Below are 56231 nucleotides of genomic sequence, written 5' to 3'. Positions count from 1 at the left end.
CGCCGCGCTCGTCACTCGAATGGCCGAAGCCTTGTCCGATCCGATCGAGTGCGAGCGACGTGGCGCGCGCCTGCGTGAGCACGCGGCGGCTCGCCATGATGTTCGCTCGGTGGTCGAACAGGTGGACGCGCTCTACCGGGATCTGCTGGGCGCCGGTCCGGCGGCCGGACGTCGCCGCGCCCGTGTCCCGCAGCGGATCTGATCGTTTCACATGCCGTGAATGCCCGCCGTTCCGGCGCTGTCGTATTCGCACCCTCAACCGGTTGTGGGCGAGGCATGAAATCAGAAATACCTATTAATGGGCGGCTGGAATGAAATGGCAAGTCGACTTCCGGCATTCAAGGCGGCGTTCGGTATTGTCTGATTTTGCCTGCTCCATTTCGATTTCACGCCGGGGATTCGCGAGAAAACCGAAAGCCGCCAGCGGCAGCAGGTGCAGTCAGGACCGCGCCCACCGGGCCGGGACGGCCGCCCCGGGCCAACCGGTGCCGGACCGCCGTCACCCCGGGCACACAGCAGGGGAGTTCGTGCGCTGATGACCATTGACCACGACAGCGTGCCACGGCCCGGCCGGCCCCTGTCCGGCTCGCGCCGGCCCGCCACCGGGCTGCTCGACCGCCCGGCAGGGTCCGCCCAGACCCGCAGCGCCCCGACGGCCCGGCGCCACCGCCGCCCGGTCCGCTCCCGGATCGCCCTGCCCGTCGCCCTGGTCGTCGTCGACGCCTTCGCCCTGTGCACCGCCACCGGGATCGCCAACCGCGCCCTCGACCCGGCCGTCCGGGTCGCCCCGCTGCTCGGCGTGGCAGCCCTGCTGCCGCTGCTGATCCTCGTCAACCTGGCCGGCGGGCTCTACCGCACCCGGCTCACCCTGTCCGTCCTCGACGAACTGCCCGCACTCACCGTCCGGGCCGGCGTCGCCACCGCCTTCGCCGTCACCCTGGCCGGCTGCCTCGAAGGGCGCTGGCCGGACTCCGGCCCCGCCACCCCGGCCCGGCTGACCGTCCTGCTCGGCACCCAGCTGGTGATCGCCGTCCTCGCCCGCGCGGCGCTCTACCACCTGGTCCGCCGGATCCGCCGCAGCCGCCCCAGCCCCGTCCTGGTGCTCGGCGCCGGCCGGCTCGGCCGCCGGGTCGCCGCCGCCCTCAGCGAGCGCGGCGAGTACGGGATGCGCCCGGTCGGCTTCCTCGACCCCGACCCGCCGCTGCTCGCCGGCGACACCGACCTGCCCGTGTTCGGCGGCCGCGAGGCACTGGAGCGCGAGGTCCGCCGCCACCGCATCCACCACGTGGTCGCCACCGCCGGCGCCGCCGACGAGGCCGAGACCGCCGCCGCCCTGCGCGACGCCGCCCGGCTCGGCTGCCAGGTCTGGCTGGTCCCCGCGCTGCGCGAGTACGGATCCCTCGGCGCCGGCCGGCTGGTCGGCGCCGACCACCTCTGGGGGTTCCCCTGTCTGCGCGTCGGCCGCGCGGCGATGCGCAGACCCGGCTGGGTCGCCAAGCGCACCCTGGACGTCACCGCCGCCGGCCTCGGCCTGCTGCTGCTCGCCCCCGTCCTCGCCCTCTGCGCGCTCGCCGTCCGCTTCGACACCGGCCCCGGCGTGCTCTTCCGCCAGCAGCGCACCGGGCTCGACGGCCGGGTCTTCACCGTCCTCAAGTTCCGCACCCTGCGGCCCAGCAACGAGCACGAGTCCGCCACCCGCTGGAACATCTCCCAGGACCACCGGATGGGCGCCGTCGGCCGGCTGCTGCGCCGCAGCTCCCTGGACGAGCTCCCGCAGCTGTGGAACGTCCTGCGCGGCGACATGAGCCTGGTCGGCCCGCGCCCCGAGCGCCCCTACTTCGTCATGCGGTTCAGCCAGGCCTACCCCGAGTACGCGGACCGCCACCGCGTCCCGGTCGGCCTCACCGGCCTCGCCCAGGTCAACGGCCTGCGCGGGGACACCTCGATCGAGGACCGGGCCCGCTTCGACAACCGCTACATCGAGAGCTGGAGCCTCTGGCAGGACGTCAAGATCCTGTGCCGCACCGCGGTGCTGATGCTCCACCCGGACGGGAGCTGACCCAGCGTGGCCCTGACCCTTGCCGCAGCCCCCCGCCCCGCGCACCTCTTACGGCGCGCGGGGGCGCTCCTCAGGGACCGCCCCGCCCTGCTCGCCGCCGCCACCGTCCTGCTGGTCTGCGTCCCCACCGGGGAGAAGGACGTCGCGGCCGCCGTCCACGTCACCGCCGCCGACCTCGCCTCGCTCGCCCTGGTCGCCCTCACCGCCGTCAACCTGCTGCGCGGCCGCACCCCCGCGATCGCCCGCGCCGACGCCGTCCGGTTCGGCGCGGTGGTGGCCGCCGCCGCCGTCGCCACCATCGGCTCGATCGACCCGGCCACCAGCCTCACCGGCTTCGTCCGGCTCACCCAGGTCTTCGTGCTCGTCCCCGCCGCCGTGCTCTGCGCCCTGCGCGACCGCACCGACCAGCGGCTCGTGCTCGGCTCCTTCGTGGCCGCCGCGCTGATCCAGGGCGTCGTCGGCGTCCACCAGTTCCTCACCGGCACGGGCGCCTCCTACACCGGCCGGCCGATCCGCGCCGTCGGCACCTTCGGCGCCCTGGACGTCATGGCGATGTCCACCGTGGTCGGCTTCGGCCTGCTCGCCGCCCTCGCCCTCGCGCTGGGCGAACGCGGCCCGGCCGGCGACCCCCGGCTCCGGCGGGCGCTGTTCGCGGCCGCCGCCTTCCTCGTCTTCCCGCTCGCCGTCTCCTTCAGCCGCGGCAGCTGGATCGCCACCGCCGCGGGCGCCACCGTCCTGCTGCTGCGCGCCGACGCCCGGCTCGCCGTGCGCAGCGCCGTCCTCGGCCTGGCCGCCGCCGTCCTGCTGGTCGGCGGCCTCGGCCTCGGCGGCTCCGGTGTGACCGCCCGGCTCAGCTCGATCGGCTCCGTCTCCGAGGCCCCCGACCAGTCCGTCTCCGACCGCTACGACCTGTGGGCCACCGCCGGCCGGATCTGGCAGGACCACCCCGTCTCCGGCGCCGGCCCCAAGGCCTTCCAGCAACTGCGCGACAGCCACGCCCCGTTGCGGCTCTCCTCCGGCAGCGACGCCGCCGACGCCACCATCGGCTTCCAGCGCGAACCGCTGCTCTCCCCGCACAACATGTACTTCCTGGTGCTCAGCGAACAGGGGCTGACCGGCATCGTCGCCTACGGCGTGCTCTTCCTCGGCCTGCTCCTCGGCTGCCTCCGGTACGCCCGCGGCGCGGGCCTGGCGGCGCTGGCCCTGCTCACCTGGGTCCTGGTCGACTTCCTCTACGCCGACATCGGCGGCACCACCACCGTGCTGACCTCCGTGGTCCTCGGCCTCGCCGCCGCAGCCGCCCGCCCCAGGGGCCCGGAGGCGGCCACCCGATGAGCACCGACCAGCCCACCGCGCTCACCCCGGCCCTGCCGGCCCCGCGGTCCGCGCCCGCCGACCCCGCCGCCGGCGACCCGGCCGCCCCGCCCCGGCGCGGCTTCCTCGCCAAGGCCTTCGGCGTCACCGCCGTCCTCAGCGCCGCCGGCTCCGCCCTCGGCCTGCTCCGCGACCTCCTGCTGGCCCGCTACTTCGGCGCCAACCAGGGCACCGACGCCTTCCTGGTCGCCTGGACCGTCCCCGAGACCGCGGCGCCGCTGCTGATCGAGGACGCCATGTCCTTCCTCATGGTGCCCGCCTTCGCCCTCGCCCTGGTGCTCCGCGAGGAGCGCCCCGACGGCCCCGACCCGGTCCGCCAACTGGTCCGCGCCACCCTGCCCTGGCTGCTGCTCGCGCTCTCCACGCTCTCCCTCGGCGCCGCGCTCGGCGCCCCCTGGCTGGTCGACCTGCTGGCCCCCGGCCTGGCCAACCCCGGACTCGCCGTCACCTGCACCCGGATCACCGCGATCACCGTGCTGCCGTTCGGGGTGGCCGGCTACCTCGCCGCCGCCCTGCGCGCCCACCACCGGTTCACCGCCCCGGCCGGCATCTACGTCGCCTACAACCTCGGCATCCTCGGCGTCCTGCTCAGCTGCCACGCGATCTGGGGCGTCCGCTCCGCCGCGGTCGGCGTCGCCGCCGGAAGCCTGCTGATGGCCGGCCTGCTGGTGGTCCCCTTCCTGCGCGGGCTGCGCGCCGGCGCGGGGAACGGCCGCCCCGGCCGCGGCCGCCGCTCCCGCAACGCCCTGGTGCTGATCCCGCTCGCCCTGCTGCCGGTGGCCGCCTTCACCCTGACCCGGCAGTCCCAGGTCTTCATCGAGCGGTTCCTCGGCTCCGAACTGCCGCCCGGCACCATCTCGCACCTCAACTACGCCGCCAAGGTCTCCCAGCTGGCCATGACCGCCGGCATCCTGATCTGCACCGTCACCTTCCCGCTGGTCGCCCGGGCGCTCGCCGCCGGGGACCTCACCGCCGCCCGCGACCGGGTCGAGAAGGACCTCGGCCAGGCGGCCGCCGTCGTCCTGCTCGGCACCGCCTTCCTGCTCGCCTGCGCGCCGTCGGTGGTGGCCCTGCTCTTCGAACGCGGCGCCTTCGGCCCCCGGGACACCGCCGCCACCGCCGCCATCATCCGGGTCTACAGCTTCGGTCTGCCCGCCCAGGCACTGATCGGCGTGATGATCCGCCCCTACTTCTCGCTCCGCCCGGTGGTCCGCCGGGCGGGCGACCCGCGCCCCGACGACGGCGGCCGCCGACTGCTCGACTGGTACCCGGCCGCCGCCATGGCGCTCGGCCTGGTCGTCACCGTCGTCGGGGGCCTGCTCGCCACCCCCCGGTTCGGCGCCCCCGGCCTGGCCGCCGCGAACGCGGTCGGCATCACCGCCACCGCCGCGCTGCTGCTGCACGGCCTCGTCCTGCGCGGCATCCCGCTGCGCCTGCGCCTGGTCCTCGGCGGCCACGCCCGGCTGCTGGCCGCCGCCGCCGGCGCCGTGGCGCTCGGCACCCCCGTCGCCGGCCTCACCGCCGACCCCCTGCTCTCGACCGTGCTCGGGGGTCTCACCGTGGCGCTGGCCTTCGCCGCCCTGGGCACCGGCCTCGGCGCCCGTGAGGTGCGCGGACCGGTCCGCGCCGCAGCCCGGGCCCTGGGCCCGTCTCCTGTCGCCGATGAAGGGAAGCCTCCCCATGGACGCTGAACGGGGATTCGTCCGGCCGGTCCTGTCGGGCGTCCGCCGCCCCGCCGCGCCGGCGGCCGCCGGCCCGCACGCCGACGCCCCGCGCCCCGACGCACCGCGCACCGGCACCCGCCGACCACCGGCGCAGCTGCCCCGCAGCCGCCGCCCGCTCGCCGAGGCGCCCGCACCGGAGACCTCCTCGCCGTGGATCCTGATGTACCACTCGGTGGCCGTCGAGGACGAGGACCCCTACCAGCTGACCGTCAGCCCCGAACGGTTCGCCGAGCAGATCGCCTGGCTGCACCGGCGCGGCCGGCGCGGCGTCTCGGTCCGCGAGCTGATGCGGGCCAGGGCCGCGGGCCGGGACGACAAACTGGTCGGCCTCACCTTCGACGACGGCTACGCCGACTTCGGCCGCTACGCGGTACCGATCCTGCAGGCCTACGGCTTCACCGCCACCGCCTACGTGGTCGCCGACCTGCTCGGCCGCGCCAACGACTGGGACACCGAGGGCCCGCGGAAGAAGCTGCTCACCGTCCAGGAGGTCACCGACCTCGCCGCGGCCGGCTGGGAGATCGGCTCGCACGGCCTCGGCCACCGGGCCCTGCCGGGCCTTCCGCCGGACGTGCTCGCCACCCAGACCCGGGAGAGCCGCCGCGCCCTGGAGGAGGTGGTCGGCGGCCCCGTCACCGGCTTCTGCTACCCGTACGGCGCCGTCGACCTGGCCGCCACCCACGCCGTCCGGGACGCCGGCTACGACTACGCCTGCGCCATCGCCCACTCCCCGCTCACCGGCCGGTACGCCCTGCCGCGCTGCTACGTCGGCGACCGCGACGGCGCCTGGCGGCTGCGCGCCAAACGCGGCCGGCACCGCCTCCGCGACACCGTCACCGAACTGCGCCGTGCCCGCCTCGCCGCCCGCGCCCGGCCGGAACCGGCGGGCCGCCCCGAGCCGAAGGGCCGCGCCGCCGAGGGCGACCAGCGCCCCGGGGGCGACGCCGGCACCCCCGCCCGGAGGCCCGCGGAGGGCGGCGGCACGCGGGGACGCCTCCCCGCCGCCGGGCCGGCGGACGGCACGGGCCGCGGCTCCGAGCGCCCCGGCGGCGAGCGGGCGGGCCACGGCAGGGCCGCCCGGTGAAGGTGCTGCACATCGTCACCGGCCTCGCCTCCGGCGGCGCCGAGCGACAGCTCCAACTGCTGCTCCGGCACCTGCCCGCGCACCAGCGCTGCGAGGTGCTCGCGCTGACCAACCCCGGCACGGTGGCCGAGGCCCTGCGCGCCGAGGGCGTCACCGTCCACCACCTCGGCATGCGGGGCAACCGGGACCTCGGCGCGCTGCCCCGGCTGGCCCGCCTGATCCGGGCGGGCCGGTACGACGTGGTGCACACCCACCTCTACCGGGCCGGGCTGTACGGCCGGCTGGCCGCCCGGCTGGCCGGGGTCCGGGCCGTGGTCGCCACCGAGCACTCGCTGCACGCCGGGGTGATCGAGGGCCGCCCGGTCACCCGCGGCGTCAAGGGCCTCTACCTGGCAGCCGAGCGCCTCGGCACCACCACCGTCGCGGTCTCCCGGCAGGTCGCCCAGACCCTGCACGCCTGGGGCGTCCCGCCGGCCCGGGTGGAGCTGATCCCCAACGGCATCGACACCGCCCGCTACGGCCGCCCGGACGCCGACCGGGCCGCCACCCGCGCCCGGCTTCGCGCCGAACTGGGCCTGCCGCAGGGGAGTTGGGCGGTCGGCGGAGTCGGCCGGCTGGTCCCCGGCAAGCGCTTCCCGGTGCTGGTCGAGGCGCTCGCCGAACTGGACGCCGCCGCCCGGCTGGTACTGGTCGGCGAGGGCCCCGAACGCGCCGCCCTGGAGCGCCGGGCCGTCGAACTCGGCGTCCGCGACCGCCTGGTGCTCACCGGCGAGCGCGACGACGTCCCCGACCTGCTCACCGCCCTGGACGTGCTGGCCGCCCCCTCCACCGAGGAGACCTTCGGACTCGGCGTGCTGGAGGGGCTGGCGGCCGGCCTCCCGGTCCGCCACAGCGCCTGTCCGGCCCTGGACGAACTCCCGCCCAGCGCCGCCCCGCAGGCCCGCCGGATCCCCTCCGACGCCGCCGCGTACGTCACCGCGCTGCGCGAGCTGCGCCACCTCAACGACCACAGCACCGACCCGCTGCCCCGGCCTCCCGCGGTCGGCCACTACGACATCGTCCGGGTGGCCGCCGACCTCGGTGCCCTCTACGACCGCCTGGCACCCGCTTGAGCCGGCAGCCCCCCAGTCGTCGGGCCGCCGGCCGGGCGGCCCTCATACCCAAGGAGTCTCGATGACCGAACCGCGCCGAAGCGCCCGCCGCCTGGTCCGCCGCTGGTGGCCGGTGGCCCTCGCGGTGCCGCTGGGTGCTGCCGCCGGCGCCGGGTACGCCGCCGTCGCCCACCCCTCCTACGCCGCCGACTCCTACGTGATCGTGGTGTCGGAGAACCCGGGGGAGGCCGCCACGGCAGTCAACTTCGCCCAGGCGTACGGCCGGCTGGCCGGCCGGCCGCAGGTGCTCGCGGCGGCCGCCGCCGAGACCGGGCACGGCCGGTCCGAGCTGGAGGCCCTGGTGCACGGCACCACCTCGCCGGACGCCCCCATGATCGAGATCACCGGCACCGGGGCGGACCCGCAGGAGGCCGTCCGGACGGCCGACGCGGTGGCCCGCTCGCTGGTCGCCTTCGCCAACGGCAGCAGCAAGGAGACCGGCGTCCGGCTGGTCCCGCTCGCGGTCGCCGCCGAGCCCGAGCGTCCGACCACCCCCTCGGCCGAGCTGGACGTGGCGGTCGGGGGCGCGGCCGGCGTCCTGATCGGCGCGCTGGTGATGATGACCCGCCGCCGGCCCGAGGCCGCCGGGACCTCCGCCGAGGGCCCCGAGGCCGTCGCCGGGGCGGCCCCCGCCCCGACCACCCCGCGCCCGCGCGCCGCGGAGTCCCGATCGGAACCCCGACCGGAGTCCCAGCCGGAGGCCGAACCGCAGTCCGAACCGGAGTCCGAGCCGGAGCGCGGGGCCGCCACCGGGCCGGAGCCCCGGCCCGAGGGCGGGGACGCGAACGGGGCCGGCGACAAGGGCGACCGCAAGGACGGGGCCGGGACCGGCGGCAGGCCGGACGGCAAGGCCGCGGCCGAGGGCGGGAAGGGCACCGCCCCGGCGCCCGGGCCCGCCGCCGGGGCGACCTCCGGCACGACGGAGAACAGGACCAAGACCGCTGCCGGGAGTGGACGATGAGCACCGAGGCCGCCGCCCCGACCACCGGGTTCCCCGCCCAGGCCTGCGCCCCGCGCTGGACCACCGAGCTCCGCCGCGAGGACGACGCGCTGGACACCCTCGCCGAGGAGTGGGACGACCTGGTCGCCCGCTGCCGGACCGCCACCTTCTTCCAGGCCGCCGTCTGGCAGCGCTCCTGGTGGCGCAACTACGGCCGCCCCGGCGCCCTGCTGGTGGTCCTGGTGCGCCGGGACGGCCGACTGGTCGGCGCGGGCGCGTTCCAGCGGCGCGGCGGCCCGCTGGGCGGCCTGACCGGCCTCGGCGCCGGGCTGATCGACTTCACCGACATCCTGCTCGACGACTCCTGCGCCGACCGGGCCGCCGCCGAGTTCGCCGCCGCGCTGCCGCTCACCCGCCCCTGGCACAGTCTGGACCTGCGCGAGGTCCACCCGGAGGCGGCCGTCCAGCGGGTCTTCGCGCACTGGCGCGGCCGGCGCCGGCGCTTCACCGACTCGCTCTGCCAGTACCTGCCGGCCGTCCCGATGGAGCAGATCCTCAAGCGGGTCCCCGGCAAGACCGCCCAGCGCAGCCGCGTCAAGCTCCGCAAGATCGCCGAATCGGGCGTGGAGGTCCGCTCGACACCCCCGGAGGAGGTGCCCGAGGCCCTGGACGGGCTGCTGCGGCTGCACTTCCTGCAGTGGTCCGAGCGCGGCGTCACCCCGGAGCACCGCACCGAGCGGTTCGCCCGCCACCTGGACGAGTCGACCACCGGACTGGTGGCCACCGGCCGGGCCGCCGTCCACCAGTACTGGCTGGACGGCGAGCTGGTCGCCGTCAACCTGCTGCTGCTCTGCCCGTCCTTCGGCGGCCTCTACCTGTACGGCGCGCACCCGAAGCTGCGCGAGCGGCTGGACATCGCGGGTCTGCTGTTCGGCGCGGCCCTGGACGAGACGGTCGGCGCGGGCATCCCGGTGCTCGGCCTGCTCCGCGGCCAGGAGCCGTACAAGCAGCGCTGGCGGCCGGACCGGCTGCCCAACCAGCGGCTGCTGTTCGGTCCGCGGGGCCCGGCCCCCGCCGCGGCCGTCCGGGGCGGCGCGGTCCGCTCCCGGAAGGCCGCGGTGCACGTGCTCAGCACCCGGCTGCCGAAGCTGAAGGAGGCCCTGCTGGCCCGCCGCCGGAGCTGAACCGGACACCCCCTCGGCGCTGTGCTCAGCGCCGTGCGGGCGTGGCGGTCGGCGACGGGCTGGGGGAGGGGCCCGCCGTGGCCGCCACCGTGGCCGCCGCGGTGTTCGCGGGAGCCGTCGCCGCGCCGGTCGCGGTGCCGGTGGCGGCCACGGTCGCTCCGGGCGTCGGGGTGGCGGGCGAGGCGGCGGGGGATCCGGCGGGAGAGGCCGAGGGACCGGCCGGCGCCGGCGGTGCGGACGGCATCGCCGGCGCCGCCGGTGCCGGGGGCGCCGCGGGTACGGCCGGGGCCGGCGCCCCCTGGGAGCCGGCCATCAACTGCCGGAACCGGGCGCTGGACCGCGGGTTCCGGTCGCACTGCCAGAACCCGTGCGGACAGTAGTCGGTGACGGTCTGGTAGACGGTGTCGTGGGTGCGGATCCACTCCACCATCCGCTGCACGAACTCCGGGTTGTCGCCGTTGCGGAACAGCCCCCACTCCGGGTACGAGACCGGCTTGCCGCGCTTGGCCGCGAACTCCACCTGGTCCTGCAGCCCGTACGGCTCGTGCACGTAGTCGTCGAAGGAGGCGCCGGCCGGCTGGTCGTAGCTGTCCATGCCGATGATGTCCACCACGTCGTCGCCCGGGTAGCACTTGGTCCACGGGATCGCGTCCAACCCGCGGTTGGGCGTGAAGTCGAAGCGGAACCGCTGCCCGGGCACCGACCGCATCACCGTGACGATCCGCCGCCAGTAGGTCTTCCACGCGGCCGGGTCGGGCTTGCAGCGGTGGGTGTAGGTGACGCCGTTCATCTCCCAGCCGAGGGTGAGCACGGTGTCCGCGCCGCCGAGCGCCACCAGCCGGCGGGCCAGCTTGAGGAAGTGCCGGTCGAAGTCCCCGCGCGCGCCCTGGGCGAGCAGTTTCGCCACCTCGCCGTCCGGCACGTTCGCCTCGTTGGGGACCAGCATCGGCACGCCGAGGATGAGCATCCGGGACGGGTCGGCCAGCCGCCACTGCGACCACGTGCCGAGCACCCCCGGCTCGCCCTCGATGTCCGCCCAGCCGTTGCCCGCCAGGTAGGTGTGGCCGACCTGCAGGTTGGCGTTGTTCAGCCACTGCGCGTAGCGGCCGATCTGCGGGATGTACCGGTCCCAGGAGCCGACGAAGGCCCCGAACGCGGGCTCGTGCTTCGGACGCTGGACGACCGGTCGCGGGGCGGCGCCGCGGGGCGAGATGGCGTCGGAGGAGAGCGTGTGCCGTTCGGTCTGGCTCAGCGGCGTGCCGGCGGGGACGCTGGCGGTGGTGAGCAGCAGCAGGGCGGCGGCGGCCAGCGCCAGGCGGCCGAATCGCATGGTCTCTCCTCGGGCGGGGCCTCGGGCAGGGCGGGGCGGGAGGGCGACGCAGCGTGGTGCCCCGATGGCCGACAGTAGGCCCGCGAGGCGGAGGAAAAGCCGAATGTCACCCTAAAGTGGGCGGTATTCGAACGCCGTCCGGCGGTGTGCCGTGTATCACCTCTGTAACAGTCCCCGTGCCCCGGGGAGCCCTACGGCCGCGGCCCGCCCGGGCGGTGGTTGGGGCGCCACCGGCCCCGACGGCGCAGGTCGGTGGACGGCGCCGGCCGGACCGCGCGAAACCGGTCGACGGGGTTCCGCCGTCCGGCCGTACGGGAAAGTCCGGCTGACTCGCGCGGGCGGTGAAAGGTACGCTCCGCCCGTGTCCTGGAAGTCGCGCGCCCTCAGCCCCCGATCGATCCTGCCTGCCCTGGCGGTGCTGCTGGTCCTTGTGGCGGGTGCGGCCGCGCACGCCAACAAGCCGGTCCCGTTCGGCGACCGGGTGGCCGCACCGGGCGCCTCGGACGCGAGCCCGGACGCCGTGCGGACGCTGGACGCGGCCGACCTCGAACTGAAGGTGGGGCCGGGCCTGGAGGCGTACCACAAGGCCACCGGGGAGCACGCCTGGTCGTACCAGCGGGAGGGCGCCACCGCGCTCTACCTGTCGATGGCCGGCGAGAACGCCGTGGTGGTCTGGGACGACGGGCTGGTCACCTCGGTGCGGCCCGGGGACCACGAGGTGCGCTGGCACCGCGCGGTGCCCGGCCTGGCCGACTGGCTGCGCGGGGACGGCGAGCCCGGCGCCGACAAGCGCACCGAGGCGCAGCGCAAGCAGCTCGCGACCGAGCGGGCGGCCGCCTCGCTGCGCACGGTCCAGCAGTCCGCGCCCTGGGTGGCGGTGGTCACGCCCAACCTGACGATGGGCTTCCGGGACGCCGACGGCGACCTGCGCTACAACTCCAAGCCGGCCGGCAACTGCGTCTACGACCCGACCCGCACGGTGGCCACCGAGTTCGCGGTGCTGGTTCCGCGCAGCTGCTCCAACAGCACCGGCCAGCCGGTCTCCGGCGGGATCTCCGGCTACCGGCTGGACAGCACCGGCTGGCAGCTCAACGCCGGCCCGGGCGTCTCGATGAAGGCGCTGGACGGCCGCCGGGTGCTGATCTCGGACGGCCCGATCGTCGCCCCCAAGGTCTTCGACACCCGCGCGGCCGCGCCCGAGGCGGCCTGCGGCAGTGCGGCCGAGCCGTTCGCCGCCGTCCGCCCGGAGGGCAGCTGCGCGGCGCCGGCGGACGGGCGGCAGCCGCGGTAGCCGGCCCTCCGGGTACCCCCGGCCGGTAGTCCTCCGGGCCCGCTCGCGCGGCCCGGTAGACTTGCCGCCATGGCTGTTCTCTCCGGGCACTAGCGGGCGAGCGGCGCCGCCGCGTGCGGTCCGCCGACCCTCCGCCGACGCCCCTTCCCCGCCGTCCCGGCCCGTGCCCAGTCCGTGCGCCCGCCCACGCCCCAGGAGTAGTCCCCAGCCATGATTTCCGCCAACGCCCTTGAGCTGCGTGCCGGTGCCCGGATCCTGATCGAGTCCGCGAGCTTCAAGGTCGCCCCCGGCGACCGGATCGGTCTGGTCGGGCGCAACGGCGCCGGCAAGACGACGCTCACCAAGGTGCTGGCCGGTGAGGGCATCCCGGCCTCCGGCACGGTGACCCGCTCCGGCGAGGTCGGCTACCTGCCGCAGGACCCGCGCACCGGCGACCTCGACGTCCTCGCCAAGGACCGCATCCTCTCCGCCCGCGGCCTCGACACCGTGCTGAAGAAGATGCGCGAGAACGAGGACCGGATGGCGAACGGCAAGGGCGCCACCCAGGAGAACGCGATGAAGAAGTACGCGCGCCTGGAGACGGAGTTCCTGACCAAGGGCGGGTACGCGGCCGAGGCGGAGGCCGCCACCATCGCCGCCGCGCTGGGCCTGCCGGACCGCATCCTCAACCAGCCGCTGCACACCCTGTCCGGTGGTCAGCGCCGCCGCGTCGAGCTGGCCCGGATCCTCTTCTCCGACTCCGACGTGCTGCTGCTCGACGAGCCCACCAACCACCTCGACGCCGACTCGATCGCCTGGCTGCGGGACTTCCTGAAGACCTACAAGGGCGGCTTCATCGTCATCTCGCACGATGTCGAGCTGGTCGAGACGGTCGTCAACAAGGTCTTCTACCTGGACGCCAACCGCTCCGCCATCGACGTCTACAACATGGGCTGGAAGCAGTACCAGCAGCAGCGCGAGGACGACGAGAAGCGCCGCAAGCGCGAGCGGGCCAACGCCGAGAAGAAGGCCGCCACGCTGAACGCGCAGGCGGACAAGATGCGGGCGAAGGCGACCAAGACGGTGGCCGCGCAGAACATGGCCCGCCGCGCCGAGAAGCTGCTCTCCGGCCTGGACCAGGTCCGCCAGAGCGACAAGGTCGCCAAGCTGCGGTTCCCCGACCCGGCGCCCTGCGGCAAGACGCCGCTGACCGCGAGCGACCTCTCCAAGTCCTACGGTTCGCTGGAGATCTTCGCCGGCGTCGACCTGGCCATCGACCGCGGCTCGCGCGTCGTCGTGCTCGGCCTCAACGGTGCGGGCAAGACCACGCTGCTGCGGATGCTGGCCGGGGTGGAGCGGCCGGACACCGGCGAGGTGATCCCGGGCCACGGCCTGAAGATCGGCTACTACGCCCAGGAGCACGAGACCCTGGACCCGGAGCGCACGGTGCTGGAGAACATGCGCTCCTCCGCGCCCGACACCGACCTGGTCCAGATCCGCAAGATCCTCGGTTCCTTCCTGTTCTCCGGCGACGACGTCGACAAGCCGGCCGGGGTGCTCTCCGGTGGCGAGAAGACCCGGCTGGCGCTGGCCTCGCTGGTGGTCTCCAGCGCCAACGTGCTGCTGCTCGACGAGCCCACCAACAACCTGGACCCGGCCAGCCGCGAGGAGATCCTCGGCGCGCTGCGCGAGTTCAGCGGCGCGGTCGTGCTGGTCACCCACGACGAGGGCGCGGTCGACGCGCTCCAGCCGGAGCGGATCATCCTGCTGCCGGACGGCGTGGAGGACCTCTGGAGCCCGGCCTACCACGACCTGGTCTCGCTGGCCTGATCCCTCGGCCCTGATCCGTCGGCCCTGATCCGTCGGCCTGAGCTGCAGGCCCGATCCGTCGGCCCGATTCCACCGCTCCGATCCTGTCGGCCTGATTCCGCCGGCCCCCCGATGCCCGGTCGCCCGTACGGACGGCCGGGCATCGGATTGTCCGTCCGGCCGGAACTAGACGTTCCATCCACTTTTTGGACCAGGAAAACTAGTCCCTTCGGCGTGTCCGGGAATGAAGAGGTCCTGTATTCCGTTTGAGGAGCTTCCGTCAGACCGCCACTCGATCGTGGCCGGGCCGAGGCTGCTGATCAGCCCTTTCTCGCCGGACGGCGGTATTCGACCGGGGGCGTGCACTCTGCGTGAGCGCCCTTGTGCGCTCGGATCACCACCGAAGGACCGCGCATTCCCGACATGGACCTTGTCGAATGGGTGGCCAGGACGCGGTGGATGGGTGATCATGGGAATCTGACCGAGCAACGCTACGAGGAGGCACGGGTGGCCGAGACTCTGAAAAAGGGCAGCCGGGTGACCGGTGCCGCGCGTGAGAAGCTCGCGGCCGATCTCAAGAAGAAGTACGACTCCGGGGCGAGCATTCGCGCTCTCGCGGAGGAGACCGGTCGCTCGTACGGCTTCGTGCACCGGATGCTGAGCGAGTCCGGAGTGATTCTCCGGGGCCGCGGTGGTGCCACGCGGGGCAAGAACAAAGCTACTGCCGGGGCAGGTTCCTGACGCTCCGTCAGTCAATGGACGGATGACTCGGCGGCAGGGCGCCGGCCGGGGAGGCGACTGAGGATCGTCCTCCCGCGGTCAGAGCGGACCGGCCGCCGATCGTCATGCCCGCGACCGGCGCGCGGCCCGGCCGCGCGCTCCTTTCGCGCGGGCCCCTGCCGCTGCTCCGCCAGTTTTGTTACTCTCCGGTAGCCAAGCACCCTCGCCACCGGAGGTCCCTTCATGACCGCTCCCGCCGCCGATCCGCAGACCCCGAGCCGGGAGCAGGACGGCGTCCGCCTGGAGATCGACGGCGCCCTCGCCGTCGTCACCCTCTGTCAGCCCAAGCGGCGCAACGCCCAGTCGCCCGCCCTGTGGCGCGCCCTGGCCGCCGCCGGCCGCGACCTGCCCGGCACCGTCCGGGTGGTGCTGCTCCGCGCCGAGGGCGTCTCCTTCTCGGCCGGCCTCGACCGCGCGATGTTCACCCCCGAGGGCATCCCCGGCGAACCCAGCTTCCTCCAACTGGCCGCCGCCGAGCCCAAGGAGCTCGACGAGACCATCGCCGGCTACCAGGAGGCCTTCACCTGGTGGCGCCGCCCCGACCTGGTCACCATCGCCGCCGTCCAGGGCCACGCCGTCGGCGCCGGGTTCCAGCTCGCCCTCGGCTGCGACCTGCGGGTGGTCGCCGACGACGTCCAGTTCTCCATGAAGGAGACCTCGCTCGGCCTCGTCCCCGACCTCGCCGGCACCAAGCCGCTCACCGACCTCGTCGGCTACGCCCGGGCGCTGGAGATCTGCGCGACCGGCCGCTGGGTCGGAGCCGAGGAGGCCACCGCGATCGGCCTGGCCAACCTGGCCGTCCCCGCCGACGAGCTGGACGCCGCCGCCCGCGACCTCGCCGCCGCCCTGCTCGGCGCACCGCGCAGCGCCGTGATCGAGACCAAGGCCCTGCTCCAGGGGGCCGGCGGCCGCTCCTACGACGAGCAGCGCTCGGCCGAACGGGCGGCCCAGGCCCGGCGCCTGCGCGACCTGGCCGGCATCGGCGACTGACCGTCGCCCGCGGTACGACGAGGGCCCGGCGCCCGGGGTGGACCCCGGCGCCGGGCCCTCGTCGTCCCGGACGGCTCCGGGGGCGGGAATCGTGGCGAAATGCCAGAGTTGGAGCGATTTGCGATATAGCTGGAGCCGTACGACGGGAGATGAGCCCATGCCTGACACTCCGACGCCCGCCACCCTGCACAAGAACCTCTCCGCCGGTGCCCATCCCGGTGCCCACCCGGGCGCCTCCTCGGCTGCCGCCGGAACCGAGCGGGTCGGCGAACGCGGCCGTACCGCGCTCGCCGTCGGCGTGGTCGAGAAGATCGCCGGGATGGCGGCCCGCGAGGTCTCCGGCATCCACTCCCTCGGCTCTGGCCTCTCCCGGACCTTCGCCGCGATGCGCGACCGGGTCCCCGGCGGGCGCGCCAACGTCGGACGCGGCATCAAGGCCGAGGTGGGGGAGAAGCAGACCGCCATCGACATCGCGCTGGTCGTCGAGTACGGCGTCGTCATCCCCGAACTCGCCCGCCAAGTGCGGGAGAACATCATCGACGCGGTCGAGCGGATGACCGGACTCGAAGTCGTCGAGGTCAACATCGCCGTCAACGACGTCCACCTGCCCGACGAGCCGGACGTCGAGGAGGAGGAAGAGGAGCTCCCCTCCTCCGGCCAGCGGCCCAAGCTGAAGTAGTCCCTGTGCGGCGGCACGCCCGGAGCGGCGGGCGGCGGAAGACGAGGTGGAACGGATGAGCCTGGCCATCGTCGGCCTGGTGGTGGGAATGGCCCTCGGCTTCGCCGGCTACTTCGGCGGGTTCGCGGCGTTCCTGCTGGTGGCGGCCCTCGGAGTGGTCGGATTCGTGGTCGGGCGCCTGCTGGAGGGCGACATCGAACTCGGGGACCTCGGCGACCTGCTGCGCGGCCGCGACCGGCGCCGCTGATGGCGGCCCTCGTCCCGGCGCCCGCCGCCCGTGAACCCGGCGCGCGCGGCCGGCTGCGCATCGCCGACCGCGTCTACGCGCGGATCGCCGCCCGGGCCGCCCGCGAGGCGCTCGCCGAGGCCCGGCAGGGCCGGGACGGGCCGGGCGAGCCGCCACGGGTCTCGGTCACCTCGTCGGCCGCACCGCTCGCGTCCGCCGCGTCCCCCGCCGCCGTCACCGTCCGGGTCGCCGTCGACCTGCCGTTCCCCGCCGACCTCGCCGCCCTCGCCCGCGCCGTCCGCGACCGGATCACCGCGCAGGTCGGCGCGCTGACCGGGACCAGGGTCACCGGGGTGGTGGTCGTCGTCGAGCGGCTGGTCACCGAGGGAGCGGGATGACGCAGGGGGAGCCGGCGACGCCGCCCGCGGAGCCCGCCGGGACCGCCGGGACCGCCGAGGACAGCGAGACAGGGGAGCCCGGGGAGCTCGGGGAGAACGGGACGAAGGCGGAGCCCGGGGAGCGGCCCTCGGGGGCCGGGCCGGCCGCGGCCAAGGTGCCCCGGCTGCGGGCGTCGCGGACCACGGCCGCCGTCGTGGTGGCGACGGTGGTGCTGATCGCCGCCGTGGCGCTGCTCTACGACGTGGTCGCCGTCCGCACCGGGCACGCCGCCCGCCGCTGGCGGGCCGAGATCGCCGACGAACTGGCCACCCGGCACCTCGACGACACCTGGGTCCTGGTCGGCGCCGGTGCGGCCGTGCTGCTCGGCGGCGGGCTCCTCTGGCTCGCCCTCGCCCCCGGACTGAGCCGCTGGCTCCCGCTCCGCCCGCACGGTGGCACCCACGCCGTCATCGACCGGTCCGGCGTGACCGCGCTGCTGACCGACCGCGCCGCCCACCTGCCGGGCATCGAGCGCCTGACCGTCCGGACCGGCCGCCGCCGGGTCCGGATCACCCTCGCCGGCCCGGCCGACCCGGCCTCGGTGCAGCGGCAGTTGCGGGACGAGCTGGAGCTCGTCACCCTCGCCCGGCCGCTGCAGCTGGACGTGCGGACCAGGCGCGGGCGCCGGCGCGGGTCCGGCGGGCGAGCGGAGGGCGCGGAGGGCGCGGAGGGCTCGGCCGTGGAGGGTGGTGGGCACGCGTGAGCCGGAGCACCGTCAACCGGGTGCTGGTGGGCGCGGCCGGGGCGGTCCTGCTGGCCGTCGGGCTGCTGGTGCTGGCCGGGGGACTCGACCTGTACCGGCGGCTGGGCGCCGACCCGCCGGGCTGGTGGCCGCTCACCTCGCCGGACCGGCCGGTGGTCGGCGCGGAGTCGCGGACCCGCTGGGTGGACGAGGCCTGGTGGTGGCCGACGGTGATCGCCGGGCTGGCCGTGGTGGTCGTGGGGACCGCCTGGTGGCTGGCCGCCCAGCTGCGGCGGAGCGGGCCCGCGACCGTTGTGGTGCCGACCCCGGGCGCGCCGGGGCTGCGGCTTCGGCTGCGGACCAGGGCGCTGGAGGACGCGCTGGAGACCGGAACGGTCGCGCTCCCCGAGGTCGAGCGGGTGGGCGTCCGGCTGCTGCGCGGGCCCCGGCACCCCCGGCTGCGGGCGGCCGTCCGGATGACGCCCGGCGGTGACCCGGCCGCGCTCGCCGAGCACTTCGAGACCGGCCCGCGCACCGACGCGCGGGTCAGCCTCGGCCTGCCGGACCTGCCCGCGGACCTGCGGATCCGGGTGGTGGCGGCCGAGCCGGAGGTCACCAAGCGGCGCCGCGGACGGCGCCGGACCCCGCGCGTGATCTGACCGGCCGGCGGATCCGCCGGCCGCGCGCCGGGCGGATGCCTCCACGCGCGGCCGGCGCGACGGACCCGAGGTCCGCCTAGAGACCGGGCAGCGCGCCGCCGTCGACCGGGATCATCACACCGGTCAGGTAGGAGGCCGCGGGGGAGAGCAGGAACGCGGCGACCCTGCCGAACTCCTCCGGGGTGCCGTAGCGGCCGAGCGGGATGGCGGCGCTGTGGTGGGCGCGGGCGGCGTCCGCGTCACCGCCGAGCGAGTCCAGCTCGCGCACCCGGTCGGTGTCGATCCGGGCCGGGAGCAGGCCGACCACCCGGATGCCGCGCGGGCCGAGCTCGGTGGCGAGCGACTTGGCGGCCATCGCCAGACCGGGGCGCAGCCCGTTGGAGATGCCGAGGCCCGGGATGGGCTGGCGGACCGAGCCGGAGAGCACGAAACCGATCACCCCGCCCTCGCCCAGCGTCCCGGCGGCGGTGCGGGCGAGCCGCAGGGCGCCGAGGAAGACCGACTCGAAGGCGTCGCGCCAGGCCTCCTCGGGGACGGTGCCCACCGGGCCCGCCGGCGGCCCGCCGACGCTGATCAGCACGCCGTCCAGCCGGCCGAACCGCTCGACGGCCCCGCCGACCAGCCGCTCGGCGGTCTCCGGGGCGGAGTTGTCGGCCACCAGGCCGTGCACCGCGTCCGCACCGCCGGCGAGGGCGGCGAGCGCGTCGACGGCCGCGTCGACCGACTCTCGGCTGCGGCCGCTGACCAGCACCCGCGCGCCGTCGGCGACCAGTTCACGGGCGGTCGCGAAGCCCAGGCCCCGGGTGGCGCCGGTGACCACGTACACCTTGTCCTGCAGTCCAAGATCCATGGGGCCATCCTGCCGGGTGAGGACGGGCGGGAGGTAGTGCGGACGCGGTCCCGGGCCCCGGCCGGCCGGCGGCCGCCCTGGCGTTGACGCGGACGTCAAGGTCTACCGTCGTTCCCGGCGGCCCTCGAACAGCGGTCGGAAGGGCGAGGATTCGGTCATGCGGATCGGTGAGCTGGCGAAGCGGGCGGGGACGACCACCCGGGCACTGCGGTACTACGAGCAGCTCGGGCTGCTCCCGGCCCGGCGGGCCGGCAACGGCTACCGCGCGTACGGCGAGGAGGACCTGCGGCTGCTCCGGCAGATCCGCACCCTGCAGGACTTCGGTTTCGGCCTGGAGGAGACCAGGCCGTTCGTCGAGTGCCTGCAGGCAGGTCACCCGCACGGGGACTCCTGCCCGGCCTCGCTGGAGGTCTACCGGAAGAAGCTGGCCGAGCTGGACGAGTGCATCACCCGGCTCCAGGAGGTCCGCACCCAGGTGGCCGGGCAGTTCGCCCGGGCCGAGCGGGAGCGGGACGAGCTGGCGGCCGGGGCCGTCGGAGAGCCGCCGCAGTGCGAGTGGGCCGCGAAGTCGGCAGTCGAGTGGGAGGAGAGCTAGACGATGGTGCAGATCGCGGGCGTGGCGGAGGTCACGGACGAAACCTTCGCCGCCGAGGTGTTGGCGGCCGACGGGCCGGTGCTGGTGGACTTCACGGCGGACTGGTGCCCGCCGTGCCGGCAGATGGTGCCGGTGCTGGCGGAGATCGCCAGGGAGGAGGCGGACCGGCTCACCGTGGTGAGCCTGGACGTCGACCGCAACCCGGAGACCCAGGCGGCGTACGGGGTGCTCTCGATGCCGACGCTGATGGTGTTCCGGGGCGGTGAGCCGGTGAAGTCCGTGGTCGGGGCGCGGGCCAAGGCCCGGCTGCTGCGCGACCTCGCGGACGTCCTGTAGGCCGTCCCGCGGACCCGGACCCGGACCCGGACCCGGACCCGGCGGCGGGGCCTGGTGCCGGCGGCGGGGCCGGGGCTCAGGCCGGGACGGCGACCGCGGCCACCTCGGCCTCGGCGGCCTCCTTGCGCCGGTCCCTCGCCTCGCGCCGGACCATCACCCAGAACCCGACCGGGATCATCGCGGTGAACAGCCACCACTGGATCGCGTACGCCATGTGCGGGCCGATGTCGGAGTGGTTGGGCTCGGGCAGCAGCTCGGGCTGGTCGGCCGGGGCCGGGGCGGTGGCGGTGAGCTCCAGGTAGCCGCCGAGCAGGGCGGCGCCGGTCTCCTTGGCCTGCTGCGCGGTGCTGATCAGGGTGTACTGCCGGTCCGGCAGGCCGGCCCGGTCCTTGATGCTGCCGGTGGCGACCTCGTCGGCGCGCAGCCGGCCGGTCAGGGCGACCTCGCCGGACGGTGCGGCCGGGATCTCCGGGTACGCGGCGGCGGAGGCGCCGGACGGCACCCAGCCGCGGTTGACCAGGACGGTGCCCTTGCCGTCGGCGAGCACCAGCGGGGTGACCACGAAGTAGCCGACCTTGTCCCCGCTGGAGTCGGTCCGCTTGCGGACCACGAACTCGTGCGCCGGGTCGTACTGCCCGGTGGCCGTCACGGCGCGCCAGGTGAGCCCCTTGGGGACCGCGAAGCCGGGTTCCGCCGACAGGGTGTCGTACGGAACCGGCCGGTCGGTGAGGGCCTGGGCGATCAGCTCGTTGCGGTCCACCCGTGCCTCGTGGCGGTGCAGCTGCCAGAACCCCAGCCGGATGGTGGTGGGGATCAGCAGCACGGCGATCAGCAGGGTGATCAGCCAGCGCCGGGAGAGCAGAAAACGGTACACATGGGCACGGTACGCCCACCTCACAACCGGCTCACGCACCGGGGTGCGGGGCGACCTCGCGCAGCAGCTGGAGGAAGGCGTCCTCGCCGACCACGGGGGTGCCGACCTCGCGGGCCTTGCGGGCCTTGCCGCTCCAGCTGCCCGGCTCGTTGGTGACGAGCAGGCTGGTGAGCCGGCTCACCGAGGTGGCGATGTGCAGGCCGGCCTCGACGGCGCGGTCCTCCAGCAGCTCGCGGTCGGTGGCGGTGTCGCCGGTGAACGCCACCCGCATGCCCTGGACCAGCGGCTTGCCGTCCTCCCAGCGCCCGGGGTTCGGGTACGGGCAGGCGGCGCGCTTGCGGGCCTGGCGGTAGGAGGAGCCGGTCCAGTTGCCGCGGGCGGGGGAGGCGGGCTGGTCCTCGCCGAGGTCGGTGACGGCCACGCAGGCCTGCAGCGGCAGCGGGACGCCCCCCTGACGGGCCAGGTGCAGGCTGGGGCGGAACGCCTCGGCGAGCACCCGGGCGTCGTCCAGCGCGTTGTGCGCGTGCTGCTGGTGGACGCCGAAGTACTGGGCGAGCGAGGACAGCTTGCCGTTGGGCAGCGGCAGCCGCAGGTCACGGGCCAGCACCATGGTGCAGATCCGCTGGTCGACCGGTGCGCGCAGGCCGGCCCGGGAGAACTCGCGGGAGATCATGTTCCAGTCGAAGAGCGCGTTGTGGGCGACCATGACCCGGCCGCGCAGCCGTTCGGCGAACTCCTCGGCGATCTCCGGGAAGGTGGGCGCGCCGGTCAGCAGCTCGGTGGTGAGGCCGTGGATCCAGACCGGCCCGGGGTCGCGCTCGGGGTTGACCAGCGTGTACCAGTGGTCGGTGACGGTGCCGTCCTCGTCCAGCTGGTAGACGCCCGCCGAGATGACGCGGTCCGTGCGGCCGAGGCCGGTGGTCTCGACGTCCACGACCGCGAAGCCCTCGGCGGGGGCGGCGGAGCGCTGGGCCGGGACGGGAGCCGTCCGCGGTACCGCGCCGGGCGTCTCGGGCTGGATCGCGTACATGGTCCAACAGAATAAGGCCCGCGGACGGGGGCGGACCGCGAAACGGGTGGGGCCGGGGGCGCTCGGAATGATGGACGGGGCGGGCCGGAATAGAGTGGGCGGAGTATTCGTCGTACATCTGGTCGAATATCTGCCGGCCGCCCGCAACACCCCCGCGGGCGCCTCTCCGAAGGACGAACCCTCATGCGCGCCACCGTGATCCACGGCCCCAACGACATCCGGATCGAGCAGGTGCCGGACGCGGTCGTCCAGCACCCGACCGACGCGGTGGTGCGGGTGGTGAACGCCTGCATCTGCGGCAGCGACCTGTGGGCGTACCGCGGTGTCGCGGCGCGGGTCGCCGGGCAGCGGATCGGGCACGAATTCCTCGGCGTGGTCGAGGAGGCGGGTGCCGAGGTGCGCGGCTTCAAGGCCGGCGACCTGGTGGTCGCGCCGTTCGTCTGGTCGGACGGCACGTGTGATTTCTGTCGCGAAGGGCTGCAGACCTCCTGCCCGCACGGCGGCTTCTGGGGCCAGGTCGGCTCGGACGGCGGGCAGGGCGAGGCGGTGCGCGTCCCGTTCGCGGACGGCACGCTGGTGAAGCTGCCCAAGGAGGCGCAGGGCGACGAGAAGCTGCTGCCGGGTCTGCTGGCGCTCTCCGACGTGATGGCGACCGGGCACCACGCCGCCGTCTCCGCGAAGGTCCGGCCGGGCTCGACGGTCGCGGTGGTCGGTGACGGTGCGGTGGGCCTGTGCGGCGTGCTGGCCGCGCACCGGCTCGGCGCCGGGCGGATCATCGCGCTCGGCCGGCACACCGCCCGCACCGACCTGGCCCGGCGCTTCGGGGCCACCGACGTGGTGGCGGAGCGCGGCGATGCCGCGATCGAGGCGGTCCGGGAGCTGACCGGCGGCCAGGGCGCGCACGCCGTGCTGGAGGCGGTCGGCACCGAGGAGTCGATGCGCACCGCCGTCTCGATCGCCCGGGACGGCGGCGCGGTCGGCTACGTGGGTGTGCCGCACGGCGGCAGCGCCGGGGTCGACATCGGTCAGATGTTCGGCCGAAACGTTTCGCTGAACGGCGGGGTCGCGCCGGCCCGCGCGTACATCCCGGAGCTGCTCCCGGACGTCCTCTCCGGCGCCATCGAGCCCGGCCTGGTCTTCGACCGCACGGTGGACCTCGACGGTGTTCCGGACGGCTACCGGGCGATGGACGACCGCTCGGCGCTCAAGGTGCGGATCGCCTTCTGACGCCTCCTTGTTGACGCGCTCCCAGGGGCGGCACCGCAGGCCGGTGCCGCCCCTGCGCATGTCCGGACACGTCGGTTTTCGGCCAATCGGCTAGTGCAACGGGGTGAACGGATGGCTGATCACGGTCAACCTCTTCCGGCCCGCGCGCCACCCTCCTAGCATTGCGCGGCGCGCATCCGGACTGTGACGCCGCTCACGTCCGATCGTTCCACTGGTGCGACCACTACGCCGAAGGAGTGAGGAGTCAGAGTGGAATCGCCGCCGATCACCACCACCGCTACGGAAACCCAACTCATCGAGGAGGGCGCGGAGTTCCGCGCCCTCCGGCGCTCGTTCCGGAACTTCGCCTTCCCGGTCACCATCGGCTTCGTGCTCTGGTACCTGCTCTACGTCCTGCTCTCCAGCTACGCCCCCGGCCTGATGGGCACCAAGGTCGTCGGGCACATCAACATCGCCCTGGTGCTCGGACTGCTCCAGTTCGTCACCACCTTCGCCATCGCGGCCTGGTACGCGCGCTACGCGGACCGGAGGCTCGACCCACCCGCCGCCGCCATCCGCGAGGCGCGCGGCGCGGTGGTCCACGCCCCCCGGGAGGCCGCCGAATGACCCTGCCCGCCAGCCGTCTCGCGAGCGCCGTGCTCGCCCACCCCGCCCGTCCCGCCGACCTCGCCAGCTCCGCCACCGAGCACCGCGGCCTCACGATGACCCTGTTCGGGCTCTTCGTGCTCGCCACCCTCGGCATCACCGTCTGGGCCGGACGCCAGACCAAGGACGCCGCCGACTTCTACGCCGGCGGCCGCAGCTTCTCGGGCTTCCAGAACGGCCTGGCCATCTCGGGCGACTACATGTCCGCCGCGTCCTTCCTCGGCATCGCCGGGGCCATCGCGCTCTTCGGCTACGACGGCTTCCTCTACTCGATCGGCTTCCTGGTCGCCTGGCTGGTGGCGCTGCTGCTGGTCGCCGAACCGCTGCGCAACTCCGGCCGCTACACCATGGCCGACGTGCTGGCCTTCCGGATGCGCCAGCGGCCGGTCCGCACCGCCGCGGGCATCTCCACCATCGTGGTGTCGATCTTCTACCTGCTCGCCCAGATGGTCGGCGCGGGCACCCTGGTCGCCCTGCTGCTCGGCGTCAGCGGGGACGGCGCCAAGCGGTGGACCATCGTCGCGGTCGGCGCGCTGATGGTCGTCTACGTCGCCATAGGAGGCATGAAGGGCACCACCTGGGTGCAGATCGTCAAGGCCGTGCTGCTGATCGCCGGCACCGCCCTGATGACCGTCCTGGTACTGGCCAAGTACAACTTCAACGTCTCCGCGCTGCTCGGCGCGGCCGCCGACGCCAGCGGCAAGGCCAACGCCTTCCTTGAACCCGGGCTGAAGTACGGCGTGACCGGCACCAGCAAACTCGACTTCATCAGCCTCGGCCTGGCGCTCGTGCTGGGCACCGCCGGCCTGCCGCACATCCTGGTCCGCTTCTACACGGTGCCCACCGCCAAGGCGGCCCGGAAGTCGGTGCTCTGGGCCATCGGGATCATCGGCGGCTTCTACCTGATGACCCTGGCGCTCGGCTTCGGGGCGGCCGCGCTGGTCGGCCCCAAGGCGATCAAGGCGGCCAACGCGGCCGGCAACACCGCCGCCCCGCAGCTCGCCGAGACGCTCGGCGGCGGCGCGGGCACCACCGGCGGCGCCGTCCTGCTGGCGGTGATCTCCGCGGTCGCCTTCGCCACCATCCTCGCCGTGGTGGCCGGACTCACCCTCGCCTCCTCCGCCTCCTTCGCCCACGACCTCTACGCCAACGTCATCCGGCGGGGCAAGGTCACCGAGCGGGAGGAGGTCAACGCGGCCAAGTGGGCCGCCGCCGCGATCGGCGCGGTGGCGATCGTGCTGAGCCTGTTCGCCGACAAGCTCAACACCGCCGCCCTGGTCGCGCTGGCCTTCGCGGTGGCCGCCTCGGCCAACCTGCCGACGCTGCTCTTCTCGCTGTTCTGGAAGCGGTTCAACACCGTCGGCGCGGTCAGCTCGGTCTACGCCGGGCTGGTCACGTCGGTGGTGCTGGTCGCGTTCTCCCCGGTCGTCTCGGGCGGCAAGAACTCGCTCTTCCCGCACTCGGACTTCCACTGGTTCCCGTTGGAGAACCCCGGCCTGGTCTCCATCCCGGTCGGCTTCCTGGCGGGCTGGATCGGCACCCTGCTCGCCCGCGAGCCGGCCGACCCGGCGAAGTACGCTGAACTGGAGGTCCGCTCGCTGACCGGACTGGGAGCCCACTGACGGACGGCCGCTGGCTAAGCTGGCCCGGCCTGCCGAGACGGTGGGCCGGGCCGGCCGCGTTCCTGGGGCCGCCGTTCTCGGGAAGGGACCGCCGTGCTGCTCGACACCTTCGGCCGCCGCGCCGTCGACCTGCGGGTCTCCCTCACCGACCGGTGCAACCTGCGTTGCACCTACTGCATGCCGGAGGAGGGCCTGCAGTGGCTGGCCAAGCCGGAGCTGCTCACCGACGAGGAGATCGTCCGGCTGGTGACCGTCGCCGTGCGCGACCTCGGCGTCCGGGAGGTCCGCTTCACCGGCGGGGAGCCGCTGCTGCGGCCGGGGCTGGTCTCCGTCGTCGCCGCCTGCGCCGGGCTGGAGCCGCGCCCCGAGCTCTCGCTCACCACCAACGGCATCGGCCTGGCCCGGACCGCGGCCGCGCTGCGCGCCGCCGGGCTCGACCGGGTCAACGTCTCGCTCGACACCCTCGACCCGGACACCTTCCACACCCTCACCCGCCGCCGGCGCCACCAGGACGTGCTGGACGGCCTGGCCGCCGCCGAGACCGCCGGACTGACGCCGGTCAAGCTGAACGCGGTGCTGATGCGCGGGGTCAACGACCACGAGGCGCCCGGACTGCTCGCCTGGTGCCTGGAGCGCGGCTACGAGCTGCGGTTCATCGAGCAGATGCCGCTGGACGCCCAGCACGGCTGGGACCGCTCCGCGATGGTCACCGCCGAGGAGATCCTGGAGCGGCTGGCCGCCCGGTTCACGCTCACCCCCGAACCCTCCGCCCGCCGGGGCGCCGCGCCCGCCGAGCGCTGGGTGGTGGACGGCGGCCCGGGCCGGGTCGGGGTGATCGCCTCGGTGACCCGCCCGTTCTGCCGCGCCTGCGACCGCACCCGGCTGACCGCCGACGGGCAGGTGCGCAACTGCCTCTTCGCGACCGGTGAGACGGACCTGCGGACGGCGCTGCGCTCGGGTGCCGACGACGCCGAACTGGCCGCGCTCTGGCGGGCGGCGATGTGGGGCAAGAAGGCCGGCGCCGGGATCGACGCCCCGGAGTTCCACCAGCCCGACCGGCCGATGTCGGCGATCGGCGGCTAGCGGCCGGGGCCGGGCCGGTGTCCTCAGTTCTCTTCGGGGGTCCAGTCGGCGAAGGCGACGACCTCCTTGAGGAAGCCGCGCACGCCCAGGAACTGGGAGAGGTGCTCGCGGTGCTCCGGGCAGGCGAGCCAGGTCTTGCGGCGGTCCGGGGTGTGCAGCTTGGGGTTGTTCCACACCAGCACCCACGCGGCGTCGGACCGGCAGCCCTTGGCGGAGCAGATCGGGGTCTGCGGCTGCGGGGCGTCCGGGAGCAGCATCGGGGTCGTCCTCAGGAGGTCGGCGGGTGTCGTCACCGCCAGTCTGTCACGCGCCCGGACGGTGCCCGTGCGCCGTCCGGGGGGCTCGTCGCCGCCGTCGGTCGTGTGCGGGCATGGCGACGCCGGGCAGCCACGGGGGGAGCCGCCCGGCGTCGGTCCGTCGCTCCGACGGGGGATGCGGAGCGCGTACGCAGTATGTCACGGTCCTACCCGTGCATGGGGAGGTCTTGCATGATTAATCTGAGCTTCTTCTGAGCTTTCCACTGATCGTAAGGGTGGAAAACTCACCAAAACGGACAGTCAGTTCGGCTTCTGTGAAGAATCGGTGGGCATGCGCTCGGCCACATCGGTACCGTGCGTCACACCCGACCCGCCCCTTCCGCCGGGGCCGAGCATCAGCGGAGTGGTCGGCGGCACGTCGAAGGTGGACGGCAGACCCGGCGCCCGCTCCCGGCCCGCGTTGGCGATCAGCACCGCGAAGTAGGGCAGCAGCACCGCGCCCGCCAGCGCCGCGAACGCCACCCACCGCTGCACGTCCCACAGCGCCACCGCGAGCAGCACGCAGGCCGTCCGCAGCAGCATCGACGCCACGTAGCGGCGCTGCCGCCCGCGGACGTCCTCGGTGAGGCTGCTGCGGGCCCCGGTGATCCGGTAGACCTCGCCATCGCCGGCGCCCTTGCCCATGTCCAACCGCCCTCGTCCGCGCACCCGCGCGCCTCTCCGCGCGGCCCTCCTCACGGTACGCCGCAGGGGCACCGGCGACGAGACCGGGTCGGGCGGACACGCACTCCTACGGCTGGGAGAGGTACTCCGGCGGCACCGCGTCGGTCAGCCAGACGCCGTTGGCGCTGATCCGGAACTCGTGGCCGGCGGCCGCCATCGCGGCCGCGTCGACCGCCAGCACCACCGGGCGGCCGTGCCGGGCGCCCACCCGGGTGGCCGTCTCCGTGTCGGCGGAGAGGTGGACGTCCTGCCGGGCCATCGGCCGCAGGCCCTCGCGGAGGATCGGGGCCAGGCTCCGGGTGGCGGTGCCGTGGAACAGCACCGCCGGGGGCACGGCGGCGGCCAGACCGAGGTCGACCGCCACCGTGTGCCCCTGGCTGGCCCGGATCGAGAGGCCGTCCTCCGAGTAGGCGAAGCGGCGCTTGTTGTTGGTCGCCACCACGTGGTCCAGCTCGGCCCTGGTCAGCCGGGTGCCCCCGGCCGCCAGCGCGGCCAGCAGGGCGTCCACCCGCACCCAGCCGGCCGCGTCCAGCGTCAGCCCCGCCCGCTCCGGCTCGTGCCGGAGGATGCGGGACAGCATCTTGCTCGTCCTGACCGTGCGCTTCTCGTCCACGTCTCCCGATCCTTCCCCCCGCGGCAGCCCGGCTACGAGGCCTGGCTGACCGAACTCATGTTGAATCCTTCGACCCGGACCGGCGGCATCGCCGTCCGGGTGAACCAGTCGCTCCACTCGCGCGGCAGGCAGCGCTCGGTGCGGCCCACCTCGGTGATCCGGCCGAGCAGTTCCACCGGCGACTCGTTGAACCGGAAGTTGTTCACCGCGCCGACCACCCGGCCGTTCTCCACCAGGTAGACGCCGTCCCGGGTGAGGCCGGTGAGCAGCAGCGTCGCCGGGTCCACCTCCCGGATGTACCAGAGGCAGGTGAGCAGCAGTCCGCGCTCGGTCCGGGCGATCATCTCGTCCAGGGTCGGCGCGGCCTCCTGGTCGGCCGTCTCCAGGACCAGGTTGTCGACCGCCGGGCGCAGCGGCAGGCCGGTCAGGCCGGCCGAGTGGCGGCTGGTGACCAGCCCGGCCAGCTCGCCGTCGCGGATCCACTCGGTGGCGGACAGCGGCAGGCCGTTGTCGAAGGCCGAGGAGTCGCCCTCGGTGGCGTGCGCGAGCACGAACGGCGCCGCCTCCAGACCGGGTTCGGCCGGGTCGGACCGCAGCGTCAGCGGCAGCCCGCTGAGCTCGTCGCCGATCCGGGTGCCGCCGCCGGGCCTGGAGAAGACCGTCCGGCCCTCGAAGGCGTCCCGGCCGCCGGCGGACCAGTTCAGGTACACCATCAGGTCGGCGACGGCGGAGGGCGGCAGCAGCGTCTCGTACCGGCCGGCCGGCAGGTCGATCCGCCGTGCGCCCCAGCCGAGCCGCGTGGTCAGCCCGGCGTGCAGGGCGGTGACGTCCACGTCCGAGAAGTCCCGGGTGGCGGCGCCCGCCCAGGCCGAGCCCGACAGGTCGGCGGTCTTGGCGTTCAGCTCGACCATGCCGGTCGGCTGGTCGTGGCGCAGCCGCAGGCCGGTGGAGGTGCCCAGGTAGCTGGAGACCAGCTCGTGCCGGGCGAAGCCGTACAGCAGCTCGCCCTGTGCGGCGGCCCGCGCGAAGGCCGCGCCGAGGGCCGGCGCGAACTCCTCGAAGACCGCGATCGACGTCTCCGCCGGCGGCTCGGTGAAGTCCGGCGAGTCCTTCTGCGCACCGGCCGCGACCAGGGGCTGGGCGTCCTCGGCGGGACCGGCCGCGCGGGCGGCCTCCTCGGCGGCCCGGACCAGGCCCTCCACGTCCTCCGGCGTGACGGCCTCGCGGGAGACCACGCCGGAGGCGGTACCCTCGGCGCCCGCCACCGTGGCGATCACGGTGAGCCGGCGGCCCCGGGTGACGCCGTTGGTGGTCAGCGCGTTGCCCGCCCAGCGGAGGTTGGCGGTCGACTCCTCGTCGGCGATCACCACGCAGCCGTCGGCGCGGGAGAGGCCGAGTGCCAGCTCGACGAGTTCGTGGGGCTGAATCGCGGTCATCAGTGACCCGCCTCCTGCTGGGTGTTGAGCACGTTGACGTTCCGGAACAGGGCCGAGGGGCAGCCGTGGCTGACCGCCGCGACCTGGCCGGGCTGCGCCTTGCCGCAGTTGAAGGCGCCGCCCAGGACGTAGGTCTGCGGTCCGCCGACGGCCGTCATCGATCCCCAGAAGTCGGTGGTGGTCGCCTGGTAGGCGAAGTCCTTGACCTGGCCGGCGAGTTCGCCGTTCCGGATGGCGTAGGCGCGCTGCCCCGTGAACTGGAAGTTGTACCGCTGCATGTCGATCGACCACGAGCGGTCCCCGACGATGTACAGGCCGTTCTCGACACCCGCGAACAGGCCCTCGGTGGACGGGCCGTCCGCGGCCGGCTGCAACGAGACGTTGGCCATCCGCTGGACCGGGACGTGCGCGGGCGAGTCCGCGAAGGCGCAGCCGTTGGAGCGCTCGAAGCCCTTCAGCTTCGCCATGCCGCGGTCGAGCTGGTAGCCCGTCAGGACGCCGTCCTTCACGAGGTCCCAGGACTGGGTGGCGACGCCCTCGTCGTCGTAGCCGATGGTGGACAGGCCGTGTTCGGCGGTGCGGTCGCCGGTGACGTGCATCAGCTCGGAGCCGTACTTCAGCGAGCCGAGCTTGTCGAAGGTGGCGAAGGAGGTGCCGGCGTAGGCGGCCTCGTAGCCGAGCGCGCGGTCCAGCTCGGTGGCGTGGCCGATCGACTCGTGGATGGTCAGCCAGAGGTTGGACGGGTCGATGACCAGGTCGTAGCGGCCCGGCTCGACGCCCGGCGCCTTCATCTTCTCGGCCAGCAGGCCCGGCAGCCCGGCCAGCTCGGCGTCCCAGTCCCAGCCGGTGCCGGTCAGGTACTCGAAGCCGCGCCCGACCGGCGGGGCCAGCGTGCGCATCGAGTCGAAGGCGCCGGTGCGCTCGTCCACCGAGGTGGCCTCCAGCACCGGGTGCAGCCGGATCCGCTGCTGGGTGGTGACGGTGCCGGCGGTGTCCGCGTAGAACTTGTTCTCCTGGACGGTCAGCAGGGTGGCCTGGACGTGCGAGACGCCCTCGGCGGCCAGCAGCCGGGAGCTCCAGTCGGCGAGCAGCGCCGTCTTCTCGGCGTCCGGCACCTCGAAGGGGTTCACGTCGTACGCGGAGATCCAGGTGGCGTCCCGGTGGACCGGCTCGTCGGCCAGCTCGACCCGCTCGGTCGACCCGGCCGCGCGGCTGATCCCGCCGGAGAGCCTGGCCACCGCGACGGCCTGCTCGGCGACGCGCGCCGCCGCCTCGGGCGTGAGGTCGACCCCCGCGGCGAAGCCCCAGGCGCCGTCCAGCAGCACCCGGACGGCGAAGCCGAGCTGGACGCTGTCGGAGGTGCCCGCAGGCCGGGCGTCGCGCAGCCGCCACGAGGCGCTGCGGACCCGCTCCAGGCGGAAGTCGGCGTGCGCGGCGCCGAGCCGGCGGGCGCGGTCGAGGGCGGCGTCGGCGAGGGCGCGCAGCGGGTAGCCGAGGAAGAGCGGGTCGACGGCGCGCGGGGCGCCGGCACTGCTGGTCGGGGGCAGCGGAGGCAATCGGGCTCCCTGGTCGGGGGGAAGGATGGTGCGGGCACCCCGGGATACAGGGGTACCCGCACGGCATCATTTCCCGTCAAAGGGGTTTCGGCCAGCGCATTTCCACCGTGACACGCGCCGCCGGCGTGCGGCGCCCCGGGTTCCGCTACCCGACCGCCTCCCACCAGCCGTCCAGCTCCGGCGGGTTGTCGACGTCCACCCGCTCGCCGGGGCGCGGCACCGCCAGCCGCACGCCCTGCTCCTTGGCCTCGACAAGCAGCCGCTCGATCGGCTCGGCCCAGGGGTGCAGGCCCAGGTTGAAGGTGCACCAGTGGACCGGCACCAGCAGGTCCGCGGCCAGCTCGCGGTGGGCGAGGACGGCGTCCTCCGGGGTCATGTGGATGTCCGCCCACGCCGGGTCGTACGCGCCGACCTGGACCAGCGCGGCGTCGAACGGGCCGTGCTCGGCGCCGATCCGCCCGTACCCCTCGAAGTAGCCGGAGTCGCCGGTGTAGAAGACCTTGCGGGTCGGCCCGGCGACCACCCAGGAGCCCCAGAGCGTGGTGTTGCGGGTCAGCCCGCGCCCGGAGAAGTGGTGGGCGGCGGTCAGCGTGAGCGCCAGCTCGCCGAGCGTGCAGGTCTCGTCCCAGTCCAGCTCGATGATCCGGTGCTCCGGCACCCCCCAGCGGCGCAGGTGGGAGCCGATGCCGAGCGGCACCGCGAACGGCGCGGACTGGCTGCGGACCAGCCGGCGGACGGTCGCCATGTCCAGGTGGTCGTAGTGGTCGTGCGAGATCAGCACCGCGTCGACCTGCGGCAGCTCCTCCAGCTCCACCGGCACCGGGTGCAGCCGGCGCGGGCCCACCTGGGCGGCGGGGGAGCAGCGCTCGCTCCAGATCGGGTCGAGCAGCACCCGCGACCCCTCGATCTCGACCAGCGCCGAGGCGTGCCCGTACCAGGTGATCGCGACGCCCTCGGCGGCCGGGCCCGCGCCGCCGGCCGGGCGGACGGTCGGCACCGGGTGGCGCGGCGTCCGGCCCTCGCGCTGGAACAGCATCCGGCGCACGGTGTCCCGGTCGACGGACGGCGCGCCGGCCGGCCGGGCCAGCTCGGAGGGCGCGTTGTGGAAGACGCCGTCGCGGTACTGCGGCGAGTTGCGCAGCCGCTCCTCCCGCTCGCCGTCCGGCCGCCGACCGAACGCCGCCGGAAGGTCGCGCAGCGCCCAGGCGACCGCTCCCGCCCCGGCCGCCAGCGCGGTCAGGGCCAGCAGTCGTCCGCGCCGGTGGGTGGTCCCCGGCTGTGCCTCGCTCATCCGCGCTCTGCCTCCGCTCGTCGCCGGGGCCTTGTCCGGCGTCTGCGGTGCGGCGGCCCCGGCTCGTGCCACACCACGGGGGCAACGGGTGCACCCCGTCGCCGGGTTCCCGGTCCGGCACGCAGCGGACACCACAATCCGGCCCCGGTGCGCCGGCGGATCGGGCGAAAATGGCATGGGCACGGATTGTCGGGTACCGACAGTTCCTTTGGTGAGGCGCTGTGGGAGACCGATTCGCCGCCGCGCCGGGCCGACCGATAGCGTCACACCGCGTACATGATTGCGACGTACGCGGACATCGCGACGTACGCACACCACGTACGCACACTACGGAGAGAGGTGGATCGTTGAGCCGCTCGGTTCTCGTCACCGGAGGTAACCGGGGCATCGGCCTCGCGATCGCCCTGGCCTTCGCCGAGGCGGGCGACAAGGTCGCCATCACCAGCCGGTCGGGTGAGGTGCCCGAGCAGCTGGCCAAGTACGACGTGCTCGCGGTTCGCTGCGACATCACCGACAGCGCCCAGGTAGACGCGGCGCTGACCGAGATCGAGGGCGCGCACGGCGCGGTCGAGGTGCTGGTCGCCAACGCGGGGATCACCCACGACACGCTGCTGCTGCGCATGTCGGAGGAGGACTTCACCTCCGTCCTGGACACCAACCTCACCGGCACGTTCCGCGTGGTCAAGCGCGCCTCCCGGCTGATGATGCGCGCCCGCAAGGGCCGCATCGTGCTCATCTCCTCGGTGGTCGGCCTCTCCGGCTCCCCCGGGCAGGCCAACTACGCCGCCTCCAAGGCCGGCCTGGTCGGCTTCGCCCGCTCGCTCGCGCGTGAGCTCGGGCCGCGCAACATCACCGTCAACGTGGTCGCCCCCGGCTTCGTGGACACCGACATGACCGCGGTGCTCAGCGACGAGCGCCGCGCGGAGATCGTCGCCGGCGTGCCGCTGGGCCGCTACGCGGCGCCCGCCGAGGTCGCTTCCACCGTGCGGTTCCTCGGTTCCGACGAGGCCGCGTACATCACCGGAGCCGTCATTCCCGTCGACGGCGGATTGGGCATGGGTCACTGACATGAGCGGAATCCTTGAGGGCAAGCGGATCCTGATCACCGGTGTGCTGATGGAGTCCTCCATCGCGTTCCACACGGCCAAGCTGGCCCAGGAGCAGGGCGCCGAGATCATCCTCACCGCCTTCCCGCGGCCGAGCCTGACCGAGCGCATCGCCAAGAAGCTGCCGAACCCGGTGAAGGTCCTGGAGCTGGACGTCTCCAGCGAGGAGCAGCTGGCCGGCATCGCCGACCAGGTCCGCGAGCACCTGCCGAGCCTGGACGGCGTCGTCCACTCGATCGGCTTCGCCCCGCAGGACGCCCTGGGCGGCAACTTCCTCAACACGCCGTGGGAGTCCGTGGCGACCGCCATGCAGGTCTCGGCGTTCTCGCTGAAGTCGCTCACCATGGCGCTGCTCCCGCTGATGCAGGACGGCGGCTCGGTCGTCGGCCTCACCTTCGACGCCCAGTTCGCCTGGCCGAAGTACGACTGGATGGGCCCGGCCAAGGCCGCGCTGGAGGCCACCTCCCGCTACCTGGCCCGCGACCTCGGCCCGCGCGACATCCGGGTCAACCTGGTCTCGGCCGGCCCGATCGGCTCGATGGCCGCCAAGTCCATCCCCGGCTTCGGCGACCTGGCCGCCACCTGGGACAGCCGCTCGCCGCTGAAGTGGGACGTCAGCGACCCGGAGCCGGCCGGCCGCGGCGTCGTCGCCCTGCTGTCGGACTGGTTCCCGAAGACCACCGGCGAGATCGTCCACGTGGACGGCGGCCTGCACGCCATCGGCGCCTGAGAGCCCGAGAGCCCGGGACACCGGTACGCCCGCTGCCCGGCACCCCGCTCACACGGCGGGGTGCCGGGCAGCGGCGTTCCGGGCAGTGGCGTTCCGTACGGCGGTGCTCCGGGCGGCGGGCTCTCCGGCTCGCAGGCGCACGCGGCGGGCGGGCCTCACTTCTGGCCGTTCCGTCCGAGGGCGCTCATGGCGTTCGCGCGGCCGGTCGCGTGTCCGGTGCCCAGCTCGGCGGAGACGAGGTTGGCCGACTCCTCGTCCGCGTGGGTCGCCGCGCCCCAGCCCGACGCCATGACCTTGCCCTGGGTCAGAGCGGCGTGGTGGGCGTCGGCGGAGCCGGTGTTGCCCGCGTGCCGGGCGTCCTCCTTGACGTTCTCCACCCACCCGCCGATCCCGAGGTCGACGAAGGCGCCGGCGACGGCCCCGACCTCCGGGACGAACCCGGTCACGGTGCCGTTCGCCGAGGAGGCGAACCCGCCGGTCTCCTCGGCCCACTCCGTCCGGTCGTCCTTCTCGTCCAGGATGACGGAGGAGCGGATCGCGTCGAAGGCCCCGAGCGCAGTCCCGATCTGGCGTGCCGGGATCTGCCGCTCCTCCGCGTCGTACCGCGGCTCGGCGGGGATCCCGGCCAGGGCTTCGGCGGCCCTGGCCCGTTCGGCGCCGTAGAGCACGGCGTAGGCCTCCGGCTCCTCCGCGGTGCCGCGCATCACCCGGACGACGTGGTCGGCGCCGCCGCCGAGACGGCCCTCGCCGTCCTGCTCCCAGGCGCTGTCGTGCCGGGCGGTCGAGACGTGCTCGCTGAGGATGAGATGCGTGTCGGCCGCGTAGTCGGACAGCGCGTCGGCCAGCGGCACGCGCAGGTCCTCGTGGACCTCGGCGCCCCTGCCGTCCGCGTCCAGGGCGTCGATGACGCCCTGCATGACGCGCGCCTGGGCCGGGGTGTGCGGGCCGCCGTCGTGGCTGCCCCCGCCCGGGACGTCGCCGGTGGAGGCGGCCTCCAGCGCGGCGGCGAGGCCGCTGCGGTGGGTGGCGGTGTCCCGCATCGGCGGGCCGACCAGGGTGCTGACGTAGCCGGTGGGCCAGTCGCGTTCGCGCAGCAGGTAGCCGAGGCGGCCCTCGGCTCCGGGGCTCTTCGGGTCCAGGAAGAGGGTGGCGGCCTCCGGGTTCCGGCCCATCAGCCCGAGCACGCCGTCCACCGGGTCGTGCACCAGGTCCGGGCGGGGGCCGTTGAACTGGCGGACCTTCCAGCGGTTGTCCTCGCGCTCGGCGGCCAGGACGTCGGTGCCGAGGTCGTTCAGGAACTGCGTGCCGTAGCCGGCGCCGCCCTTCCGGAGCAGCGTGACGAGCGTCTGGTAGCCGTAGATCGGCTCCGAACCGCGCCCGAAGCGGCGGGCGTTGAGGTTCCTGACGCCGGCCTCCCGCAGACCCCTGCGGAAGTCCCGGTAGAACGCGGAGTCCGTGTCGCGGGTGGCGCCGGCGAGGGTGTCGGCCAGGTCGGCCTGCAGCCCGCCGTACTCGCGCTTGAGCCGGCCGTTCCGCTCGTTGATCCGTACTTCCAGCTCGTCGGCGAGCAGCAGGGCGCCCTCGGGGCCGAGTGCGGCGAGCAGGGTCCGGCCGTAGACCGGGCTGCCGGAGCCGGCCTTCATCAGGTTCCCGAGCTCGGCGAGCTCCTCCGGGGTGAGCGTCCTCCCGTCCTTGAGCCGTGCGGCGAGTTCGGCGGCGCGCCTGCCGTCCGCCTCGTCGCCGCCGCCGACCGCCCGGCCGTTGAACTCGTTCACGAGGTCGCCGACCCTGGCGGCGCGGCGGAGCCGGAGGGCGGCCCGCGCGTCGGCGGCGGTGGCCTCCTCCAGGTGGACCCGGATCCTCTGCGTCCACCGGGCCGCGGCTTCGTCGCGCTCGCGCCGGTAGTCCGGCTCGTGCCGGTAGGCGGACCCGCTCGCCGGGTCGAGCGCGGAGACGTCGAACACGGCGGTGCCGGTGCCGGTCACCTTCATGCCGTCGGCCCGGGCGTCCGAGACGGTCTGCCCCAGCTTCCGCTGCGCCGACTCGAAGTCGTTCCGGGCGTCGGCGATGACCGAGGCGACGGCCGCGGCCTCGGTCTGCGCGTCGACGGTCTGCTGCCGGGTGCGGCCGAGGCGCAGGCCGGCGGTGGACGCGGTGTGGCCGAGCCAGAGGCCGGGGTCGCCGGTGACCGAGAGCACCTCGTTCTCCAGCCGGTGCTGGACGAGCCGGTACCTGCGCGCCATCTCGGTCCAGCCGGCGGCGGCCTCGGCCATGGCGGACACGTCGGCCTTCATGACGTCCTCGAAGCCGAGCACGCTCACGCCTTCCCTGTGAACGAGGCGGCGATGCCGTGCTCGACGTCCAGGTAGTTGGTGTGGGTCTGCCGCATCATCCCGGCCTCCTGGTTGAGCCGGCCGTTCAGCTGCGACACCTGCTCGTGCCACTCCTGGAGCGCCCCGCGCAGCGCGGCGGCGGTGTCCCAGCCGCTCAGCTTCGCGGCGGCCGCGCCGGTCGCCTCGTCGGCCGTCCTCCCGGCCGCGGTGCTGTCGCCGGCGATGCCGTCGAGTGCGGTGGCCGCCCTGTCGACCGCCGCCGTGGACACCTTCGTCGGCGTCCCGCCGCCCGGCCCCGGGCTCGGCTTCAGGTCCGGATCCGCCATCGCTTCTCCCCGTGGTGCCACACCCGGCCGGTGTCCGGCCGTACGCGAAGTGTGACGGGACGTTAGCACGCGAAAAGCCGCCGCCCGCAAGGCTCGTAGGCCATTTCGGGGGCGGTCGGGCGAGGGTGGCGGGTCGAGCGGGCGGGGGAGGTCCGCCGGGCGGGGTCAGCGGTCGGTGCAGGCGCCGATGGCGCGGCCGGCCTCGTGGGAGGCGCGCTGGGGGTCGCGGGCGCGGATGGCGTCGACGATCTTGTCGTGACCGAGGTAGCGCTCGGCGATGAGCTCGGGGCCGACGTCGTGGCGGAGGTGGGCGCGGGTGACCTCGCCGAGGTCGGCGTAGACGGCGGCGAGGACGTCGTTGTGGGCGGCGGCGACGACGGCCTGGTGGAAGGCGGCGTCGGCCTGGACGAAGTCCTCGGCGTCGCCGGAGCGCCAGGCGTCCTCGCGGCGGGCCAGGGCGGCGTCGAGGAGGGCGAGGTCGCGGTCGGTGCGGCGGGTCGCGGCGAGCCCGGCGGCGGAGGTCTCCAGGGTGACCCGCAGTTCGGCGACGTGGGCCTGGTCGGCGTCGGCGAAGCGGCGGTGCATGACGCCGGCCAGCTCGCTGGTGGCGAGGACGTAGGTGCCGGAGCCCTGGCGGATGTCGAGCAGTCCGTTGTGGGCGAGGGCGCGGACGGCCTCGCGGACGGTGTTCCGCGCCACACCCAGCTGCTCGACCAGGGCGGCCTCGGTGGGGATGCGGGAGCCGACGGGCCACTCGCCGGAGGTGATCTGGGCGCGCAACTGGGCGATCACCTGGTCGGACAGCGGGGTGCGCCTCGGAGAGGACAGCGCCACGGGGGACTCCTTGGGGTCGGGTGGGTCGGGCCATCATGCCAACTCAAGGGTGCGCTAATTCATCCCATCATTCTATGATGGCCCGCATGTCGTCCGCAGCAGACACCGCCGCCTCCCCCCGTACCGGGACCCGACCGCAGGCCGAGCGCCCCGCCCCGCCCCGCCGCAACCACCTCGGCTGGCTGTTCGCCGTCGCGATCGCCGCCGCCGCCTTCAACCTCCGCCCGGTGGTGACCAGCCTCGGGCCGCTGCTCGACCAGGTCCGGGCCGACCTCGGGATGAACCCGACGGTGGCCGGTCTGCTCACCGCCGTCCCCTCGCTCTGCTTCGCCCTCTTCGGCTTCGCCGCGCCCGGCCTGGCCCGCCGGCTCGGCCCCGTCGCGGTGGTCACCGCGGGCCTGGGCGCGATCACCGCCGGTGTGCTGGCCCGCTCGTTCGCCGGCGGCACGGCCGTCTTCCTGCTGCTCACCGCGCTGGCGCTGGCCGGCGTCGCGGTCGCCAACGTGCTGATCCCGGTGGTCATCAAGCGGTACTTCCCGGAGAAGGTCGGGCCGATGATCGGCCTCTACTCGATGGCGCTGTCGGCCGGCACCGCGCTCGCCGCCGCCGTCACCGTGCCGCTGACCGGCGCGCTCGGCGGCGACTGGCGGTTCGGGCTGGGGATCTGGGCCGCGCTCGGTGCGGTCGCCCTGCTGCTCTGGCTGCCCGTCCTGGTGTCCCGGCGGCGGGAGGCCGGCGGACAGGCCGCCGGCCGGGCGGCCGGGAAGCTGCCGATCACCCGCAGCCGCACCGCCTGGGCACTGGCCTGCTTCTTCGGCTTCCAGGCCACCGGCGCGTACGTGGTGATGGGCTGGCTGCCGAAGATCTTCCAGGACGCCGGCGTCTCCGAGGGCACCTCGGGCGTGCTGCTGGCGCTCACCATGGTGATCGGCGTGCCGGTCTCCTTCGTCCTGCCGAACCTGGCCGCCCGCCGCGGCGACCAGCGGCTCTTCGTGGTGGTCCTGGCCGCGTGCGGCATCGCCGGGTACTCCGGGCTGGCGGTGTCCCCGTCCGCCGCGCCGTGGGTGTGGGCGGCCCTGGTGGGCCTCTCCAACTGCGCGTTCCCGCTGGTGCTGACCATGATCGGCCTGCGCGCCCGGACGGCCGGCGGCGTGGCCCAGCTCTCCGCCTTCGCGCAGGGCGTCGGCTACCTGATCTCGATCCCCGGGCCGATCCTGATCGGCCGGCTCTACCAGGCCACCGGTGAGTGGTACCTGCCGCTGGGCTTCCTGGCGCTGCTGCTGGTGCCGCAGATGCTGTTCGGCCTGCGGGCCGCCCGGGCCCGGCACATCGAGGACGAGGCGGTCCTGCCGGTGGCGGCGGCCAAGGCCTGAGCGGCGGCCAAGGCCTGAGCGGCGGGCCCGGGGGCCGGCGGCCCGCGGCCGGGGCGACCGGGCCCGGCCCGCCGCCCCGGCCCCCCGGTGGGGCCGGTGGCGGGCGGACGCGTTCGGGGTGGGAGAATCCGGTCATGCCCGTACTCGACCCGAACCCCACCGACGGCCACAAGAAGCTGGGCCAGCTCGCCGGCGTGATCGGCGGCATCGTCGTGCTCCTGGTGATCGTGGCGATCGTCGCCCGCAACCTGGGCTGAAGCCCCGGCCGCGTCCGGGTGAACCACGCATGATGACACTCCCCACCCCTGAGGGTGGCGGCATCCGGCAGCGCCGCGCTCCCGGGCGGCTTTTCTGCCAAGCTTGCTGGGTATGAGCGCCGACACGCCCCGCAGGATCATCGTTCTCCGCCACGCCAAGGCCGACTGGCCGAACGGCGTCGACGACCACGAGCGGCCGCTGGCCGACCGGGGCCGCCACCAGGCCCCCGAGGCCGGACGCTGGCTCGCCGATTCCGGCATCAACCCCGACTACGTGCTCTGCTCCACCGCCCTGCGCACCCGCGAGACGTGGAAGCTCGCCGCCCACGAGCTGCCCAAGCGCCCCCGCAGGACCGTGTACGAGGAGCGGGTCTACGAGGCCAGCCCCGGCGAGATCATCACCGTCCTCCAGGAGACCCCGGACGACCACGCGGACCTCGTGCTGGTCGGCCACAACCCCGGTGTGCTCGGCCTGACCCAGGTGCTGGCGGGTGACGAGGGCGACCGCGACGCGCTGGAGCGACTGCGGCTCGGGGGCTTCCCGACCGCCGCGGTCGCGGTGCTCAGCTTCAGCGGCTCCTGGAAGAACGTCGAGCCGGGTGTGGCCGCCCTGGTGTCGTACTACACGCCCCAGGACTGAGCGGACGGACGCATGAAGGGGCGCGCGGACCAGGTCCGCGCGCCCCTTCATGCGCGTACGGGTACGTCCGGGAGTGCTAGTCAGCCGGCTGGCCGTCCAGCACGTCGGCCGCCTCGACCTCCTCGCGGGTGATCCCGAGCAGGTACAGCACGGTGTCCAGGAACGGCACGTTCACCGCGGTGTCCGCCGCCTCCCGCACCACCGGCTTGGCGTTGAACGCCACGCCCAGCCCGGCCGCGTTCAGCATGTCCAGGTCGTTGGCGCCGTCGCCGATCGCCACCGTCTGGGACAGCGGCACCTTGGCCTGCTCGGCGAACCGGGCCAGCCAGCGGGCCTTGCCCGCCCGGTCGACGATGTCGCCGACCACCCGGCCGGTGAACCTGCCGTCCTCCACCTCCAGGGTGTTGGCCGCCGCGTAGTCCAGCCCCAGCTGCTCGACCAGGTGGTCGGTGACCTGGGTGAACCCGCCGGAGACCACCGCGACCTGGTAGCCCAGTCGCTGGAGCGTCCGGATCAGGGTGCGCGCCCCCGGCGTGAACCGGACCTCCGCGCGCACCTTCTCGGTCACCCCCGCGTCCAGGCCGGCCAGCAGGGCCACCCGGGCGCGCAGCGACTCGGCGAAGTCCAGCTCGCCGCGCATCGCCGCCGCCGTCACCTCGGCGACCTCCTGCTCGCAGCCCGCGTGGGCGGCGAACAGCTCGATCACCTCGTCCTGGATCAGCGTCGAGTCGACGTCCATGACCACCAGCCGCTTGGCCCGCCGCTCCAGCCCGGCCGCGACCACGGCGACGTCCACCCGCTGGGCCGCCGCCTCCTGCGCCAGCTCGGCGCGCAGGTGATCGGTGGCCACACCCGAGACGGCCAGCTCGACGGCGGTCACCGGGTACTTGGCGAGCCGGAAGACACGGTCGATGTTGCCGCCGGCGGCGGTGATCCGGGAGGTCAGCGCGGCGACGGCGGCGGCGGTCAGCGGGTGGCCCAGGACGGTGACGTGCGACCGGCCCTCGCGGCGCGGCCGGTTGTCGCCGATGCCGGAGAGGATCTCGGCCTGGAGCTTCTGCTCCTCGGCCCAGCGGTGCACGACGGACCGCAGACCGCCCTCGGCGCCGGGCGCGCCGGGCGGGGTGACCAGGGCGCAGAGCGTTATCCGGCCACGGGTCACCACCTGCTCGATGTCGATGACGTCGACGCCGAACCCGGCCAGGGTGGCGAAGAGGCCGGCGGTGATGCCGGGGCGGTCCTTGCCGAACACCTTGACGAGCAGGGTGCGCTCGTCCTCGGTCCGGGGCTGCGGGGCGGGGAACGGCTCGGCGGCCAAGGGCGATGCGTTCATGGTGCCTCCCACGCTACCCGCCGCCCGACGGGCCCACGGCACCCGTCCGGGTCGTGGACGTGCCGCGTGCGTGCCGCGTACGCGCCGTGGACGCACGGTTCGGGGGCCGTCCGCGAATCGTTGCCGCCTGGTCACAGTCCCCGGGGGCGACTTTCACGGACGGCCGACGGGCTGGAATGATTCCCCCGTCAGATTCACGATCATTTCGCCCCGGGACGGGGCGCACCATCGGGGGAACCGAGAGAGCGGGGCAGGCGAGCAGTGCCGCAACTCGTCATCGAGATCAACGGACAGCAGCGGACTCTGGAGCCCGGGCGGTCCTACACCATCGGTCGCAACCCGCAGTCGGACTTCCCGTTCGACGACGCGCGGGTGTCCTGGCACCACGCCACCATGTCCTTCAACGGGACGGGCTGGCAGCTGGACGACCACGGGAGCACCAACGGCACCTACACCGGCGGGGCCCGCACCATGCAGGCGCCCCTGTTCCCGGGGGCCGTGGTCAACCTCGGCAACGCCGAGAACGGTCCCCGGCTCGCCTTCTCCGCGCCGGCGCAGGCCGCCGCCCAGGCCCAGGCCTGGCACGAGGCCGCCACCAGCCGCAGCGCCGCCCCGCAGGCCCACGCCGCCCAGCAGCAGGCGCAGCAGCCGTGGGCCCAGCAGCCCCCGGCGCAGCAGCAGCCGTACCCGCAGCAGGCCCAGGCCCAGCCCCAGTGGCCCGGCCAGCAGCAGCCGTTCCCGCAGCAGCAGGCGCAGCAGCCGTACCCGCAGCAGGGCTTCCCGCAGCAGCAGGGCTTCCCCCAGCAGGGGGCCGCGCCGCACGAGGGGCCCGGCGGCCCGCAGCCGACGGTCATCCGCAACCTGACCGCCGGCATGAACACCATCCGGATCGGCCGCGCGCTCGACAACGACATCGTCGTCTCCGACCTCCAGGTCTCCCGCCACCACGCCGAGCTGCGCCAGCTGCCCGACGGCCGGTACGAGATCGTCGACCTCGGCAGCCACAACGGCATCTTCCTCAACGGCCTGCGGGTCGAGCGCCAGCTGATCGGCCCGCAGGACCGCCTGACGGTCGGCCACTCCAGCTTCGTCCTGGTCGGCGACCAGCTCCAGGAGTTCGTCGACACCGGCGCCGTCTCCTTCTCCGCCCGCCACCTGACCGTCGAGGTCGACTTCAAGGGCGGCAAGAAGGTCCTGCTCAACGACGTCAGCTTCGGTGTCCCGGAGAAGTCCCTGGTGGCCGTCATCGGCCCGTCGGGCTCCGGCAAGTCGACCCTGCTGCGCGCCCTCACCGGCTACCGCCCGGCCGACCGCGGCGACGTCCTCTACGACGGCCGCAACCTCTACAAGCAGTTCGCCGAGCTGCGCTCGCGGATCGGCCTGGTGCCGCAGTCGGAGATCCTGCACAAGGAGCTGACCGTCCGCACCGGCCTCAAGTACGCGGCCCGGCTGCGCTTCCCCGGTGACACCGAGCCGCGCGAGCGCGAGGCGCGGATCGACGAGGTGCTCTACGAGCTGCGCCTGGACAAGCGCGCCGACAACCGGATCACCGCGCTCTCCGGTGGCCAGCAGAAGCGCGTCTCGGTCGCCCTGGAGCTGCTCACCAAGCCCTCGCTGATCTTCCTGGACGAGCCCACCTCGGGCCTCGACCCGGGCATGGACCGCGAGGTCATGCAGATGCTGCGCGGCCTCGCCGACGACGGCCGCACCATCCTGGTCGTCACCCACTCGGTGGCCGAACTCGCGCTCTGCGACCGGCTGCTGGTGATGGCGCCGGGCGGTTCGGTGGCCTACTTCGGCCCGCCGGACGAGGCGCTGCACTTCTTCGGGTACGAGACCTGGGCCGACGTCTTCCAGGCCTTCGAGAACTACCCGGACCACGACTGGGCCGGCCGCTACCGCGGTTCGGTGCACTACCAGCAGTACTCGGCCGACGTGGAGTCCGGCGCGGTGCAGTCCGCGCAGATCGTCCAGGAGGCGGTCCGCCCGCCGAAGCCGCAGAGCTGGGGCTCGCAGCTGTGGACGCTGATCCGCCGCTACGCCTCGGTGCTCGCCTCCGACCGGGGCTTCCTGGCCCTGTCGGTGCTGCTACCCGCGGTGCTCGGCGCGGTCAGCGTGCTGATCCCGAACGAACCGGGCCTCGCCCCGAACCCCAAGTCGCAGCTGGGCCTCAACAGCGGCGCGGCGACGATCATGCTGATCCTGGCGATCGGGGCGTGCTTCTCCGGGGCGGCCAACTCGGTCCGCGAGCTGATCAAGGAACGGGCGATCTACGAACGGGAACGGGCCACCGGGCTCTCCCGCTCGGCGTACATGATGTCCAAGATCATCGTGCTGGGCTTCTTCAGCGTGATCCAGGGCGCGATCATCTCCGCCGTCGGCTTCCTGCCGCGCAAGCTGCCCGAGCACGGCCTGGTCTTCAAGGACCTGCCCATCATCGAGATGAGCCTCGGCCTGATCCTGCTGAGCTTCGCCTCGATGATGTTCGGCCTGGCGATCTCGGCCCTGGTCAAGACCGCCGAGAAGACCATGCCGCTGCTGGTCATGTTCGCGATCATCCAGGTCGTCTTCACCGGCTGCCTCTTCCAGATCTTCTCCAAGCCCGGCCTGGAGCAGTTCGCCTGGCTGATGCCCGCCCGCTGGGGCACCGGCATGGTCGCCACCACGCTCGACCTGTCGCACCTGCTCGGCCCCTGGAACAAGGACTTCCAGAACCCCGAGTACGACGCGATCTGGGGCCACAACGCCGGCCAGTTCTGGCTGGACGCCGGCGTGCTGATCGCGATGTCGATCATCATCGGCGTCATCGTGACCCGCCTCCAGCGCCGTCACGAGCCCGAGGTCATGCAGAAGGGCTGACCCCTTCACCGCCGCCGCCGAGGGGCGGCCCACCCCACCGGGGAGGGCCGCCCCTCGGCGTTCGCACCCCCGGCACCCCCGGCACCACCGGGCGCCCCCGGCGCCGCCGCCTCCACCGGGCACGCGTCCGCCACTGTCCCGCCGACGTTTCCCCCGCGTTCACCGGCCGCCGCGGACCGGCGACGTGCCTCCGGACCCCCGCGTTCGCCGACCGCGGCGGCGGACCGGAGGCCTAGGTCTCCGGACCCGGGCCCCGCCCGGCCCCGGACCGACGCGACCGCCCCGCGGGCGGCGGTAGGTTGGCGGTATGCCCACCGTGCCCAGCGACCACCGGCACGCCGGCCTGCTGCCCGTCGACCGCATCCCGGTCGGCCCGCCGCCGGACGGTTCCCTGCCCGCCTGCGAACCCTGCCTCGCCGGGATCGAGGCCGTCAGCCAGGCCCTGCTCGCGATGAGCCGCCACCTGGAGGTCCGCGAGGTCCTGCGCCGGATCACCGCCTCCGCCCGCCGCCTGCTCGGCGCCGAGTACGCGGCCCTCGGCGTCCCCGACGACCACGGCGGCTTCGCCCAGTTCGTCGTCGACGGCGTCACCGACGAGCAGTGGAAGGCCATCGGCCCGCTGCCCCGCCAGCACGGCGTCCTCGCCGCGATGCTCCACGAGACCGGCCCGATCCGGCTCGCCGACGTCCGGCAGGCCCCCTCCTTCGGCGGCTGGCCCGCCGCCCACCCCCAGCTCGGCGCCTTCCTCGGCATGCCCATCATCGACACCGACCACGCCGACGACGAACCCGAGGTCCTCGGCGTCATCTACCTCGCCAACAAGCACGGCGGCGGCGGCTTCACCGACCACGACGAGGAACTGCTGCGGATACTCGCCGCCCACGCGGCCCTCGCCCTCTACAACGCCCGCCTCTACGAGCGCAGCCGCGAACTCACCCTCGCCGGGGAGCGCGCCCGGATCGCCCACGACCTGCACGACGCCGTCTCGCAGAAGCTCTTCTCGCTGCGCCTCACCGCCAAGGCCGCCGCCAAACTGGTCGACCGCGACCCGGCCCGCGCCCGCGCCGAACTCGCCGAGGTCGCCCGGCTCGCCGCCGAGGCCGCCGACGAGCTGCGCGCCGTCGTCGTCGAACTGCGCCCCGCGGCCCTGGAGGAGGACGGCCTCAGCGCCACCCTCGCCTCCCAGGTGCAGGTCCTCGACCGCGCCCACGGCGCCGACATCGCCTTCGCCGCCGACGGCGTGCGCGCCCTGCCGCCCGCCCAGGAGGCGGCCGTGCTGCGGGTCGCCCAGGAGGCCCTGCACAACGCCCTGCGCCACTCCGACGCCCGCCGCGTCACCGTCACCCTGGCCGGGACCCCCGGCCGCGGCGCCGTGCTGCGGGTCAGCGACAACGGCCGGGGCTTCGACCCCGAGTCCGTCCGCCGGGCGGGCCGCCACCTCGGCCTGGCCTCGATGCGCGACCGCGCCGCCGCCGTCGGCGGCCGGCTCACCCTGGACTCGGCCCCCGGCAGGGGAACGGTCGTCGAGATGGAGGTCCCCGGTGCCTGACACCGTGTCCGCGATCCGCGTCCTGCTCGTCGACGACCACCAGGTGGTCCGCCGGGGCCTGCGCACCTTCCTGGAGGTGCAGGACGACATCGAGGTGGTCGGCGAGGCCGCCGACGGCGCGGAGGGCGTCGACCGGGCCCGCGCGCTCGACCCGGACGTCGTCCTGATGGACCTCAAGATGCCCGGCGTGGACGGCATCGAGGCGCTCCGCACGCTCAAGGAGGAGGGCAGCCGCGCCCGGATCCTGATCGTCACCAGCTTCACCGAGCACCGCACCATGGTCCCCGCCCTGCGGGCCGGCGCCGCCGGGTACGTGTACAAGGACGTCGACCCGGAGGCGCTGGCGGGTGCGATCCGCTCGGTCCACGCCGGCCACGTGCTGCTCCAGCCGGAGCTGGCCGAGGCGCTGCTCGCCGACGACGGCCCGCGCGCCCCGCAGGGCCGCGGCGGCACCCTCACCGAGCGCGAGCGCGAGGTGCTCGGGCACATCTCCGACGGCCGCTCCAACCGGGAGATCGCGCGCAGCCTGCACCTGTCCGAGAAGACGGTGAAGACGCACGTCTCCAACATCCTGATGAAGCTGGACCTCGCCGACCGCACCCAGGCCGCGCTCTGGGCCGTCCGCAACGGCGAGACGCGCGCGTAGGGCGTTTGGCGTGCCGGGCGGGGCCACGGCCCGGGCCCGCCCGCGGGGGCGGTCACCGGGCCGAGGGGGCCGCCCGTCAGCCCTTCTCGTCCACCAGCGCGTTGTACGCCGCCACCTGTGCCCGGCGGGCGGTCCGCCAGAGCGGAGCCAGCACCGCCTGCCGGGCCGCGATCTCGGAGGCGCTGACCGCCGCGCCGTGGCTGCCGGAGGCGATCGACAGCAGCGCCGCGACCTGCCGCGCCGACTCCAGCACCCGGACGGCGCGCGGCGGGTAGCCCGGCGCGAGCAGTTCGGCGTGCCCGCGCCGCCGGTACGCCTCCAGCGCCCGCAGCGCCTCCGGCCCCGCGCCGGCCACGTCCAGCCGGGTCAGCAGCAGCGTCGCCTGGCGCAGCCCGTCGGTGAGTTCGAACTCGGCCTCGTGCAGCGACGGCACGTCGGCCGGCGGGGCGTCGTTCACCTCGTGGCAGCGCCAGAGCACGGTCGCCGAACGGTCCCCGGGCGGGCCGTACACCTCGATCTCGGGCACCAGCCCCAGCGGCACCCCGACCGCCAGCACCGCCTCGCCGACCGCCATCGCGTGCTCGTTGAACGGCGCCGGCCCGGTCAGGCCCAGCGGGTGCCCGGCCGAGGGCAGCGCCAGCCGCAGGCCCTTCACGCCCAGGACGCGGAGCCGCCCCAGCGCCCAGGTGAGCCCGTGCCGCTCGTCCGGGCCGTCCCCCGGCAGACCGGCCACCCGGTGGCTCTCGTCGTCCCCCAGGACCGCCGCGGCGGCGTTGTCGGGCGGCACCAGACCGGCCAGCAGGGCGTTGCCCCAGGCGGCCAGCCGTCCCGAACGGGGCTCTTCGTACGGATTGTCGGCAGGAGTCGCGAGCATCCGGCCAGCCTACGGAATCGGCGGTCATCCGCGTGGCGTAGGTTTGCCCATGCGCGTGCGGCGCACCCACTCCGTGCCCACCGGCCGCCGGAGTAGGCTGCCCGCCCGCACCGACGGCCGTATTTCTGTTTTGGGGAAGGCGTAGGTCATGAGCGACGTGCTGGAGCTGGTGGACGTATCCGTGGTCCGGGAGGAGCGCGCGCTGGTCGACCAGGTCTCGTGGTCCATCTCGGAGGGCGAGCGCTGGGTGATCCTCGGCCCGAACGGCGCCGGCAAGACCACCCTGCTGCAGATCGCCTCCACGTACCTCTTCCCGACCTCCGGCAAGGTCACCGTCCTCGGAGAGAAGCTCGGCGAGGTCGACGTCTTCGAGCTGCGCTCCCGGGTCGGCCTGGCCGGCGCCGCCATGTTCGACAAGCTGCCCGCCGAGCAGACCGTGCTGCAGACCGTCCTCACCGCCGCGTACGGCATGACGGTCACCTGGCAGGAGACGTACGAGCAGTCCGACGAGTCCCGCGCGCTGGCGCTGCTCGACCGCCTCGGCATGTCCGGTCTGACCGCGCGCAAGTTCGGCACCCTCTCCGAGGGCGAGCGCAAGCGCACCCTGATCGCCCGCGCCCTGATGACCGACCCCGAGCTGCTGCTGCTGGACGAGCCCGCCGCCGGCCTCGACCTCGGCGGCCGCGAGGACCTCGTCCGCCGGCTCGGCGCCCTGGCCCAGGACGAGTTCGCGCCGGCCATGGCCATGGTCACCCACCACGTCGAGGAGATCGCCCCCGGCTTCACCCACGTGCTGATGATCCGGCAGGGCAAGGTCCTCACCGCCGGGCCGATCGACACCGAGCTGACCGCGCGCAACCTGTCCAAGTGCTTCGGGCTGCCGCTCACCCTGGAGCGGCACGGCGACCGCTGGTCCGCGCAGGGCCTGCCGCTCGGCTGAGCACCGCGAGCACCGCTGAGTGCCGCGGAGCACTGCCGGGTGCTGCCGATCACCGCTGAGCACTGCCGAGTGCTGCTGAGCACCGCTGAGTACCGCCCCGCGTCCCGGCCGGGCCGGCGCCGCCCGCGCGGCCCCGCCCCGGCCGGCCGGGGGCCGGTGGGGCCGGGCCGGAGCCGCGCTGGACCCCACTGAACTCCACTGAACTGCAACCGGTCGCACGTGCGACCGGTTTCCGCCCCTCCACCTGCGGGAACTGACCGCCTGGTAGGCCCTTCCCTCCCTAGGATGGACACGTGGACAGCTGGATCTGGTGGCTCCTGGTCGCCGTCGGCCTCGGTATACCGCTGGTGATCACCGTGATGCCGGAGTTCGCCATGTTCGCCGTCGGCGCGCTCGTCGCCGCCGGCGTGGCAGGCCTGGGCGCCGACCCGGTCTGGCAGGTCCTGGCCTTCGTCGCGGCCTCGGTCGCGCAGTTGGTCCTGGTCCGCCCCATCGCGTACCGGGCCCTGCGGAAGGGCCCGCAGATCAAGATGGGCATCGAGGCGCTCTTGGGCGCCACCGCGGTCGTCGCGGAAAGGGTCGACGGGGAGGGCGGACGGATCAAGCTCAACGGCGAGATCTGGTCGGCCCGCGCGCTCCACCCCGAGCAGGTCTACCAGCCGGGGCAGCAGGTCGACGTCGTCGAAATCCAGGGCGCGACCGCCCTGGTCGTCTAGGGGAGAGTCCGTGGAACCCGTCCTTATCGTCCTGGTCGTCCTGGTCGTGGTGGCATTCATCGCGCTGATCAAGACGATTCAGGTCATCCCGCAGGCCAGCGCCGCGATCGTGGAGCGCTTCGGCCGCTACACCCGGACGCTCAACGCGGGGCTGAACATCGTCGTCCCGTTCATCGACCGCGTCCGGAACCGGATCGACCTGCGCGAGCAGGTCGTGCCGTTCCCGCCGCAGCCGGTGATCACCCAGGACAACCTGGTGGTCAACATCGACACGGTGATCTACTACCAGGTCACCGACGCGCGCGCCGCCACCTACGAGGTCGCCAGCTACATCCAGGCGATCGAGCAGCTCACCGTCACCACGCTGCGCAACATCATCGGCTCGATGGACCTGGAGTCCACCCTGACCTCGCGCGAGGTCATCAACGCCGGACTGCGCGGGGTGCTCGACGAGGCCACCGGCAAGTGGGGCATCCGCGTCAACCGCGTCGAGCTCAAGGCCATCGAGCCGCCGACCTCCATCCAGGACTCGATGGAGAAGCAGATGCGCGCCGAGCGTGACAAGCGCGCCGCGATCCTCACCGCCGAGGGCAACCGGCAGTCCCAGATCCTGCGCGCCGAGGGTGAGAAGCAGGCCGAGGTGCTCAAGGCCGAGGGTGAGGCCCAGGCCGCGGTGCTGCGCGCCGACGGTGAGGCGGCCGCCATCCGGACCGTCTTCGAGGCGATCCACGAGGGCGACGCCGACCAGAAGCTGCTCGCCTACCAGTACCTGCAGACGCTGCCCGAGCTGGCCAAGGGCGACGCCAACAAGCTCTGGATCATCCCGAGCGAGATCGGCGACGCGCTCAAGGGCATCGGTGGCGCGTTCACCGGCATGCCCGGTCACGGTGGTGCCAACGGTGCCGCGGTCGCCGCCCCCAGCGCCCCGGCCGCGCCGCCGGCCGCCACCCAGGTGCCGCTCGACCCGGCGGCCGGTCCGCGCCCGCTGGACACCGACACCAAGGGCTCGGCCCGCCCCCGGATCGACCCGCTCCGCGAGTACCGCAAGAGCGACCCGGAGTGATCCCCGGCTCCTCGGCCCCGCCGGCCGAGGGCCCGTCCGACGCCCGAGGGCCCGCCCCCCGTACCGCACGGGGCGGGCCCTCGGGCGCTTTCCGCGACGGTGTGTCGAACATCCCGAATCGTGGTCGACGCTGGAACGGCCACCCTTCCGTCCGGCATGATCACCGCGGACGGACAGGACCGGTACGGGAGGTGGCTCATGACGACCTGGGAGGCGATCGCCGTCCTGGTGGCAGGTGTCGGCGCCGGAATGATCAATGTGATCGTCGGTTCGGGGACCCTGATCACCTTCCCGGTCCTGCTCGCCGTCGGACTCCCACCGGTCACCGCCAACGTCTCGAACTCCTTCGGCCTGGTCCCCGGCTCGCTCAGCGGCGTGATCGGCTACCGCCGGGAACTCGTCGGCCAGGGCGCGCGGCTCGCCCGCTTCGGCACCGCCTCCCTGCTCGGCGGAGTACTCGGCGCCTACCTGCTGATCGAACTGCCCAGCAGCGCCTTCGACGCGATCGTCCCGGTCCTGATCCTGCTCGCCCTGGTCCTGGTGGTCGTCCAGCCCCGGGTGGCCAAGGCCGTCGCCGCCCGCCGCCGCCCCGACGGCGACCCGCACGGCGGCCCGCTGCTGCTGGCCGGCATCTTCCTCACGGGCATCTACGGCGGCTACTTCGGCGCCGCCCAGGGCGTCCTGCTGCTGGCCCTGATGGGCATGATGCTCCAGGAGGACCTGCAGCGGATCAACGGGGTGAAGAACGCCCTGGCGATGATCGTCAACGGCGTCGCCGCCCTGTTCTTCCTCTTCACCTCGACCGTGAACTGGGCGGCCGCCGGCCTGATCGCCGTCGGCTCGCTCGTCGGAGGGCTGATCGGCGCCAAGGTCGGCCGGAAGCTGCCGCCGCAGGCCCTGCGCGCGGTGATCGTCGTCGTCGGCCTCGCGGCCGTCGTCAAACTGCTCACGAGTTAGGCACACCGATGGCCCTGGAGATGCGGGAGATCTGCGAGCGCTGCGAGGTGTCGCTGACACCGGACGGCCCGGCTTCTATATGTTCCTTCGAGTGCACCTTCTGCGCGGCGTGCACCGAGGCGATGGCCGGCGGCTGCCCCAACTGCGGCGGCGAGCTGGTGCCCCGTCCGCGCCGGAAGAGCTGACACCTTCCCACCTTCTGCTGGTACGTGTGTGACGGGAGCGGGCCGATGAGCCGAGCACGGCTGACCGAGGACGAGATCGCCGCCGGACTGGAGGGGCTGCCGGACTGGTCGCGCGACGGCGACTCGCTCGTCCGCACCGCCGAGGCACCCGACTTCCCGGCCGGGATCCGGGCCGTGGCCGCCGTCGCCGAGGCCGCCGAGTCGATGGACCACCACCCCGACATCGACATCCGCTGGCGCACCCTGCGCTTCGTCCTCTCCACCCACAGCGCCGGCGGCCTCACCGCCCTCGACCTCACCCTCGCCGCCCGGATCGACACCATCCTCCGCACGGAGTCCGCCCGGTAGGGCGTGTCCTGCTCCCCCCCCCGGGGGGGGGGGGCTTGCCCGTTCCGCCCGTTTCCACCCGTTCACTGCCTTTGCGGGACACCGGAACCGTCCGCTCCGGGGCCGTGAGATGCTGACTGCCGTAGTACAGGCGGTCGGGAGGGACGGAACGGATGGCTCAGGACCCCCTCGACGACGGTCGGGCGCAGCAGTGGCAGGCGCAGCAGGTGCCGCAGGAGTGGCCCGCCGGGTACGGCGGGTACGCCGGGCAGACCTGGCCGGGGGAGCAGGGATACGGGGCCGGAACCGGCACGGCGTACCCGGAGCAGGGATACGGCGAGACCGCGTACGGGCAGGGCGGGTACCCGGACGGGACGTACGGCCAGTACGACCAGTACGGTCAGTACGACCCCGGCCGGCAGTACCAGCCGTACCAGCAGTACACCGACCACGAGCAGCAGCAGTACGCGCCGTACGCCGTCCCGCAGCAGCAGCCGGGGGAGGGGCTGTACGCGCCCGTCGGTGCCGAGTACTCCGCCGACGGCTACGTGCACCTGGAGCCGGAGCTCGCCCCCGAGCCCGAGCCCGAACTCGCCCCCGAGCCCGAACCGAAGGCCGCGGCGACGGCGGGGACGAAGGCACCGGCCGTCGAGCCCGCCGCCGTGCCGCCGGCCCGGTCCGGCTTCGCCGCCAGGGCCCGGGCCGCCACCGGCGCCGCCGCCGAGCACGCGCCGAGCAGGCGCGCCCTCACCGTCCGGACGGGCGCCGGCGTCGCCGCGCTCGGGGTCCTGATCGCGGCCGGGCTGACGGTCGGTTCGGAGGGCGGCGGCCGCGGGTCCGCCGGTGCCGCCGGCGGCGGGGAGCCGGGCTTCACCATCGCCCACACCAAGATGTGGTCCGCCCAGTCCGTTCCGGTCACCCAGGCCGCCCAGCCGGGCGCCGACCGGCCGGGCGGCGACGACACGCTGGTCGGCAGCTGGCTGCTCGCCGACACGGTGGTGCGCGCCGACGCGACCGGCGTGCACGCGTACGACCTGGAGGCCGGCAAGCCCACCTGGTCGGTCGAGCCGCCCGCCGACGGCGCCGTGCCCTGCGGGCTCTCCCCGAGCGTCAACGGAGTGGGGGTGGGGGCGGTGCTGTTCCGGCCCCAGGCCGATCCGAAGAGCCCCTGCGCCCTGGTGGCCGCCGTCGACACCAAGGCCGGGAAGACCGCGTGGACCAAGACGCTCTCCGAGGCCAAGGGCCTCTACACCGCCACCGTCGGCGTCACCGAGGACAAGGTGATAGCCGTCGGTGACGACCACGTCGTCGCCTGGGAGTCGGCCGACGGCAAGGACGTCTGGCAGTACACCGGGCAGGGCAAGTTCTGCACCCTCTCCGGCGGCGTGGCCGACCGGACCGTCCTGGTGGCCAGCTCCTGCGCCGACTCCACGCCCGTCGACCAGGCCGTCGCGCTGAACACCGCCGACGGCACGGTCGCCTGGTGGCGGGGCATGAACAACCGGCCGAGGACCGCGACGGTGCTCTCCGCCGAACCGGCCGTCGTCCTCACCACCGGGGAGAAGCCCGAGGACGACCGGGTGTTCGCCTGGGGTCCGGGCGGCGACCCGGAGGCCGAGATCCCGGTCGCCGGCGCCGACGGCCGGCTGGACGTCGCCCACGGCGCCTTCTCGGCCACCCCGGGCGTCTACTTCCAGGACCGCACGATGGTCACCACCATCGCCCCGGCGGCGAACGGCGGCGGACCGGCCTCGGTGGTCGGCTACGACCTCGACAGCGGCAAGCAGCGGTGGAAGACCCTCACCTCCGAGAAGGGCGAGGCCAGGGCGGTCGGCATCGACGGCGGCGCGCTGGTGCTCGCCTTCGACGAACGCCTCGACCAGCCCGCCCACCTCAGCCGCTTCGCCCTGGACGCCGGCCGCGAGACGGTCGGCGGCAACTTCCCGCAGGGGACCGGCTCCCTGCTGATATCCGGCCGGGTGCTGATCGGCGGAGGCCGGGTCGTCGCCGTCCCCGAGCACTCCACCAACTTCGGCACCGCGACCGGATACCAGGCCAAGGGCTGACCGCCCCGGCCGCTCCTCGCCTCACCCGCTCCTCGCCTCACCCGCTCCTGGCCCCGGCCGCTCCTCGCCCCGGCTCCCCGGCTCAGGCCGCGGAGGGCGCGGTGGCCGCAGTGGCCGGAACGGCCTGGGCCGGCAGCCAGTCGGCCAGCTCCCGGACGTCGGAGCCGCGCAGCCCCAGCGCCATCATCAGGGTGGCCTGCGGAGTCGGCACGAACGGCTTGCGGAGCAGCTTCATCCCCGCCTGCTCGGGCGTCCGGTCGGCCTTCCGCTGGTTGTCCTCGGCGCAGGCGGCGACGGTGTTCAGCCAACTGTCCTCGCCGCCCCGGGATTTGGGGTGCAGGTGGTCCACCGTGGTGGCCCGCCGCCCGCAGTAGGCGCACAGGTGCTGGTCACGGACGAGCACCCCGCGGCGTGACCACGGAGCCTGTTGTCGGAACGGCACCCGGACGTACCGCTGGAGTCTGATCACCCGGGGCACCGGCACGGTGATCCCCGTCCCGCGGATGGAGCGCAGCGGATGCGCCTGTTCCACCACGGCCTTGTCCTGGAGCACCAGGACCACGGCGCGCTGGAGCGACACCGTCGTCAGCGGCTCGTAGCTTGCGTTCAGAACCAGCGTGCTGCGCACCTCGGCCACCCTTCTCGACGGGCGTGCCACGGCGGCACGACCGTCCCCACACACGTCACTGCCGCCGCACGGCGGTGGGACCACTGTGAAGGGGCCCAAGGCCGTCGAACAACGGAATTTCCAGTGGCGGCGAGGGGCCGGGCCGTCCCGAGCGGTTCCGCGGGGGGAACACGTCCAGGCCGGTCCGGGAGATATTCGCTCGCCCGGACCGCGTAGGCTCTACAACGCTGGAGCCGTCCCGCACCGGGGCCCGATCGGACCGGGCCCGCACCGGGCGGACGCCCGACCGAAGGAGAAGCGTGACCGTGACGGACATCGTCGACGAGCTGCGGTGGCGTGGGCTGATCGCCCTGTCCACCGACGAGGACGCACTGCGCAAGGCGTTCGCGGACGGCCCGGTCACGTTCTATTGCGGCTTCGACCCGACGGCCCCCAGCCTGCACCTCGGCAACCTGGTGCAGATCCTCACCATGCGCCGCATCCAGCAGGCGGGGAACCTCCCGCTCGGCCTGGTCGGCGGCGCCACAGGCCTGATCGGCGACCCGAAGCCCACCGCCGAGCGCGTGCTCAACGACCCCGAGACGGTCGCCGGCTGGGTGGAGCGCCTGCGCGGCCAGATCTCGCGCTTCCTCGACTTCGAGGGCCCGTACGCGGCGCGCATGGTCAACAACCTCGACTGGACGTCGGGGATGTCGGCGATCAGCCTGCTGCGCGACGTGGGCAAGTACTTCCGGGTCAACAACATGATCGCCAAGGAGGCCGTCGCCCGGCGGCTCAACTCCGACGCGGGCATCAGCTACACCGAGTTCAGCTACCAGATCCTCCAGGGCATGGACTACCTGGAGCTGAACCGCCGCTACGGCTGCGCGCTGCAGACCGGCGGCAGTGACCAGTGGGGCAACCTCACGGCCGGCACGGACCTGATCCGCAAGGCCGACGGGAAGTCGGTCCACGCGCTGGCCACGCCGCTGATCGTCAAGGCGGACGGCACCAAGTTCGGCAAGACGGAGTCCGGCACGGTCTGGCTCGACCCCGAGCTGACCACCCCGTACGCCTTCTACCAGTTCTGGCTGAACGCGGACGACCGGGACGTCCCCAACTTCCTGCGGATCTTCAGCTTCCGCTCGAAGGAGGAGATCGAGGAGCTGGAGCGCGAGACGACCGAGCGGCCGGCCGCCCGTCTCGCCCAGCGTGCGCTCGCCGAGGAGCTGACCACCCTGGTCCACGGCGCCGAGCAGTACGACCGCGCCGTCGCCGCCTCCAAGGCGCTGTTCGGCCAGGGCGACCTCGCGGACCTGGAGGCCCCGACCCTGGCGGCCGCCCTGGCCGAGGTCCCGAAGGCCGAGGTCGGAGAGCTCCAGCCGGTCGTCGACCTGCTGGTCGCGGTCGGTCTCGCCCCCAGCCGTTCGGCCGCCCGCCGGACGATCAAGGAAGGCGGCGCCTACCTCAACAACGTCAAGGTGACGGATGAGGAGGCGGTCCCGACCGAGGCCGACCTGCTGCACGGCCGCTGGCTGGTCCTGCGCCGGGGCAAGCGGAACCTGGCAGCCGCGGAGCTGATCGCTTCCGCGTCGTGACTGAAACCCGACGCCGCTGATCTGCGGCTTCGACCATGGAGGGCGGGATCCAGCCGGATCCCGCCCTCCATGTTTGACGATGTCGTCCAGGTGGCCTAGTGTTGAACGAGTCGCTTGAAGCGGCCACCCACTCAGCAAGACCCACTCCCTCCTCGAAGCCCATTGACTTGGGTCGGTCGGCGTTTCCGTCGACCGGGGCGAGAGTGAATTTCGAGTGACACTCGAAATGCGCTAATGTGGGGGCCATCGCAGAAAAGCGGACCCGGCCAGTTCGGGAAATCGGATGAATGAAACTCCGGAAAACGGAGCGGAAAACATCTGGTAAGCTGGAAACACGAAAGAACGAAGCGCCCGGAGGGCCGGTGTGAAAGCCGCCTGAAGGAAGTGTCCGTTCC

55 protein-coding genes (1 of these 55 running past the window's edge) are annotated in these 56231 nt (G+C 74.1%); 39 read left to right on the top strand and 16 right to left on the bottom strand.

All coding sequences use genetic code 11. The features are described from left to right. The 8 genes from AC067J_RS29990 to AC067J_RS29955 form a co-directional block, all read left to right on the top strand. Positions 1-202 carry the 3' end of a glycosyltransferase gene (locus AC067J_RS29990; protein WP_478304428.1) on the top strand. 953 nt of this gene lie to the left of the window's left edge, so the window shows 202 of its 1155 coding nt (coding positions 954-1155); its start codon lies beyond the left edge, outside the window; the stop codon is at positions 200-202. 333 nt (positions 203-535) lie between these two features. Further along, positions 536-2059, top strand: coding sequence for an exopolysaccharide biosynthesis polyprenyl glycosylphosphotransferase (locus AC067J_RS29985; RefSeq protein WP_478304427.1), 1524 nt, complete (start codon positions 536-538; stop codon positions 2057-2059). Between the two features lie 6 nt (positions 2060-2065). Beyond that, positions 2066-3394 (top strand): O-antigen ligase family protein, encoded by a 1329-nt coding sequence (locus AC067J_RS29980; protein WP_478304425.1) that lies wholly within the window; start codon positions 2066-2068, stop codon positions 3392-3394. Next, positions 3391-5124: a lipid II flippase MurJ gene (locus tag AC067J_RS29975; protein ID WP_478304423.1), complete on the top strand. Its 1734-nt coding sequence runs from the start codon at positions 3391-3393 to the stop codon at positions 5122-5124. Before AC067J_RS29980 ends, AC067J_RS29975 begins: the two co-directional genes overlap by 4 nt. Continuing rightward, positions 5114-6241: a polysaccharide deacetylase family protein gene (locus AC067J_RS29970; protein ID WP_478304421.1), complete on the top strand. Its 1128-nt coding sequence runs from the start codon at positions 5114-5116 to the stop codon at positions 6239-6241. The genes AC067J_RS29975 and AC067J_RS29970 overlap by 11 nt, the downstream gene beginning before the upstream one ends. Beyond that, on the top strand, positions 6238-7353 hold the full coding sequence (locus AC067J_RS29965) for a glycosyltransferase (RefSeq protein WP_478304419.1): 1116 nt from the start codon (positions 6238-6240) through the stop codon (positions 7351-7353). Before AC067J_RS29970 ends, AC067J_RS29965 begins: the two co-directional genes overlap by 4 nt. 61 nt (positions 7354-7414) lie before the next feature. Continuing rightward, a complete protein-coding gene (locus AC067J_RS29960; protein ID WP_478304417.1) occupies positions 7415-8353 on the top strand; it encodes a YveK family protein in 939 nt (312 codons plus the stop codon). Next, positions 8350-9516: a GNAT family N-acetyltransferase gene (locus AC067J_RS29955; protein WP_478304415.1), complete on the top strand. Its 1167-nt coding sequence runs from the start codon at positions 8350-8352 to the stop codon at positions 9514-9516. The genes AC067J_RS29960 and AC067J_RS29955 overlap by 4 nt, the downstream gene beginning before the upstream one ends. 25 nt (positions 9517-9541) lie before the next feature. Here the strand turns inward: AC067J_RS29955 and AC067J_RS29950 are convergent, their stop codons facing one another. Further along, positions 9542-10846, bottom strand: coding sequence for a glycoside hydrolase family 26 protein (locus AC067J_RS29950; protein WP_478304413.1), 1305 nt, complete (start codon positions 10844-10846; stop codon positions 9542-9544). 361 nt (positions 10847-11207) lie between these two features. On the opposite strand from AC067J_RS29950, the gene AC067J_RS29945 reads away from it, so the two are divergent. The 9 genes from AC067J_RS29945 to AC067J_RS29905 all read left to right on the top strand — a co-directional run bounded on the left by AC067J_RS29945 (position 11208) and on the right by AC067J_RS29905 (position 18379). Next, positions 11208-12137 carry a hypothetical protein gene (locus tag AC067J_RS29945; protein WP_478304411.1) on the top strand — a complete coding sequence of 310 codons (930 nt, stop codon included), beginning with the start codon at positions 11208-11210 and terminating at the stop codon, positions 12135-12137. Between the two features lie 210 nt (positions 12138-12347). Next, complete coding sequence (abc-f, locus tag AC067J_RS29940) at positions 12348-13946, top strand: ribosomal protection-like ABC-F family protein (RefSeq protein WP_478304409.1); 1599 nt, start codon at positions 12348-12350, stop codon at positions 13944-13946. Positions 13947-14432: 486 nt separating this feature from the next. Beyond that, positions 14433-14666 (top strand): helix-turn-helix domain-containing protein, encoded by a 234-nt coding sequence (locus tag AC067J_RS29935; protein ID WP_030059940.1) that lies wholly within the window; start codon positions 14433-14435, stop codon positions 14664-14666. A 222-nt stretch (positions 14667-14888) separates the two neighbouring features. Then, positions 14889-15695 carry an enoyl-CoA hydratase/isomerase family protein gene (locus AC067J_RS29930; protein ID WP_478304408.1) on the top strand — a complete coding sequence of 269 codons (807 nt, stop codon included), beginning with the start codon at positions 14889-14891 and terminating at the stop codon, positions 15693-15695. Positions 15696-15852: 157 nt separating this feature from the next. Then, entirely contained in the window at positions 15853-16374 is a 522-nt protein-coding gene (locus AC067J_RS29925; RefSeq protein ID WP_478304406.1) for an Asp23/Gls24 family envelope stress response protein, read from the top strand. A 55-nt stretch (positions 16375-16429) separates the two neighbouring features. Next, a complete protein-coding gene (locus AC067J_RS29920; protein WP_327681948.1) occupies positions 16430-16621 on the top strand; it encodes a hypothetical protein in 192 nt (63 codons plus the stop codon). Beyond that, the gene (locus tag AC067J_RS29915; protein ID WP_478304404.1) at positions 16621-16998 is read left to right on the top strand and encodes a hypothetical protein; all 378 of its coding nucleotides are present in this window, start codon (positions 16621-16623) and stop codon (positions 16996-16998) included. Before AC067J_RS29920 ends, AC067J_RS29915 begins: the two co-directional genes overlap by 1 nt. Further along, positions 16995-17741, top strand: a complete 747-nt coding sequence (locus tag AC067J_RS29910) for a DUF6286 domain-containing protein (protein WP_478304402.1) — start codon at positions 16995-16997, stop codon at positions 17739-17741. Before AC067J_RS29915 ends, AC067J_RS29910 begins: the two co-directional genes overlap by 4 nt. Further along, entirely contained in the window at positions 17738-18379 is a 642-nt protein-coding gene (locus AC067J_RS29905; protein WP_478304400.1) for an alkaline shock response membrane anchor protein AmaP, read from the top strand. Before AC067J_RS29910 ends, AC067J_RS29905 begins: the two co-directional genes overlap by 4 nt. A gap of 76 nt (positions 18380-18455) precedes the next feature. Here the strand turns inward: AC067J_RS29905 and AC067J_RS29900 are convergent, their stop codons facing one another. Further along, positions 18456-19229: an SDR family oxidoreductase gene (locus AC067J_RS29900; protein ID WP_478304398.1), complete on the bottom strand. Its 774-nt coding sequence runs from the start codon at positions 19227-19229 to the stop codon at positions 18456-18458. 157 nt (positions 19230-19386) lie between these two features. On the opposite strand from AC067J_RS29900, the gene AC067J_RS29895 reads away from it, so the two are divergent. After that, the gene (locus AC067J_RS29895) at positions 19387-19824 is read left to right on the top strand and encodes a MerR family transcriptional regulator (RefSeq protein ID WP_478304396.1); all 438 of its coding nucleotides are present in this window, start codon (positions 19387-19389) and stop codon (positions 19822-19824) included. 3 nt (positions 19825-19827) lie between these two features. Next, the gene (trxA, locus tag AC067J_RS29890; protein ID WP_478304394.1) at positions 19828-20160 is read left to right on the top strand and encodes a thioredoxin; all 333 of its coding nucleotides are present in this window, start codon (positions 19828-19830) and stop codon (positions 20158-20160) included. Between the two features lie 76 nt (positions 20161-20236). On the opposite strand, the gene AC067J_RS29885 is transcribed toward trxA, so the two are convergent. Beyond that, entirely contained in the window at positions 20237-21034 is a 798-nt protein-coding gene (locus AC067J_RS29885) for an SURF1 family cytochrome oxidase biogenesis protein (protein WP_478304393.1), read from the bottom strand. Positions 21035-21065: 31 nt separating this feature from the next. Beyond that, positions 21066-22064 carry a DEDDh family exonuclease gene (locus AC067J_RS29880; RefSeq protein WP_478304391.1) on the bottom strand — a complete coding sequence of 333 codons (999 nt, stop codon included), beginning with the start codon at positions 22062-22064 and terminating at the stop codon, positions 21066-21068. Positions 22065-22247: 183 nt separating this feature from the next. Between AC067J_RS29880 and AC067J_RS29875 the strand changes: the two genes are divergently transcribed. The 4 genes from AC067J_RS29875 to moaA all read left to right on the top strand — a co-directional run bounded on the left by AC067J_RS29875 (position 22248) and on the right by moaA (position 26641). Then, on the top strand, positions 22248-23291 hold the full coding sequence (locus AC067J_RS29875) for a zinc-dependent alcohol dehydrogenase family protein (RefSeq protein ID WP_478304389.1): 1044 nt from the start codon (positions 22248-22250) through the stop codon (positions 23289-23291). A 249-nt stretch (positions 23292-23540) separates the two neighbouring features. After that, positions 23541-23897, top strand: a complete 357-nt coding sequence (locus tag AC067J_RS29870) for a DUF485 domain-containing protein (protein WP_478304387.1) — start codon at positions 23541-23543, stop codon at positions 23895-23897. Positions 23898-23992: 95 nt separating this feature from the next. Next, positions 23993-25558 (top strand): solute symporter family protein, encoded by a 1566-nt coding sequence (locus AC067J_RS29865; RefSeq protein ID WP_478304618.1) that lies wholly within the window; start codon positions 23993-23995, stop codon positions 25556-25558. A gap of 93 nt (positions 25559-25651) precedes the next feature. Continuing rightward, a complete protein-coding gene (gene moaA, locus AC067J_RS29860; protein WP_478304385.1) occupies positions 25652-26641 on the top strand; it encodes a GTP 3',8-cyclase MoaA in 990 nt (329 codons plus the stop codon). Positions 26642-26664: 23 nt separating this feature from the next. Here the strand turns inward: moaA and AC067J_RS29855 are convergent, their stop codons facing one another. From AC067J_RS29855 to AC067J_RS29830, 6 genes are all read right to left on the bottom strand, one after another. Further along, positions 26665-26898, bottom strand: a complete 234-nt coding sequence (locus AC067J_RS29855; protein WP_478304616.1) for a hypothetical protein — start codon at positions 26896-26898, stop codon at positions 26665-26667. A gap of 300 nt (positions 26899-27198) precedes the next feature. Further along, positions 27199-27582, bottom strand: a complete 384-nt coding sequence (locus tag AC067J_RS29850; RefSeq protein ID WP_478304384.1) for a DUF3099 domain-containing protein — start codon at positions 27580-27582, stop codon at positions 27199-27201. 106 nt (positions 27583-27688) lie between these two features. After that, positions 27689-28234 carry an RNA 2'-phosphotransferase gene (locus tag AC067J_RS29845; RefSeq protein ID WP_478304382.1) on the bottom strand — a complete coding sequence of 182 codons (546 nt, stop codon included), beginning with the start codon at positions 28232-28234 and terminating at the stop codon, positions 27689-27691. A 32-nt stretch (positions 28235-28266) separates the two neighbouring features. Then, complete coding sequence (locus AC067J_RS29840) at positions 28267-29670, bottom strand: metallopeptidase TldD-related protein (protein ID WP_478304380.1); 1404 nt, start codon at positions 29668-29670, stop codon at positions 28267-28269. After that, entirely contained in the window at positions 29670-31217 is a 1548-nt protein-coding gene (locus tag AC067J_RS29835) for a TldD/PmbA family protein (protein ID WP_478304614.1), read from the bottom strand. Before AC067J_RS29835 ends, AC067J_RS29840 begins: the two co-directional genes overlap by 1 nt. Before the next feature lie 154 nt (positions 31218-31371). Beyond that, the gene (locus AC067J_RS29830) at positions 31372-32517 is read right to left on the bottom strand and encodes an MBL fold metallo-hydrolase (protein ID WP_478304378.1); all 1146 of its coding nucleotides are present in this window, start codon (positions 32515-32517) and stop codon (positions 31372-31374) included. Between the two features lie 347 nt (positions 32518-32864). Between AC067J_RS29830 and fabG the strand changes: the two genes are divergently transcribed. Together fabG and fabI are read left to right on the top strand one after the other, a co-directional pair. Beyond that, entirely contained in the window at positions 32865-33584 is a 720-nt protein-coding gene (fabG, locus tag AC067J_RS29825; RefSeq protein ID WP_478304376.1) for a 3-oxoacyl-[acyl-carrier-protein] reductase, read from the top strand. 1 nt (position 33585) lies between these two features. Continuing rightward, a complete protein-coding gene (gene fabI, locus AC067J_RS29820; protein WP_478304374.1) occupies positions 33586-34353 on the top strand; it encodes an enoyl-ACP reductase FabI in 768 nt (255 codons plus the stop codon). Between the two features lie 155 nt (positions 34354-34508). Here fabI and AC067J_RS29815 read toward each other — a convergent pair whose 3' ends face one another. The 3 genes from AC067J_RS29815 to AC067J_RS29805 form a co-directional block, all read right to left on the bottom strand. After that, a complete protein-coding gene (locus AC067J_RS29815) occupies positions 34509-36674 on the bottom strand; it encodes a hypothetical protein (protein ID WP_478304373.1) in 2166 nt (721 codons plus the stop codon). After that, positions 36671-37012: a hypothetical protein gene (locus AC067J_RS29810; protein ID WP_478304371.1), complete on the bottom strand. Its 342-nt coding sequence runs from the start codon at positions 37010-37012 to the stop codon at positions 36671-36673. Before AC067J_RS29810 ends, AC067J_RS29815 begins: the two co-directional genes overlap by 4 nt. A gap of 165 nt (positions 37013-37177) precedes the next feature. Continuing rightward, positions 37178-37846 carry a FadR/GntR family transcriptional regulator gene (locus AC067J_RS29805; protein ID WP_478304370.1) on the bottom strand — a complete coding sequence of 223 codons (669 nt, stop codon included), beginning with the start codon at positions 37844-37846 and terminating at the stop codon, positions 37178-37180. An 86-nt stretch (positions 37847-37932) separates the two neighbouring features. Here AC067J_RS29805 and AC067J_RS29800 point away from each other — a divergent pair, with 86 nt between their 5' ends. From AC067J_RS29800 to AC067J_RS29790, 3 genes are all read left to right on the top strand, one after another. Further along, positions 37933-39219 (top strand): CynX/NimT family MFS transporter, encoded by a 1287-nt coding sequence (locus tag AC067J_RS29800; RefSeq protein ID WP_478304369.1) that lies wholly within the window; start codon positions 37933-37935, stop codon positions 39217-39219. A gap of 134 nt (positions 39220-39353) precedes the next feature. Beyond that, complete coding sequence (locus AC067J_RS29795) at positions 39354-39476, top strand: SGM_5486 family transporter-associated protein (RefSeq protein WP_478304367.1); 123 nt, start codon at positions 39354-39356, stop codon at positions 39474-39476. A gap of 112 nt (positions 39477-39588) precedes the next feature. Further along, the gene (locus AC067J_RS29790) at positions 39589-40116 is read left to right on the top strand and encodes a SixA phosphatase family protein (RefSeq protein ID WP_478304365.1); all 528 of its coding nucleotides are present in this window, start codon (positions 39589-39591) and stop codon (positions 40114-40116) included. 76 nt (positions 40117-40192) lie between these two features. Here the strand turns inward: AC067J_RS29790 and serB are convergent, their stop codons facing one another. Beyond that, a complete protein-coding gene (serB, locus tag AC067J_RS29785) occupies positions 40193-41449 on the bottom strand; it encodes a phosphoserine phosphatase SerB (RefSeq protein WP_478304363.1) in 1257 nt (418 codons plus the stop codon). Positions 41450-41710: 261 nt separating this feature from the next. Between serB and AC067J_RS29780 the strand changes: the two genes are divergently transcribed. The 3 genes from AC067J_RS29780 (at position 41711) to AC067J_RS29770 (ending at position 46503) form a co-directional block, all read left to right on the top strand. Beyond that, positions 41711-44308 (top strand): FHA domain-containing protein, encoded by a 2598-nt coding sequence (locus tag AC067J_RS29780; protein ID WP_478304361.1) that lies wholly within the window; start codon positions 41711-41713, stop codon positions 44306-44308. A 451-nt stretch (positions 44309-44759) separates the two neighbouring features. Further along, on the top strand, positions 44760-45857 hold the full coding sequence (locus tag AC067J_RS29775; RefSeq protein WP_478304612.1) for a GAF domain-containing sensor histidine kinase: 1098 nt from the start codon (positions 44760-44762) through the stop codon (positions 45855-45857). Further along, entirely contained in the window at positions 45850-46503 is a 654-nt protein-coding gene (locus tag AC067J_RS29770) for a response regulator (RefSeq protein WP_478304359.1), read from the top strand. The genes AC067J_RS29775 and AC067J_RS29770 overlap by 8 nt, the downstream gene beginning before the upstream one ends. A gap of 76 nt (positions 46504-46579) precedes the next feature. On the opposite strand, the gene AC067J_RS29765 is transcribed toward AC067J_RS29770, so the two are convergent. Then, positions 46580-47377: a hypothetical protein gene (locus AC067J_RS29765; protein WP_478304357.1), complete on the bottom strand. Its 798-nt coding sequence runs from the start codon at positions 47375-47377 to the stop codon at positions 46580-46582. Positions 47378-47525: 148 nt separating this feature from the next. Between AC067J_RS29765 and AC067J_RS29760 the strand changes: the two genes are divergently transcribed. The 7 genes from AC067J_RS29760 (at position 47526) to AC067J_RS29730 (ending at position 53631) form a co-directional block, all read left to right on the top strand. Beyond that, positions 47526-48317, top strand: coding sequence for an ABC transporter ATP-binding protein (locus tag AC067J_RS29760; RefSeq protein WP_478304355.1), 792 nt, complete (start codon positions 47526-47528; stop codon positions 48315-48317). A 305-nt stretch (positions 48318-48622) separates the two neighbouring features. Continuing rightward, positions 48623-49033 (top strand): NfeD family protein, encoded by a 411-nt coding sequence (locus AC067J_RS29755; RefSeq protein WP_478304610.1) that lies wholly within the window; start codon positions 48623-48625, stop codon positions 49031-49033. A gap of 10 nt (positions 49034-49043) precedes the next feature. Continuing rightward, positions 49044-50096 carry an SPFH domain-containing protein gene (locus AC067J_RS29750; protein WP_478304353.1) on the top strand — a complete coding sequence of 351 codons (1053 nt, stop codon included), beginning with the start codon at positions 49044-49046 and terminating at the stop codon, positions 50094-50096. Positions 50097-50294: 198 nt separating this feature from the next. Beyond that, positions 50295-51053 (top strand): sulfite exporter TauE/SafE family protein, encoded by a 759-nt coding sequence (locus AC067J_RS29745; RefSeq protein WP_478304351.1) that lies wholly within the window; start codon positions 50295-50297, stop codon positions 51051-51053. 8 nt (positions 51054-51061) lie between these two features. Beyond that, on the top strand, positions 51062-51238 hold the full coding sequence (locus tag AC067J_RS29740) for a DUF1272 domain-containing protein (protein ID WP_478304349.1): 177 nt from the start codon (positions 51062-51064) through the stop codon (positions 51236-51238). Between the two features lie 45 nt (positions 51239-51283). After that, positions 51284-51586, top strand: coding sequence for a 4a-hydroxytetrahydrobiopterin dehydratase (locus AC067J_RS29735; RefSeq protein WP_478304347.1), 303 nt, complete (start codon positions 51284-51286; stop codon positions 51584-51586). Positions 51587-51738: 152 nt separating this feature from the next. Beyond that, positions 51739-53631, top strand: coding sequence for an outer membrane protein assembly factor BamB family protein (locus AC067J_RS29730; protein WP_478304345.1), 1893 nt, complete (start codon positions 51739-51741; stop codon positions 53629-53631). Positions 53632-53713: 82 nt separating this feature from the next. On the opposite strand, the gene AC067J_RS29725 is transcribed toward AC067J_RS29730, so the two are convergent. Beyond that, entirely contained in the window at positions 53714-54259 is a 546-nt protein-coding gene (locus AC067J_RS29725) for an HNH endonuclease (RefSeq protein WP_478304343.1), read from the bottom strand. Positions 54260-54564: 305 nt separating this feature from the next. On the opposite strand from AC067J_RS29725, the gene tyrS reads away from it, so the two are divergent. After that, positions 54565-55836, top strand: a complete 1272-nt coding sequence (gene tyrS, locus AC067J_RS29720; RefSeq protein ID WP_478304608.1) for a tyrosine--tRNA ligase — start codon at positions 54565-54567, stop codon at positions 55834-55836. The last annotated feature ends 395 nt before the right edge of the window (positions 55837-56231 follow it).

It is taken from the genome of Kitasatospora sp. NPDC042419 (genome assembly GCF_056437345.1).
This window is presented reverse-complemented; position numbering and strand designations above follow the sequence as displayed.

Bases quoted from the DNA above. Each gene is read 5' to 3' on its own strand.
- AC067J_RS29925 (WP_478304406.1), top strand. From the start codon at position 15,853: ATGCCTGACACTCCGACGCCCGCCACCCTGCACAAGAACCTCTCCGCC.
- AC067J_RS29745 (WP_478304351.1), top strand. From the start codon at position 50,295: ATGACGACCTGGGAGGCGATCGCCGTCCTGGTGGCAGGTGTCGGCGCC.
- AC067J_RS29895 (WP_478304396.1), top strand. From the start codon at position 19,387: ATGCGGATCGGTGAGCTGGCGAAGCGGGCGGGGACGACCACCCGGGCA.
- AC067J_RS29795 (WP_478304367.1), top strand. From the start codon at position 39,354: ATGCCCGTACTCGACCCGAACCCCACCGACGGCCACAAGAAGCTGGGC.
- AC067J_RS29730 (WP_478304345.1), top strand. From the start codon at position 51,739: ATGGCTCAGGACCCCCTCGACGACGGTCGGGCGCAGCAGTGGCAGGCG.
- AC067J_RS29880 (WP_478304391.1), bottom strand. From the start codon at position 22,064: ATGTACGCGATCCAGCCCGAGACGCCCGGCGCGGTACCGCGGACGGCT.
- AC067J_RS29740 (WP_478304349.1), top strand. From the start codon at position 51,062: ATGGCCCTGGAGATGCGGGAGATCTGCGAGCGCTGCGAGGTGTCGCTG.
- trxA (WP_478304394.1), top strand. From the start codon at position 19,828: ATGGTGCAGATCGCGGGCGTGGCGGAGGTCACGGACGAAACCTTCGCC.
- AC067J_RS29930 (WP_478304408.1), top strand. From the start codon at position 14,889: ATGACCGCTCCCGCCGCCGATCCGCAGACCCCGAGCCGGGAGCAGGAC.
- AC067J_RS29840 (WP_478304380.1), bottom strand. From the start codon at position 29,670: ATGACCGCGATTCAGCCCCACGAACTCGTCGAGCTGGCACTCGGCCTC.
- AC067J_RS29810 (WP_478304371.1), bottom strand. From the start codon at position 37,012: ATGGCGGATCCGGACCTGAAGCCGAGCCCGGGGCCGGGCGGCGGGACG.
- AC067J_RS29735 (WP_478304347.1), top strand. From the start codon at position 51,284: ATGAGCCGAGCACGGCTGACCGAGGACGAGATCGCCGCCGGACTGGAG.
- fabI (WP_478304374.1), top strand. From the start codon at position 33,586: ATGAGCGGAATCCTTGAGGGCAAGCGGATCCTGATCACCGGTGTGCTG.
- AC067J_RS29855 (WP_478304616.1), bottom strand. From the start codon at position 26,898: ATGCTGCTCCCGGACGCCCCGCAGCCGCAGACCCCGATCTGCTCCGCC.
- AC067J_RS29960 (WP_478304417.1), top strand. From the start codon at position 7,415: ATGACCGAACCGCGCCGAAGCGCCCGCCGCCTGGTCCGCCGCTGGTGG.
- AC067J_RS29910 (WP_478304402.1), top strand. From the start codon at position 16,995: ATGACGCAGGGGGAGCCGGCGACGCCGCCCGCGGAGCCCGCCGGGACC.
- abc-f (WP_478304409.1), top strand. From the start codon at position 12,348: ATGATTTCCGCCAACGCCCTTGAGCTGCGTGCCGGTGCCCGGATCCTG.
- AC067J_RS29800 (WP_478304369.1), top strand. From the start codon at position 37,933: ATGTCGTCCGCAGCAGACACCGCCGCCTCCCCCCGTACCGGGACCCGA.
- AC067J_RS29875 (WP_478304389.1), top strand. From the start codon at position 22,248: ATGCGCGCCACCGTGATCCACGGCCCCAACGACATCCGGATCGAGCAG.
- AC067J_RS29775 (WP_478304612.1), top strand. From the start codon at position 44,760: ATGAGCCGCCACCTGGAGGTCCGCGAGGTCCTGCGCCGGATCACCGCC.
- AC067J_RS29975 (WP_478304423.1), top strand. From the start codon at position 3,391: ATGAGCACCGACCAGCCCACCGCGCTCACCCCGGCCCTGCCGGCCCCG.
- AC067J_RS29790 (WP_478304365.1), top strand. From the start codon at position 39,589: ATGAGCGCCGACACGCCCCGCAGGATCATCGTTCTCCGCCACGCCAAG.
- AC067J_RS29920 (WP_327681948.1), top strand. From the start codon at position 16,430: ATGAGCCTGGCCATCGTCGGCCTGGTGGTGGGAATGGCCCTCGGCTTC.
- AC067J_RS29915 (WP_478304404.1), top strand. From the start codon at position 16,621: ATGGCGGCCCTCGTCCCGGCGCCCGCCGCCCGTGAACCCGGCGCGCGC.
- AC067J_RS29900 (WP_478304398.1), bottom strand. From the start codon at position 19,229: ATGGATCTTGGACTGCAGGACAAGGTGTACGTGGTCACCGGCGCCACC.
- AC067J_RS29760 (WP_478304355.1), top strand. From the start codon at position 47,526: ATGAGCGACGTGCTGGAGCTGGTGGACGTATCCGTGGTCCGGGAGGAG.
- AC067J_RS29830 (WP_478304378.1), bottom strand. From the start codon at position 32,517: ATGAGCGAGGCACAGCCGGGGACCACCCACCGGCGCGGACGACTGCTG.
- AC067J_RS29985 (WP_478304427.1), top strand. From the start codon at position 536: ATGACCATTGACCACGACAGCGTGCCACGGCCCGGCCGGCCCCTGTCC.
- AC067J_RS29955 (WP_478304415.1), top strand. From the start codon at position 8,350: ATGAGCACCGAGGCCGCCGCCCCGACCACCGGGTTCCCCGCCCAGGCC.
- AC067J_RS29950 (WP_478304413.1), bottom strand. From the start codon at position 10,846: ATGCGATTCGGCCGCCTGGCGCTGGCCGCCGCCGCCCTGCTGCTGCTC.
- AC067J_RS29765 (WP_478304357.1), bottom strand. From the start codon at position 47,377: ATGCTCGCGACTCCTGCCGACAATCCGTACGAAGAGCCCCGTTCGGGA.
- AC067J_RS29970 (WP_478304421.1), top strand. From the start codon at position 5,114: ATGGACGCTGAACGGGGATTCGTCCGGCCGGTCCTGTCGGGCGTCCGC.
- AC067J_RS29865 (WP_478304618.1), top strand. From the start codon at position 23,993: ATGACCCTGTTCGGGCTCTTCGTGCTCGCCACCCTCGGCATCACCGTC.
- serB (WP_478304363.1), bottom strand. From the start codon at position 41,449: ATGAACGCATCGCCCTTGGCCGCCGAGCCGTTCCCCGCCCCGCAGCCC.
- AC067J_RS29850 (WP_478304384.1), bottom strand. From the start codon at position 27,582: ATGGGCAAGGGCGCCGGCGATGGCGAGGTCTACCGGATCACCGGGGCC.